Annotated in this window: 56 protein-coding genes, 1 tRNA gene and 2 pseudogenes (1 of these 59 cut by a window edge); 29 read left to right on the top strand and 30 right to left on the bottom strand. The window is 69.0% G+C overall.

What is annotated here, in order from left to right; genetic code table 11:
* Both Vau01_RS06035 and Vau01_RS06030 read right to left on the bottom strand, forming a co-directional pair.
* On the bottom strand, positions 1 to 339 hold the start of the coding sequence (locus tag Vau01_RS06035; protein ID WP_203988153.1) for a magnesium transporter MgtE N-terminal domain-containing protein. Its footprint begins 933 nt before the window's first position; the window shows 339 of its 1,272 coding nt (coding positions 1-339); the start codon lies at positions 337 to 339; its stop codon lies beyond the left edge, outside the window.
* 24 nt (positions 340 to 363) lie between these two features.
* On the bottom strand, positions 364 to 1,320 hold the full coding sequence (locus Vau01_RS06030) for a DMT family transporter (protein ID WP_203988152.1): 957 nt from the start codon (positions 1,318 to 1,320) through the stop codon (positions 364 to 366).
* A gap of 65 nt (positions 1,321 to 1,385) precedes the next feature.
* Here Vau01_RS06030 and Vau01_RS06025 point away from each other — a divergent pair, with 65 nt between their 5' ends.
* From Vau01_RS06025 to Vau01_RS06015, 3 genes are read left to right on the top strand one after another with little or no spacing between them, the layout of a single operon-like run.
* Positions 1,386 to 2,141, top strand: a complete 756-nt coding sequence (locus Vau01_RS06025; protein ID WP_239151348.1) for an HAD family hydrolase — start codon at positions 1,386 to 1,388, stop codon at positions 2,139 to 2,141.
* Positions 2,142 to 2,171: 30 nt separating this feature from the next.
* A complete protein-coding gene (gene amrA / locus Vau01_RS06020; protein WP_203988151.1) occupies positions 2,172 to 2,771 on the top strand; it encodes an AmmeMemoRadiSam system protein A in 600 nt (199 codons plus the stop codon).
* Between the two features lie 9 nt (positions 2,772 to 2,780).
* Positions 2,781 to 3,254, top strand: coding sequence for a hypothetical protein (locus Vau01_RS06015; RefSeq protein ID WP_203988150.1), 474 nt, complete (start codon positions 2,781 to 2,783; stop codon positions 3,252 to 3,254).
* On the opposite strand, the gene Vau01_RS06010 is transcribed toward Vau01_RS06015, so the two are convergent.
* Positions 3,251 to 4,087: an SDR family NAD(P)-dependent oxidoreductase gene (locus Vau01_RS06010; RefSeq protein WP_239151347.1), complete on the bottom strand. Its 837-nt coding sequence runs from the start codon at positions 4,085 to 4,087 to the stop codon at positions 3,251 to 3,253. The genes Vau01_RS06015 and Vau01_RS06010 overlap by 4 nt on opposite strands.
* Positions 4,088 to 4,149: 62 nt before the next feature.
* Between Vau01_RS06010 and Vau01_RS06005 the strand changes: the two genes are divergently transcribed.
* Complete coding sequence (locus Vau01_RS06005; protein ID WP_203988149.1) at positions 4,150 to 5,088, top strand: HpcH/HpaI aldolase/citrate lyase family protein; 939 nt, start codon at positions 4,150 to 4,152, stop codon at positions 5,086 to 5,088.
* Here Vau01_RS06005 and Vau01_RS06000 read toward each other — a convergent pair.
* The gene (locus Vau01_RS06000) at positions 5,082 to 5,534 is read right to left on the bottom strand and encodes a DUF4190 domain-containing protein (protein WP_203988148.1); all 453 of its coding nucleotides are present in this window, start codon (positions 5,532 to 5,534) and stop codon (positions 5,082 to 5,084) included. The genes Vau01_RS06005 and Vau01_RS06000 overlap by 7 nt on opposite strands.
* Before the next feature lie 152 nt (positions 5,535 to 5,686).
* Between Vau01_RS06000 and Vau01_RS05995 the strand changes: the two genes are divergently transcribed.
* A complete protein-coding gene (locus Vau01_RS05995; RefSeq protein WP_203988147.1) occupies positions 5,687 to 6,562 on the top strand; it encodes an SDR family NAD(P)-dependent oxidoreductase in 876 nt (291 codons plus the stop codon).
* On the opposite strand, the gene Vau01_RS05990 is transcribed toward Vau01_RS05995, so the two are convergent.
* Genes Vau01_RS05990 through Vau01_RS05975 form a run of 4 tightly spaced genes read right to left on the bottom strand, consistent with a single transcriptional unit; the run spans position 6,563 to position 9,778 of the window.
* On the bottom strand, positions 6,563 to 6,967 hold the full coding sequence (locus Vau01_RS05990; protein WP_203988146.1) for a CoA-binding protein: 405 nt from the start codon (positions 6,965 to 6,967) through the stop codon (positions 6,563 to 6,565).
* 10 nt (positions 6,968 to 6,977) lie between these two features.
* Positions 6,978 to 8,273 carry a sensor domain-containing phosphodiesterase gene (locus tag Vau01_RS05985; RefSeq protein ID WP_203988145.1) on the bottom strand — a complete coding sequence of 432 codons (1,296 nt, stop codon included), beginning with the start codon at positions 8,271 to 8,273 and terminating at the stop codon, positions 6,978 to 6,980.
* Between the two features lie 27 nt (positions 8,274 to 8,300).
* A complete protein-coding gene (locus Vau01_RS05980; protein WP_203988144.1) occupies positions 8,301 to 9,356 on the bottom strand; it encodes an Rv2578c family radical SAM protein in 1,056 nt (351 codons plus the stop codon).
* A 56-nt stretch (positions 9,357 to 9,412) separates the two neighbouring features.
* Positions 9,413 to 9,778 (bottom strand): thioredoxin family protein, encoded by a 366-nt coding sequence (locus Vau01_RS05975; RefSeq protein ID WP_203988143.1) that lies wholly within the window; start codon positions 9,776 to 9,778, stop codon positions 9,413 to 9,415.
* Positions 9,779 to 9,894: 116 nt separating this feature from the next.
* On the opposite strand from Vau01_RS05975, the gene Vau01_RS05970 reads away from it, so the two are divergent.
* Positions 9,895 to 10,275: a thiol-disulfide oxidoreductase DCC family protein gene (locus Vau01_RS05970; protein ID WP_239151346.1), complete on the top strand. Its 381-nt coding sequence runs from the start codon at positions 9,895 to 9,897 to the stop codon at positions 10,273 to 10,275.
* Here Vau01_RS05970 and Vau01_RS05965 read toward each other — a convergent pair.
* Positions 10,218 to 11,090, bottom strand: coding sequence for an MFS transporter permease (locus Vau01_RS05965; RefSeq protein ID WP_203988141.1), 873 nt, complete (start codon positions 11,088 to 11,090; stop codon positions 10,218 to 10,220). The two genes, Vau01_RS05970 and Vau01_RS05965, sit on opposite strands and share 58 nt — an antisense overlap.
* Entirely contained in the window at positions 11,078 to 11,575 is a 498-nt protein-coding gene (locus Vau01_RS05960; RefSeq protein ID WP_239151345.1) for a hypothetical protein, read from the bottom strand. The genes Vau01_RS05965 and Vau01_RS05960 overlap by 13 nt, the downstream gene beginning before the upstream one ends.
* 305 nt (positions 11,576 to 11,880) lie before the next feature.
* Between Vau01_RS05960 and Vau01_RS05955 the strand changes: the two genes are divergently transcribed.
* The 9 genes from Vau01_RS05955 (at position 11,881) to Vau01_RS05915 (ending at position 18,604) form a co-directional block, all read left to right on the top strand.
* Positions 11,881 to 12,336 (top strand): hypothetical protein, encoded by a 456-nt coding sequence (locus Vau01_RS05955; RefSeq protein ID WP_203988140.1) that lies wholly within the window; start codon positions 11,881 to 11,883, stop codon positions 12,334 to 12,336.
* A 31-nt stretch (positions 12,337 to 12,367) separates the two neighbouring features.
* Complete coding sequence (locus Vau01_RS05950) at positions 12,368 to 12,991, top strand: TrmH family RNA methyltransferase (RefSeq protein WP_203988138.1); 624 nt, start codon at positions 12,368 to 12,370, stop codon at positions 12,989 to 12,991.
* A 37-nt stretch (positions 12,992 to 13,028) separates the two neighbouring features.
* Positions 13,029 to 13,688, top strand: coding sequence for a DUF6758 family protein (locus Vau01_RS05945; RefSeq protein WP_308440438.1), 660 nt, complete (start codon positions 13,029 to 13,031; stop codon positions 13,686 to 13,688).
* Positions 13,689 to 13,797: 109 nt separating this feature from the next.
* Positions 13,798 to 13,956, top strand: coding sequence for a hypothetical protein (locus Vau01_RS05940; protein WP_203988137.1), 159 nt, complete (start codon positions 13,798 to 13,800; stop codon positions 13,954 to 13,956).
* 68 nt (positions 13,957 to 14,024) lie between these two features.
* Positions 14,025 to 15,080: a PH domain-containing protein gene (locus Vau01_RS05935; protein WP_373320196.1), complete on the top strand. Its 1,056-nt coding sequence runs from the start codon at positions 14,025 to 14,027 to the stop codon at positions 15,078 to 15,080.
* A gap of 95 nt (positions 15,081 to 15,175) precedes the next feature.
* Entirely contained in the window at positions 15,176 to 15,727 is a 552-nt protein-coding gene (locus Vau01_RS05930) for a SigE family RNA polymerase sigma factor (protein ID WP_239151344.1), read from the top strand.
* Positions 15,724 to 16,896 (top strand): hypothetical protein, encoded by a 1,173-nt coding sequence (locus Vau01_RS05925; RefSeq protein ID WP_203988135.1) that lies wholly within the window; start codon positions 15,724 to 15,726, stop codon positions 16,894 to 16,896. Before Vau01_RS05930 ends, Vau01_RS05925 begins: the two co-directional genes overlap by 4 nt.
* 10 nt (positions 16,897 to 16,906) lie before the next feature.
* Entirely contained in the window at positions 16,907 to 17,737 is an 831-nt protein-coding gene (locus Vau01_RS05920; protein ID WP_203988133.1) for a PHP domain-containing protein, read from the top strand.
* A gap of 33 nt (positions 17,738 to 17,770) precedes the next feature.
* Complete coding sequence (locus Vau01_RS05915; RefSeq protein ID WP_203988131.1) at positions 17,771 to 18,604, top strand: RecB family exonuclease; 834 nt, start codon at positions 17,771 to 17,773, stop codon at positions 18,602 to 18,604.
* A 114-nt stretch (positions 18,605 to 18,718) separates the two neighbouring features.
* Here Vau01_RS05915 and Vau01_RS05910 read toward each other — a convergent pair whose 3' ends face one another.
* Both Vau01_RS05910 and Vau01_RS05905 read right to left on the bottom strand, forming a co-directional pair.
* Entirely contained in the window at positions 18,719 to 19,543 is an 825-nt protein-coding gene (locus Vau01_RS05910; protein ID WP_203988129.1) for an oxygenase MpaB family protein, read from the bottom strand.
* A 10-nt stretch (positions 19,544 to 19,553) separates the two neighbouring features.
* Positions 19,554 to 19,964 carry a Fur family transcriptional regulator gene (locus Vau01_RS05905; protein WP_203988127.1) on the bottom strand — a complete coding sequence of 137 codons (411 nt, stop codon included), beginning with the start codon at positions 19,962 to 19,964 and terminating at the stop codon, positions 19,554 to 19,556.
* A gap of 109 nt (positions 19,965 to 20,073) precedes the next feature.
* Between Vau01_RS05905 and Vau01_RS05900 the strand changes: the two genes are divergently transcribed.
* Positions 20,074 to 20,586 (top strand): DUF2231 domain-containing protein, encoded by a 513-nt coding sequence (locus Vau01_RS05900; protein ID WP_203988125.1) that lies wholly within the window; start codon positions 20,074 to 20,076, stop codon positions 20,584 to 20,586.
* On the opposite strand, the gene Vau01_RS64550 is transcribed toward Vau01_RS05900, so the two are convergent.
* Positions 20,587 to 21,111: a hypothetical protein gene (locus Vau01_RS64550; protein WP_203988123.1), complete on the bottom strand. Its 525-nt coding sequence runs from the start codon at positions 21,109 to 21,111 to the stop codon at positions 20,587 to 20,589.
* Positions 21,112 to 21,145: 34 nt separating this feature from the next.
* On the opposite strand from Vau01_RS64550, the gene Vau01_RS05890 reads away from it, so the two are divergent.
* On the top strand, positions 21,146 to 21,301 hold the full coding sequence (locus Vau01_RS05890) for a hypothetical protein (RefSeq protein WP_203988689.1): 156 nt from the start codon (positions 21,146 to 21,148) through the stop codon (positions 21,299 to 21,301).
* Here Vau01_RS05890 and Vau01_RS05885 read toward each other — a convergent pair.
* Positions 21,298 to 21,636, bottom strand: a complete 339-nt coding sequence (locus tag Vau01_RS05885; RefSeq protein ID WP_203988121.1) for an FmdB family zinc ribbon protein — start codon at positions 21,634 to 21,636, stop codon at positions 21,298 to 21,300. The two genes, Vau01_RS05890 and Vau01_RS05885, sit on opposite strands and share 4 nt — an antisense overlap.
* Before the next feature lie 114 nt (positions 21,637 to 21,750).
* A complete protein-coding gene (locus tag Vau01_RS05880) occupies positions 21,751 to 22,272 on the bottom strand; it encodes a 5-formyltetrahydrofolate cyclo-ligase (RefSeq protein ID WP_203988119.1) in 522 nt (173 codons plus the stop codon).
* 140 nt (positions 22,273 to 22,412) lie between these two features.
* On the opposite strand from Vau01_RS05880, the gene Vau01_RS05875 reads away from it, so the two are divergent.
* From Vau01_RS05875 to Vau01_RS05850, 6 genes are all read left to right on the top strand, one after another.
* Complete coding sequence (locus tag Vau01_RS05875; RefSeq protein ID WP_239151343.1) at positions 22,413 to 24,416, top strand: GGDEF domain-containing protein; 2,004 nt, start codon at positions 22,413 to 22,415, stop codon at positions 24,414 to 24,416.
* A gap of 10 nt (positions 24,417 to 24,426) precedes the next feature.
* Positions 24,427 to 25,320, top strand: a complete 894-nt coding sequence (locus Vau01_RS05870; RefSeq protein ID WP_203988117.1) for a UTP--glucose-1-phosphate uridylyltransferase — start codon at positions 24,427 to 24,429, stop codon at positions 25,318 to 25,320.
* A gap of 10 nt (positions 25,321 to 25,330) precedes the next feature.
* The gene (locus tag Vau01_RS05865) at positions 25,331 to 26,572 is read left to right on the top strand and encodes a molybdopterin molybdotransferase MoeA (protein WP_239151341.1); all 1,242 of its coding nucleotides are present in this window, start codon (positions 25,331 to 25,333) and stop codon (positions 26,570 to 26,572) included.
* Positions 26,573 to 26,575: 3 nt separating this feature from the next.
* Positions 26,576 to 27,217 carry a GNAT family N-acetyltransferase gene (locus tag Vau01_RS05860; protein ID WP_203988115.1) on the top strand — a complete coding sequence of 214 codons (642 nt, stop codon included), beginning with the start codon at positions 26,576 to 26,578 and terminating at the stop codon, positions 27,215 to 27,217.
* Between the two features lie 181 nt (positions 27,218 to 27,398).
* Complete coding sequence (sepX, locus tag Vau01_RS65165) at positions 27,399 to 28,166, top strand: divisome protein SepX/GlpR (protein ID WP_373320195.1); 768 nt, start codon at positions 27,399 to 27,401, stop codon at positions 28,164 to 28,166.
* 79 nt (positions 28,167 to 28,245) lie between these two features.
* Positions 28,246 to 28,319: transfer RNA gene (locus tag Vau01_RS05850), tRNA-Ala, on the top strand.
* A 155-nt stretch (positions 28,320 to 28,474) separates the two neighbouring features.
* On the opposite strand, the pseudogene Vau01_RS05845 reads toward Vau01_RS05850, so the two are convergent.
* From Vau01_RS05845 to Vau01_RS63200, 3 genes and pseudogenes are all read right to left on the bottom strand, one after another.
* Positions 28,475 to 29,168, bottom strand: a pseudogene (locus Vau01_RS05845) (site-specific integrase); the annotation flags it as partial.
* Positions 29,169 to 29,271: 103 nt separating this feature from the next.
* A complete protein-coding gene (locus Vau01_RS63205; protein WP_275423919.1) occupies positions 29,272 to 30,069 on the bottom strand; it encodes an integrase core domain-containing protein in 798 nt (265 codons plus the stop codon).
* Between the two features lie 46 nt (positions 30,070 to 30,115).
* On the bottom strand, positions 30,116 to 30,277 hold the full coding sequence (locus tag Vau01_RS63200; protein ID WP_239151340.1) for a hypothetical protein: 162 nt from the start codon (positions 30,275 to 30,277) through the stop codon (positions 30,116 to 30,118).
* A gap of 1,705 nt (positions 30,278 to 31,982) precedes the next feature.
* On the opposite strand from Vau01_RS63200, the gene Vau01_RS05835 reads away from it, so the two are divergent.
* The gene (locus Vau01_RS05835) at positions 31,983 to 32,657 is read left to right on the top strand and encodes an MOSC domain-containing protein (protein WP_203988112.1); all 675 of its coding nucleotides are present in this window, start codon (positions 31,983 to 31,985) and stop codon (positions 32,655 to 32,657) included.
* A 225-nt stretch (positions 32,658 to 32,882) separates the two neighbouring features.
* Here the strand turns inward: Vau01_RS05835 and Vau01_RS05830 are convergent, their stop codons facing one another.
* From Vau01_RS05830 to Vau01_RS64545, 6 genes and pseudogenes are all read right to left on the bottom strand, one after another.
* Positions 32,883 to 35,717 carry a COR domain-containing protein gene (locus tag Vau01_RS05830; RefSeq protein WP_203988111.1) on the bottom strand — a complete coding sequence of 945 codons (2,835 nt, stop codon included), beginning with the start codon at positions 35,715 to 35,717 and terminating at the stop codon, positions 32,883 to 32,885.
* Between the two features lie 147 nt (positions 35,718 to 35,864).
* Positions 35,865 to 37,544 (bottom strand): toll/interleukin-1 receptor domain-containing protein, encoded by a 1,680-nt coding sequence (locus Vau01_RS05825; protein WP_203988110.1) that lies wholly within the window; start codon positions 37,542 to 37,544, stop codon positions 35,865 to 35,867.
* 73 nt (positions 37,545 to 37,617) lie between these two features.
* Complete coding sequence (locus Vau01_RS05820) at positions 37,618 to 38,550, bottom strand: diiron oxygenase (RefSeq protein WP_203988109.1); 933 nt, start codon at positions 38,548 to 38,550, stop codon at positions 37,618 to 37,620.
* Positions 38,551 to 39,663: 1,113 nt separating this feature from the next.
* On the bottom strand, positions 39,664 to 41,145 hold the full coding sequence (gene purF / locus Vau01_RS05815; RefSeq protein ID WP_203988108.1) for an amidophosphoribosyltransferase: 1,482 nt from the start codon (positions 41,143 to 41,145) through the stop codon (positions 39,664 to 39,666).
* Positions 41,146 to 41,485: 340 nt separating this feature from the next.
* Positions 41,486 to 42,573: pseudogene (locus Vau01_RS05810) on the bottom strand (IS630 family transposase).
* Between the two features lie 1,386 nt (positions 42,574 to 43,959).
* Positions 43,960 to 44,316 (bottom strand): cyanobactin maturation protease PatG family protein, encoded by a 357-nt coding sequence (locus Vau01_RS64545; protein ID WP_203988107.1) that lies wholly within the window; start codon positions 44,314 to 44,316, stop codon positions 43,960 to 43,962.
* Between Vau01_RS64545 and Vau01_RS64540 the strand changes: the two genes are divergently transcribed.
* On the top strand, positions 44,317 to 44,442 hold the full coding sequence (locus Vau01_RS64540) for a hypothetical protein (RefSeq protein WP_275423918.1): 126 nt from the start codon (positions 44,317 to 44,319) through the stop codon (positions 44,440 to 44,442).
* Between the two features lie 538 nt (positions 44,443 to 44,980).
* A complete protein-coding gene (locus tag Vau01_RS05800) occupies positions 44,981 to 46,531 on the top strand; it encodes an MFS transporter (protein WP_203988105.1) in 1,551 nt (516 codons plus the stop codon).
* A gap of 4 nt (positions 46,532 to 46,535) precedes the next feature.
* Here Vau01_RS05800 and Vau01_RS05795 read toward each other — a convergent pair whose 3' ends face one another.
* A complete protein-coding gene (locus Vau01_RS05795) occupies positions 46,536 to 47,501 on the bottom strand; it encodes a helix-turn-helix domain-containing protein (RefSeq protein ID WP_203988104.1) in 966 nt (321 codons plus the stop codon).
* A gap of 120 nt (positions 47,502 to 47,621) precedes the next feature.
* Here Vau01_RS05795 and Vau01_RS05790 point away from each other — a divergent pair, with 120 nt between their 5' ends.
* Positions 47,622 to 51,317 (top strand): S8 family serine peptidase, encoded by a 3,696-nt coding sequence (locus tag Vau01_RS05790; RefSeq protein WP_203988103.1) that lies wholly within the window; start codon positions 47,622 to 47,624, stop codon positions 51,315 to 51,317.
* A gap of 75 nt (positions 51,318 to 51,392) precedes the next feature.
* Here Vau01_RS05790 and Vau01_RS05785 read toward each other — a convergent pair whose 3' ends face one another.
* Positions 51,393 to 51,800 carry a hypothetical protein gene (locus Vau01_RS05785; protein ID WP_203988102.1) on the bottom strand — a complete coding sequence of 136 codons (408 nt, stop codon included), beginning with the start codon at positions 51,798 to 51,800 and terminating at the stop codon, positions 51,393 to 51,395.
* Positions 51,801 to 51,857: 57 nt separating this feature from the next.
* A complete protein-coding gene (locus Vau01_RS05780) occupies positions 51,858 to 53,339 on the bottom strand; it encodes an MFS transporter (RefSeq protein ID WP_239151338.1) in 1,482 nt (493 codons plus the stop codon).
* Between the two features lie 44 nt (positions 53,340 to 53,383).
* On the opposite strand from Vau01_RS05780, the gene Vau01_RS05775 reads away from it, so the two are divergent.
* Entirely contained in the window at positions 53,384 to 53,749 is a 366-nt protein-coding gene (locus Vau01_RS05775; protein WP_203988101.1) for a hypothetical protein, read from the top strand.
* Here Vau01_RS05775 and Vau01_RS05770 read toward each other — a convergent pair.
* Both Vau01_RS05770 and Vau01_RS05765 read right to left on the bottom strand, forming a co-directional pair.
* Positions 53,746 to 53,961 carry a hypothetical protein gene (locus Vau01_RS05770; RefSeq protein WP_203988100.1) on the bottom strand — a complete coding sequence of 72 codons (216 nt, stop codon included), beginning with the start codon at positions 53,959 to 53,961 and terminating at the stop codon, positions 53,746 to 53,748. The genes Vau01_RS05775 and Vau01_RS05770 overlap by 4 nt on opposite strands.
* Positions 53,962 to 53,993: 32 nt before the next feature.
* Positions 53,994 to 54,521 (bottom strand): hypothetical protein, encoded by a 528-nt coding sequence (locus Vau01_RS05765; protein ID WP_203988099.1) that lies wholly within the window; start codon positions 54,519 to 54,521, stop codon positions 53,994 to 53,996.
* A 62-nt stretch (positions 54,522 to 54,583) separates the two neighbouring features.
* Between Vau01_RS05765 and Vau01_RS05760 the strand changes: the two genes are divergently transcribed.
* Positions 54,584 to 55,786, top strand: a complete 1,203-nt coding sequence (locus tag Vau01_RS05760) for an AfsR/SARP family transcriptional regulator (protein WP_203988098.1) — start codon at positions 54,584 to 54,586, stop codon at positions 55,784 to 55,786.
* Here the strand turns inward: Vau01_RS05760 and Vau01_RS05755 are convergent.
* The coding region (locus Vau01_RS05755; RefSeq protein WP_203988097.1) for an Rv0361 family membrane protein at positions 55,778 to 56,377 on the bottom strand (600 nt) is incomplete at its 5' end. The genes Vau01_RS05760 and Vau01_RS05755 overlap by 9 nt on opposite strands.

Here is a 56,377-nt window from a genome sequence, read left to right as displayed (position 1 = left end):
GGCGACCGCGGCGGCGGCGTCCGTCGCGACCACCGTGACGCGGCGGTCGAGCAGTTGCTCCAGCACGAGGAGTTCGCCCTGGCGCTTCTCGAACCGGCGCAGGTTGAGCGTGCCGGTGCCGAGCACCACCGCTTCCGGCTCGATCGCGTCGACCCGGCCGATCGGCAGGAAGATCCGCCGGCGCATCGGCATCTCGGCCACCAGGCCGACCACCCGGGGCGCGCCGGCGGCCCGGGGACGGGCGACCGCGTCGCGCACCCGCCCCACCTGGTCGCCGTTCGGGTCGAAGACGGGGATGCTCGCGACGCGGGCCAGGAAGATCCGGGTCGCGGTCGTCACCTCAACAGCCTAGGGGACGCCCGGTTACAGGGTCGGCTGCTGTGCCGCGTCCTCGATGGCGGTTGCCCTGGACGCGCGGGCCGCGCCGATCATGACCACCGCGACCCCGACGGTGAGAATCGCGAGACCGGGCACGCTGCGCGCATCGGGAAGCTGGTCGATCAGCAGCCAGCCGAGCAGCGTGGCGCCGGGGACCTCCAGGAGCAGCAGCACGTTGACGGTCGTGGCGGACACGCGCCGCAGCGAGTAGTTGACCATCGTGTGGCCGAGCAGTTGGGGGAACACCGTCGTGCCGACGATGGCGAGCCACGTCATGGCCGGGAAGTCGACCATCTCCGTGCCGGTGGCCAGGCACACGACCAGCAGCGCGAGCGCGCAGACCGAGTAGACGGTGGAGGAGTAGACGGTGGTGCTGACCACCGTGCGGGCCCGCTCGCCCAGCGCGAAGTACACCGCGCCGGCCACGCCGCCGATCAGCGCGAGCACGTCGCCGAGCACCGCTCCGCCAGTCAAGGAACCGGAGACCGCGAAGTCGGCGCCGGTCGCGAGAACCGCGCCGACGACCGCGATGGTGATGCCGATCCAGGTGACGCGCGGCAGCCGGGTGCCCTGCGCGGTGGCGATCATCGCCGACCAGATCGGGGTCGTGCAGACCAGCGCCGTCGCGGTCGCGACGGTCGTCAGCTTGGCGCTCGGCACCCACGTCCCGAAGTGGACGGCGAGCGCGAGCCCGCTGAGCCCGCACACCCCCAGCGTGCGGCGGTCGCGGGCGACCAGGTCGGCGAACTGGGCCCGGCCCCGGGTGGCGGCCGCCGGCCCGAGCACGGCGAGCGACAACGCGTTGCGCCAGAACGCCAGCGCGAGCGCCGGTGCCGCCGCGTACGCGATCAGCGGAGCGGACGTCGACACGCTCACCACCGCGACGCACAACGCGAGGACCACCGGAAAGCCGAGCCGGGACACGGTGCCCCATCGTGCCATGTTGCACAGAGTCGCAATTCAGACACGTTTGGTAGAAATCGAGGGCTGGGTACGTAGCGACAACTGTGAGTGACTTTCTGCTGACAGCGCGGCCCCGAGCCGTTGTCTTCGACTACTTCGGCACGCTGACCAGGGCCGTCCGGCAGGGCCCGGCACACGCCGAGATGGCCCGTCGCCTCGGCTGCGAACCGGAGCAGTGGCTCGACCTGATGTCGCGCACCTTCTACATGCGGGCCAGTGGCCGCCTCGGCCAGCCGGTCGACGTCCTCTACGGGCTGGCCATGGTCCTCGGCGCGCGACCGTCCCGGCACGCCGTGCGCTCGGTGCGCGGCGAGCGCGTCGCGACGGTCGGCGCCGACGGGCCGCTGCGGCCGGACGCCGTGCCGGTGCTCACCGGCCTGCGCCGGCGCGGCCTGCGCACCGCGCTGGTGAGCGACTGCTGGTACGAACTCCCCGAACTGTTGCCCGAGTTGCCGGTGTTCCCGCTGCTCGACGCGCGGATCTACTCGGTGCGGATCGGCCGGTGCAAGCCGCACCCGGCGATGTTCCTGGCGGCGTGCGACCGGCTCGGGCTGTCGCCCGCCGACTGCCTGTACGTGGGTGACGGCGGCAGCGAGGAACTCAGCGGCGCCGTCGCGGTCGGCATGCGCGCGATCCGCCTGGCCGCCCCGGACCTCGCCGGCCACCTGACGTTCCGGCCCGACACGGCGTTCCAGGGACCGTCGGTGGACTCGCTCAGCGACCTGCTGCCGCTGATCGACGGGCTGCTGACCGCTTCTGGTGGCGATCTTGGCCGGCCCGGCGAGAGAATCGACGTCTGATCCCGATCCTCCGGTATGGAGGAGGGCACCATGATCCCCTCTCGTTCCGCTGTCGACGTCGTGGTCGAGCCCGCCGACGGCGCCGCCCTGGTGCACCTCGCCGCGGCGGTGGTGCAGGCCCGGCTGGCTGGCCGGCCGGTGCCCGAGGAGACTCCGGGCCGCGCGGTCCTGGCGCTACCCGGCGCGTCGTTCGTCACGCTGGAGGCGGCCGGCAGGCTCCGCGGGTGCATCGGCACCATCGAGGCCGCCCGGCCGCTCTACCTCGACGTGATCCGCAACGCCGAGCGGGCCATGCGCGACCCGCGCCTGCCACCGGTCGAGGCGGCCGAGTGGCCGGCGCTCGACATCAAGGTCGCGGTGCTGACGCCCGGAGGCCCGATCCCGGCCGGTTCGCGGGCCGCGTTCGTGGCGGCACTGCGCCCCGGCGTCGACGGCGTGCTGATCACCGACGGGCAGCGCCGGGCCACGTTCCTGCCCGCGGTGTGGGCCAAGATGACCGACCCCGAGCGGTTCGTCGACGCCCTGCTGGCCAAGGGCGGCTGGCCCCCCGGTGACTGGCCGACCGGCCTGACCGCCTCGACCTACACCACCGCCGAGTACCGCGACCCCGCTCCGCGCGATCCGCTCTAAGCTGTGGCGATGGCGCATCCGCTGGTGGGCGAGGTCGGCAAGAAGGCGGCCGTGGCGTGGCTCAACGGAAGGCTCGCCTGGTGCGCCTGGTTCGACGACGCGCTCTACGTCGTGAGCGGGCCCGGTGAACAGGATCTGGGCGACCTCCTCGGCGGCGTCGAGGTCACCCTGCGGGGCGACCACGGCGGCCGGGTGGTCACCTGGGCGGCCGTCGTGTCCCGGGTCGAACCGGGCGGCGAGGAGTGGGAGAAGGTCGCCGCGCAGTTGGCCGGCAAGCGGCTCAACGCCGTCGGCACCACCGACGAGGTGGTCGCGCGGTGGGCGTCCGAATGCGGTGTCTACGCGCTGCGGCCCGGCGCCGACGCGACCACCGGAACCGACCTACCGGGCGGATCGCTCGCCGAACCGCCGCGCCCGACCCCGGCGGCCCGGGAGACCAAGCGGCCGTTCCGCCTGCACCGCGTCCGGCAGCCCAGACGTTAGGGGCTGGCCCAGCCGATGCCGACCGCGGCCAGGCTCGCGTCCCAGAGCCGCGCCGCTGTCTGCTGGTCCGTCGCGTGCGCGGCCGGCGTCTTCAACGTGCGCTTGACGTAGAACCCGCCCGGCTGAAGCTCGTTCGGTTGCGCCGACGCCAGCCACACCAGCGTGTCGGCGCCCTTCGCCGGGCTGATCAGGAACGGGTTGATCGAGAACAGCGGCCGCATCAGGGTGCCGGACGAGAACCGGCTACGCACGACGCCGGGGTGGAAGCTGACCGCGGTGACATCGGGCCAGCGGCGGTTCGCCTCCTGGGCGAACAGGATGTTCGCCGACTTGCTCGCGCTGTAGGCGGCCCAGCCCGTGTTCGCCGACAGGTTGGCCGGGTCGATCCCGCGGCTCTTGTGCACGTCGGACGACGTGACGACGAGCCGTCCGCCGCGCAACTGCTCCCTTACCAGGTGCGCCAGCAGGAACCCGCCGAGGTGGTTGACCTGCACGGTCTCCTCGTGACCGTCCACCGTGGTCTTCTTGCCCAGCACGACCAGCCCGGCGTTGCTGGCCAGCACGTCGATGCGCCGCAACCGTTGCCGCAACTGGTCGGCGAGCAGGTGCACGTCGTCGAGGCGGGTGAAGTCGGCCTCGTACGACAGCGGGCGCGGCCCGCCCGCGGCGGCGACCTGGCTCACGGCCTCGCGCAGCCGGTCCTTGTCCCGCCCGACTATGACGATGCCGGCGCCGCGCGCGGCGAGGGCCGTCGCGGCGGCGAGACCGATACCGGAACTGGCCCCGGTGATGAGAATGACCTGACCCGTGAGATCGCGCGCTGCCCCAGCCACGCGCCGAGGCTACCTGCGCCGCGGTCACCGGGCAGCGTCAGGTACTGGCGCAAGATAGACAGATGCGCTCCCGCCGTTCGTGCCTGGCCGTGCCGGGCTCCAGCGTCAAAATGCTCGGCAAGGCCCAGGGACTACCGGCCGACCAGGTCTTCCTCGATCTCGAGGACGCGGTGGCGCCGCTGGCCAAGCCGGCGGCGCGGAAGAACATCGTGGCCGCGCTCAACGAGGGCGACTGGGCGGGCAAGGCGCGCGTGGTGCGGGTCAACGACCTCACCACCGAGTGGACCTACCGCGACGTGGTCGAGGTGGTCGAGGGCGCCGGCCCGAACCTCGACTGCGTGATGCTGCCGAAGGTGCAGGACGCCGCCCAGGTGCAGTGGCTCGATCTGTTCCTCACCCAGATCGAGAAGGCGGTCGGCCTGGAGGTGGGCCGGATCGGCATCGAGGCGCAGATCGAGAACGCGGCCGGGCTGGTGAACGTCGACACGATCGCGGCCGCGTCGCCACGCCTGGAGACGATCGTCTTCGGACCGGCCGACTTCATGGCGTCGATCAACATGAAATCGCTGGTCGTGGGCGCATTGATCCCCGACTACCCCGGTGATCCTTATCACTACATCCTGATGCGGATCCTGATGGCCGCCCGGATGCACGACCTGCAGGCCGTCGACGGCCCGTTCCTGCAGATCCGCGACGTCGACGGGTTCCGCGCGGTGGCCAAGCGCTCGGCCGCGCTCGGTTTCGACGGCAAATGGGTGCTGCACCCGGGCCAGATCGAGGCGGCGAACGAGATCTACGCGCCCGCGCAGGAGGACTACGACCACGCCGAACTGATCCTCGACGCGTACGAGCACTACACGTCGGAGGCGGGCGGGCGGCGGGGCGCGGTGATGCTCGGCGACGAGATGATCGACGAGGCGTCGCGCAAGATGGCGCTCGTGATCGCGGCGAAAGGCCGGGCGGCCGGCCTCACGCGCGGATCACGTTTTGAGCCTCAGTAGGTGGAGTACGGGCTCGGCTCGTAGGTGCTGGCCGTTCCGACCGCGATCACGACCAGGATGACGTAGAGAGCGACGCCGATCATCGAGAGCGCGAACACGATCCAGCCGACGATCACGCCGGTGAGCGCCATGCCGTCGCCGTCTTCACCGCGCTCGCGGATCTGCTTGCGGGCGACGTGACCCATGATCGCGCCGACGATCGCGGGGAAGCCGCAGATGACGATGCTCGCCAGCGACACCACCATCGACGCGATGGCCAGACCGTTCGTCTGGCGGACCGGCATGGGCGTGGGGTAGCCGTACCCGTACCCCGGGCTGGCCGGAACGGCCGAGGCGGGGTAACCCGGGTACCCCTGGTAGTTCGGGCCCGGGTCGGAGTAGGGCTGGTTGTTCGGGTTCGGCCACGACTGGTCTGGCCAACCGCCCTGCTGCTGCCCATACGACATGTCAATGCCTCGCGAATCGAAGGAGTCTGCGGGCCAGCGTAGCCCGCCGGCACCACCTACCGGTGTCCCCCGTTGCGCCAGGCAATTGCACTGCGGGTGTTTCGTACCCGTTGTCGTTGCTCCGGCTCCGAACGCCAGGCAGGATCGGGCCTATGGTTTCCGACCCTCGAACCAGGCGACCCAACCTGCGTTCCGTCCCCACCGGCAGCAACGTGGAAGGTGGTGCCGGCGCCACGAGCCCCGACGAGGCCTTCGGCGACTCGTTCCCGGAGCGTCTGACCGGTCGCACGGCCCTGGTCACCGGCGCGGGCAGCCCCGACGGCATCGGGTACGCCACCGCGCGGCGGCTGCGGGGAATGGGTGCAAACGTGGCGATCGTGTCCACCACGCGGCGCATCCACGAGCGGGCCGGCGAGCTGGGCGTCACCGGGTTCGTGGCCGACCTCACGGTCGAGGCCGAGGTCGGCGCCCTCGCCGACGCGATCACCGAGCAGTTGGGCACCGTCGACATCCTCGTGAACAACGCCGGGCTGGCGAGCAAGGCCAGCCCGGAGGTGGTGCGCCCGGTCGCCCAGTTGAGCTACGAGGAGTGGCGCACCGAGATCGACCGCAACCTGAGCACCGCGTTCCTGGTGAGCCGGGCGTTCGTGGGCGGCATGACCGAGCACGGCTGGGGCCGCATCGTCAATCTCTCCGCCACCGCCGGACCGGTCAACGCGCTGCCGGCCGAGGCCGGCTACGCGGCCGCGAAGGCCGGCGTGGTCGGGCTCACCCGGGCGCTGGCGATGGAACTGGTCGCCGACGGCATCACGGTGAACGCGGTGGCGCCGGGCATCATCCACACCGGTGCGTCGACGCTCGTCGAGCTCAAGCAGGGCTACGGGACGCCGATGGGGCGGCCGGGCACGCCCGACGAGGTGGCGGCCACGATCGCGTTCCTGTGCTCGCCCAGTGCGTCGTACATCACCGGGCAGATGCTGGTGATCGACGGCGGCAACAGCGTCCGCGAGGCCCAGTACCAGTACTGACTAGCGGCGCGAGAGGTTGTACGAGGCCCGCACCACGGCCGTGCAGGTGTCTTCGACGTAGTCGATGCCGGCCGCCTCGGCCATCCGGCGGCCGTCTGGCGAGAAGATGCCCTGCTGGAGCCACACCGCCTTGGTGCCGATTTCGATCGCCTGCCGCACCACGTCGGTGGCGTCGGCCGACGGCCGGAACACGTTCACCAGGTCGACCGGTTCCGGGATCTCGGCCAGCACCGGGTAGCACCGCTCGCCCCAGATCTCCTCGACGTACGGGTTGACGGGTATCACCCGCCACCCGTGCTTGAGCAGCTGGTACGGCACCGCGTGCGCGGTCTTCTCCGGGTACCGCGACGCGCCGACGACCGCGATCGTCAACGCGTCGGAGAGGATGTCGCGGGCGCTTCTCACGTCGCCAACATTACGTCGCCACCGGCTCCAGGCGCCCGAGGAGAGCGCGGGCGGCGGCGAGCACCTGCGGCCGCTCGTAGGTGATCGCGTACTCGAACCGGCGGTGCCGGTCGGCGCCGGAATCGCCGAGGTCGCGGGCCACCAGCGCGGCGCTGAAGTACGGGCCGACCACGATCACGTTCCACTCGTCGCGGAGCGGATCGTCGGCGCCGAGCGCGGTGCCCCGCACCCCCGGCACGGGCTCGGCGCCGAGCCCGACGCCGAACGCCGCCACGAACGGCGACTCCTTGGCCAGCACCGAGTACCGGTGGGCGGTTGCCGGCGTGAACCGGACGGCGTCCTGGAAGCAGGTGAGCAGCACCGGCGGGTCGATGGCGTCGGCCGCCTTCGACTCCAGGTACCGCGTGGTGGTGAGCAGCGCCCGCTTGGACGTGCGCGCCGCCGGCCGGCCGCCGGCCACGATCTCGAACGGCGTTCGCGCGGAGGCGGCGGCGTCGGCCGGCGCGGGCATCTGCAGGGGACGCGTGGGAGCGGGCCGGGTCACGTACGGCAGCGCCGGTGCCAGTTGCGCCGGGCGGCCGAGCAGCCAGCCCTGCCCGAGCGTGGCGCCCATCGACCGGGCCAGCGCGAGGTGCGCCTCCCGCTCGATGCCCTCGGCCAGGATCAGCGCGCCGGTGCGCTCGGCGTGCGCGATCACCGCGTTGACCACCTGGGCGGTCTGCGGCGAGTCGGGGTTGTGCAGCAGCCGCAGGTCGAGCTTGACCACGTCGGGATGCACGAACGGCATCAGCGCCAGCGAGGCCGGTTCGGCGCCGACGTCGTCGAGCGCGACGCCGTGGCCGGCGGCCCGGTGCCCGGCGGTGGCCATCAGCAGCGCGGCCGGATCGGCGGCGACATCGCGCTCGGTGAACTCCATCATCACGCGGTCGTGCGTGCGTACGAACGCGGACAGCAGATCGGGCGGGCACGGCTCGCGCAGCGTGCTCGGCTCGACGTTGACGAACAGCACCAGGTGCGGGCTCAGCCCGGCGGCCGCGGCGCCCTGGTGGGCCTTGGCCCGGCAGATCCAGTCGAGCTCACCGGCGCGGCCGATGGCGCGGGCGGCGGCGAACATCGCCAGCGGATCCTGCCAGCGCGTGCCGGCCGGGCCGCGGCTGAGCGCCTCGTACCCGATGACCTCGCGCGTGTCGAGCCGCACGATCGGCTGGAACACCGTCCAGACGGCGCGGTCGTCGATGACCTGCGCGACGTCGGAGTACGTACGCGGGGGGTCGATGACCCCGACGGTGCCTGACGATGTCGACATGGTCTCCTACTCGGTTGGCGGAGCGGGCTAGAGCAGGGATAACTGGGTGTGACTCGGTTGTGGTTCACCACCTGATGCGGGTGGCATCCGGGCCGCCCGGGGCGTTTTCGGTGCCAGGCCGTGCCGCCGGGCGGCGCGGTGGACGCGTTCGCTGAGCTCGTTCTGATAGGCCGACGCCAGATAGGACCCGCGCACGTACAGCTCCCGGTACCGGGGCAGCAGGTGCGGGTGGTGCCGGCCGAGCCAACCTAGGTACCAGTCGCGGGCACCGGGACGCAGGTGCAGCGCGAGCGGCGTGATGCTCGCCGCGCCGGCCGCGACGATCGCGCGGACGGTGCTGTCGATCTGCTCGTCGGAGTCGCTGAGGCCGGGCAGCACGGGCGCCATGAGCACGCTGACCGCGAAGCCGGCGGCACTCAACCTGGCGACCACGCCGAGGCGGCGCCGCGGGCCGGGCGTGCCCGGCTCGACCGTGCGCCACAGCGCCTCGTCGACCGAGCCGACCGAGACGGCCAGGCCGACCTCGGTGTGCTGCGCGGCCGACACGAGCAGGTCGAGGTCGCGCAGGATCAGCGTGCCCTTGGTGAGGACGGAGAACGGGTTACCGAAGTCGCGCAGCGCCGCGAGGATGCCGGGCATGAGCCGGTAGCGGCCCTCGGCGCGCTGGTAGCAGTCGACGTTCGTGCCCATCGCGATGTGGGCGCCCCGCCACCTCGGCGCGGCCAGTTCCCGCCGCACCAGCGCGGGCGCGTTGACCTTGACGACGATCTTGGAGTCGAAGTCGTGCCCGGCGTCGAGGTCGAGGTAGGTGTGGGTGTTCCGGGCGAAGCAGTAGACGCAGGCGTGGCTGCAGCCCCGGTACGGGTTGATCGTGTACTCGAAGAACATGCGCGACGAGGCCGGCACCCGATTGATGATCGACTTTGCCTGGACCTCGTAGAAGGTCATCCCCCGGAACTCGGGTGTGTCGAACGTTCGGACGGTGGCGCCGGGAACGGTGCCGGGGAGAGCAAGCTGAGGCTTGCTCTCCCCGGCATGATCGCCGCTCGGAGGAGGGTCGAGCAGCAGTTGATCCCAACGCACCGGGGTATTCGAACACGTGTGCGAAGGAGTCGCAAGTCGCCTGGCCGGAGGCCCGCCTACTTGTTGCTGTGCTCCTCGGCGTTGGCCTTGACCTCGGTCATGTCGAGGCCGCGCACCTGCTCGATCAGCGACTCGAGGGCCCGCTCCGGCAGCGCGCCGGCCTGCTGGAACACCACGACGCCGTCGCGCACGGCCATCACGGTCGGGATCGAGCGGATGTTGAACTCACCGGCGAGCAACTGCTCGGCGTCGGTGTCGATCTTGCCGAAGGTGATGTCGGGGTGCTTCTCGGAGACGCGCTCGAAGATCGGACCGAACTGACGGCACGGCGGGCACCAGGTGGCCCAGAAGTCGAGCAGAGTGATCCCTTCACCGCCGGCCGTCTCAGCGAAGTTCTCGGCGGTAATGGTGACGGTTCCCATGGAGTGCTCCGATTCTTGAAGAAGTCATGGGCACAAACGACCCCGACCGCCATCAGCATTCCCACGGTGCGCGGACTCACTCCCGCAGGTGCCTCGTTTCGATGGACAATGGCCCGGTGACCGCTACCTTCCTCTACGACGGCGACTGCTCGTTCTGCTCGTCGTGCGTCCGGTTCATCGAGCGGTTCATCCCGACCCGGGCGACGATCACGCCGTGGCAGTTCGCCGACCTCGACGTGCTGGGCGTCACCGAGGCCGCGGCCACCGACGCGGTGCAGTGGGTCGAACCCGGCCGGCCGGTGCTGGCCGGGCCGGTGGCGATCGCCCGGCTGCTGCGCACCAGCCCGCGCCGCGTCTGGCGGCCGGCGGGCATGCTGCTGGGCCTGCGCCCGGTCACCTGGCTGGCGTGGCCGGTCTACCGCTGGGTGGCGCGCAACCGTCACCGGTTGCCGGGTGGCACCGCCGCCTGCGCCGTCCGGCCGCCGGCCACCAGCTGACGCACGCGAGCGATCGGGCGCACGTTCTCCAGGGGCAGGAAGCTCGTCATCGCGGCCAGGTGCGGCAGGAACGAGATCGTGATCGTCGCCATCACCATCACGTGGAACGCGTAGAAGCCGCCGATCGCGCGCAGCCGCCACTTCCGCGGCAGGAAGAACACCAGCGGGCTCAACAGCTCGAACGCCATGATCCCGAACTGGCTCACCACCATCAGGTTCGGGATCTTCACCAGTTCGTCGGCGAACCACGTGCCGCGGCGCACCACGGCCCGGGTGAGCGTGGCGCCGGTGAGCCAGCCGATGCCGCCGAAGCGCAGCTTCGCCCACGACGCCAGGAAGTACGCCGCGATCACGCCGAACTGGGTCATGCGCAGCGCCCAGCCGCCGCGTTCGGTGAGCGTCCGGTCGCCGTGCCGGGCCGGGCCGGCCGTCGGCAGCACCGCCAGCGCGACGAGCAGCCCGAAGCGGTCGTGGTCGACCTTGCCGTAGCTCATCGCGATGATCATCCACTCGAAATAGAGCAGGAAGATCGGCCAGCCGAGCAGCCGGTGGGCCCGGCCGCTGGCGGCCACCAGGGCCGCGGCCAGCAGGATCCAGAAGATCGAGAGGACGATGACGCGCGTGGGCACCGGCAGGTGCAGCACCCGGGCCACGAACAGCGGCCGGTACAGGTCGCCGGGCACACCGGCGTGCGCGCGCACCCAGCCGGTGAAGAACGTGATGTCGGCGGCCACGAACAGGTACACCACCGTGCGGAACGCGGCGATGCGGCCCTTCGGCACCGGCTCGGTGAGCCACCGGATCACGCGGTCCACTCGGCCACCACCTCGTCGGTGTAGTGCCCGGTCGGCCCGGACCGGCTGATCTCGTGATGCCGCAGCACCACCGCCACCCGGGCCACCTTCGGCGCCGACGGGTTGTGGGCGCGGTAGGCGTCGGCCAGGCCGGCGAGCGCGGCGGGTTCCCGGCGGAACCGGTCGAGCTGACCCTCGACCTCGGCCCGCCGGACGCCGCTGTTCGCCTCGGTGAGCACGATCGTGCGCCCGTCGACGTCGACGACCTGGGCCCGGGCGATCGAGATCGGCTTGCTCCACGCGTCGGTGGTGGCGAACATCCGGAACGGGCCGAACGGGAAGTGGTCGTCGGTGCCGAACAGCGTGCCCGCGAGCAGCACCGCGAGGCCGACGGCGGTGATCACCATCCGTAGGGTGCGACCGCGCGGCGAGAGCAGATCGTGCCCGGTTGTCGACCCGATGGGCGGTTCGCCGGGCGATTCGGGGTCGGTGGTGGCCTGGGTCATCGCGCGCACCCTATACCGCCCGTGTGCGATACGTGCGAATGCACGTGCACGGGATTACGGAAAGTAGCTGCACGTGCATTTTCCGCGGCATCTGGGAGCGTTTCCACACTCAAACGAAGATCTCTGTTTGGTAAATGTGACGCCCGTCTCTTCACGTACCGTCGCGGAGCCGCCAAACTAGTCGCTAACAGAGCGTGGGCGGCGGGTGCCGGGGAGGGCCCCGCCGCTCATTGCGTCCGGGGTAAAACATCCGGGTACCTCCTCTTCAGGGAATAGCGGGCATATGCTCCACCTGGGAGGTCACCATGTGGAGCCAGCCCACGCCTACCAACGCCGGATTCCGGCTGGGATTCGCCACGTCGCTGGCGCCCGGCGACTGGGCGCTGCTGGTCCGCCTGCCGTCCCGCGTGCTCGCGGCGGTGCTGGCCGTACCGATCGATCCCCCGCCCGTCAGCGCGGGCCTGGCCGGCCTGGCCACGATCGCGCACGCCCGGGTGGCGCCCGCGGGGCTCGTCCGCGAGGTGGCGACGGCGATCTTCGCCACCGTCGAACCGCCCGCCGACACCGGCTACTGCGTGCAGGACGAGTGCGTCCGCGCGGGTTTCGTGCTCGCCCAGCGGGTCCCGTCCGCCGAGGCGGAGGCGTACCGGGCCTGGGTGCGGCGCGTCGGTGAGGCGGCGGCCGAGCCGATGGCAGACGATCCGGTCGGCACGTCGCAGGCGTGCCTGCTCGACGACTTCGAGCAGGCCCTGGCCGGCTGAACCGCCGGGGCGGGCGCTGTACCTTGCCTCCATGGAGGCCCCCGTGGAGGAACAGGTCGGCGTCGGCCCGTGGGAGGGGCCCTGGCCCACCGATCCGCGCTTCGACCCGGAACTGCTGGCCGGCGGCGACCGGCGCAACGTCGTCGACCGGTACCGGTACTGGCGGCACGACGCGGTGGTGGCCGACCTCGACGGACGCCGGCACGACTTCCACGTGGCCATCGAGAACTGGCAGCACGACTTCAACATCGGCACCGTCGTACGCACGGCGAACGCCTTCCTCGCGCGTGCGGTCCACATCGTCGGCCGGCGGCGGTGGAACCGGCGCGGGGCCATGGTCACCGACCGCTATCAGCACGTGCGGCACCACGAAACGATCGAGGCGTTCGTCGCCTGGGCGGCCGCGGAGGGTCTGCCGGTGCTCGGAATCGACAACCTGCCGGGCTCCAAACCGCTGGAGCGGCACGCCCTGCCACGCCGGTGCGTGCTGCTGTTCGGCCAGGAAGGACCCGGTCTGTCCGGCCCGGCCCGGGCCGCGTGCACCGAGTTGTATTCGATCGCGCAGTACGGGTCCACAAGATCGATCAACGCCGGTGTCGCGAGCGGGATCGCGATGCACGCGTGGATTCAGGCACACGCGGATCCACCCGAATAGGTTGACGCGCAGTGGTTCGGCAACGCACCGTAGTGGGATGGGCGTCTCGGTGAGCTGTCCACGATGCGGTGGTTCGGTGCGACCGCCCGACATGATGCACACCGAATGGCGGTGTGACGTCGACGGCGCGGTGCTCCCGTTGCACGTTCCTGTGCATATCGGCCCCGAGATCGTGGAGACGGTGCGGGGCCGCATGGCGGCCTCCGACAAGACAGCGCCGCTGTGGTGTCCGTGGCCACTGCCGCCGGGCTGGGTGGTCACCGGCGTCGGCTGGGTCGGCGACGACCGCAACGGGGTGCGCGGCAGCATCGTCGCCTGCAGCGGCCCGGCGCCCCTGCACGGTGGCCCGGCCGATCTGCTCATCATCGCCGAGGAGCCCGGTGTGGGCCTCGGTACGCGGCTGGCCGGCATCCCCGGGGCCGACCCCGGCCCGTTCGTGGCGAGCGAACTCAACGGCACCCCGCACGCGAAGGTGCGGGCGGCCGGCTGGCCGGCGTCGTTGTGGGCGGTGAAGTCGGCCGAGGACCGCTGCGCCCACGTCGGTGAGGCCAAGGGCTGCTGGCTCTACCTGGTGGCCTGGCCGGCCGGTGCGGGGTACCTGCTCGCAGAAGATCTCACGCTCGTCGACCTCGTCGACACGCTGCCTGGCCAACTGGTGTACGGAGCGCCCTCGCCGTATCTTCACGGTGCGGTGTAGATGCGTCGGACCGTTTGTCGCGAGCACAATTCACCCAAAGGCGTCCGACTGATACGCTGAGTGTCCGCGGCGGTACATCCGTCAGCCGTGGGGAGGGATGGGACCGGGGATGGTCAAGAAAATCCTCACCTGGGGCAGTATCGCGTTCCTGGTTTTTTTCGTCGCGTACCGGCCCGAGTCGGCCGCCCAGGTAGCCAAGTCGATCGGCAGCGGGCTCGCCGATCTCGCTGACGGGTTCACCAACTTCTTCACCAGCCTCGTCAGCTAGCTATGGCTGATCAGGGCTCGCGCGGAGACGGCGAGGACCCTCCGTTCTTCGACCGCGACACCGAACCGATCCCCCGGGCGCGATTCCAGGGCGAGCGAGGTCGGCACGCCGCCGCAGACGAGCCGGCCGGTAACCCCGGCGCCGACTTCGATCCCGTCGACCCGCCGTCGGCCTCCGCCGAGGTGCCGCCCGACGCGGAACCCCGGCGAGACCGTCCGCGGCCCAGCCCCCGGCGCACCGGCGGCCACGGGGAACCACCAGCCACGCCGGTCAGCCCGGCGGTCGGCAGCGCGTCGGCACCCGATCCCGCCCGCCGCGGCCGTGGCGCCTTCGACGATGACGACGACCTCATGCCCGCCGGCGGCTACCGCGGCCGCGGCGCGTCGTTCGACGACGAGCCGACGGCGTTCCAGGACTTTCCCGACTTCGACGACGATCCCGCCCGGTACGGCGCCCGCCAGTCGCACGTCGACGGCTCGTTCGTGGTCGGCGAGCCGATCACCGAGGAGGAACTCGGCGGCCTGCGCGGCGGCAGCACGCCGCTGGTCACCAGCCGGCGGGTGGTGCCGCTGGAAGACGAAGCGAGCACGCTCGTGCAGCGGTACCTCTTCCCCACCGAGAAGTTCCGGGGCGAGTGGAAGCGGCACCCGATCCAGCTTGCGAAGGAGGTCGGCATCGCCGCGGGCGTCACGATCGTCGTCGGTCTGCTGGCGGGATACCTGTCCCGCATCGACGCGGCCAACCAGATCGCCGGGTTCCTCGTGCTGGCCTGGCTCGGCGTCATCGTGTGGGCGGCCTGGAAGATCGTCGACTGGTGGTTCGACCGGTTCATTCTCACCAACAAGCGGGTGATGGTCGTCTCCGGCGTCGTCACCCGGAACGTCGCGATGATGCCGCTACAGCGCGTAACCGACATGAAGTACGTCCAGAGCGCGCTCGGGCGGCTGCTGAACTACGGCACGTTCGAGTTGGAGTCGGCCGGTCAGGATCAGGCGCTGCGCAGCATTCCGCATCTGCCCAGCCCGAACGAGCTCTACCTGCGCATTGTCGAGGAGATGTACGAGCCCGAGGCCGTCGAGGCCCGGCTCGCCGGTGCGCAGGACGTCATCGACGACGGCACCTGAGTCACATCCCGAACACAGTCGACAATGCGTCACAACCAAACACCCCCCTTCGAGCGTCTGATATTTGGGCGTGCTCGGATGGGGGAGGGGTCGCGGTGGCGGACCGGATCGATGAGCAGTTCCGCGAATTCGTATCCAGCCGTTCGGCCGCACTGCTGCGAACGGCGTACCTGTTGACCGGAGACTGGGCGAATGCCGAAGACCTGTTGCAGACCGCGCTGACCAAGACCTACCTGGCGTGGCTCCGGCTCGGCACGATCGACGCGGTCGAGCCGTACGCGCGGCGGGTGCTCGTCACCACGGCCACCAGTTGGTGGCGGCGGCGGTGGCACGGCGAGAAACCGACCGGCTCGCTGCCGGAGACCAGCGGCACCGACGGTGCCGACGAGCGCGCCGAGCGTGACCTGCTCTGGCGGTTCGTGCTCGGGCTGCCGCCGCGGCAGCGGGCGGTGCTCGTCCTGCGCTTCTACGAAGATCTCACCGAGGCCGAAACCGCCCGCCTGCTCGACATCTCGGTGGGCACGGTCAAGAGCCAGGGCGCGCGGGCACTCGCCGCGCTGCGCCGCCGGATGGCCGAAGAGGGCCTGGAACCGGCCGCCAGCCGGTTCGGGAGCAAGGAACTCGCTCCGGGTGGTGCCGTGCGGTGACCGCCCTGGAAGACGCCCTCAGCGCCGCGTTCCGCGAACGCGTCGACCGGCCGGGACCCGACGTCGGTGCCCTGGCCGAGCGCGCGATCGCGCGGGGTCGGGCGTACCGGGTGCGGCGGCTGAGCGGTCTCGCCGCCGCCGTGGTGCTGTGCGCGGTCGTCACGGCCGGGTTCGTGGTCGTGGTCGGCGGCGCGCCCAAGCCGCTGGACTACAGCACCGGCACCGATCTGGCCGCGCCGGGCGAGTACGTCGCCGTGTCGTCGCCGATGCCGCCGTCAAGTTCCGACCTGCCCGTCGACTACGTGCAGGAGCAGTGGCTCTACCTGCGCAGCGGGCGATCGGTCCGGTTGCCGAGCGGGAACGTCACCCAGGTGCAGCGCGCCGGCGACGGCTTCGTCGTGGTCGAGCAGGGTCGAGAGGATGGCGACCAGCGCGCCTGGTACGTCAACGAGCGCTCCGGTGCGCCGATCATGGTGCTCGACAACGTGCGCTCGGTGGCCGTCTCGACCGACGGGGAGGGCCGGATGGCCTGGCTCGCCGGATCGAAGATGTACTACCGGGAGACGGCCGTGCCGGTCGCGCCGATCGCGGCCACGGTGCAGCCGGTCGAGACCGATCGGCCGGCGGCCGGCCGCCCGGTCGGGTTCGTCGGTGACGCGGTGCTGCTCGCCGATTCCGGGCCGGCAGAGCCGGGGTCGACCGGCCCGGAGCGGCACGACCTGTGGTTCCCCGACCGGGGCGACTACGTGCCGACGTGGGCGACGTTCTTCGCCGTCTACGGGGGGCGGGCCAGTTCCGAGCTCGTCGTCGCCAAGCGCGTCGAGAAGCGGGTGTGCCTGGGGCTCGCGCGGATCAACACCCTCACGTTGGACACCGAGGCGTGCCACTACATCGACCGGGCGCCGACCCGCGGCTGGGTGTCGCCGTCCGGGCGGTGGCTGGTGGTGGCCGACGAGCACCAGGCGCAGATGGTCGACCTGCTCGCCGGGTGGCGCACGGGTGCGCAGGTGAAGTGGAGCGTCGACCGGGTGGGGTCCGACGCCGCCTGGCTCGACCGCGACACCGTCGCGCTGCACACGTCGACGGGCGTCGTGGTCCTCTCGCCGTTCGCGCCCGACAAGGCCGTCGAGTACAAGGTCCCCGGGCTTTCGCTGATCGTCAGCCAGTAGCTTTGAGCGGGTGCGCATCGACCTGCATACCCATTCGTCGGTCAGCGACGGCACGCTGGCGCCGGCCGACCTGGTGCGGGCCGCCGCCGGGGCCGGCCTCGACGTCGTCGCGTTGACCGACCACGACAACACGGCCGGCTGGGACGCGGCATCCGCGGCGCTGCCGCCCGGCCTGACGCTGGTTCGCGGGGCGGAACTGTCCTGCCGCTGGTACGCGGTCGATCCGCCGATCTCGCTGCACCTGCTCGGGTACCTGTTCGATCCGGCGCATCCGGAACTGGCCGCGGCGCTGGCCGGCGTGCGGGAGTCGCGGGAGATCCGGGCGAAGCGGATGGTCGAACTGCTGCGCGCCGACGGGGTCGACGTGAAGTGGGACGAGGTCGAGGTCGACGCGGCGGGCGGCAGCATCGGCCGGCCGCACATCGCCCGCGCGCTCGTCCGGCTCGGGCTGGTGCCCACGGTGCGGGCGGCGTTCGAGTCGGAGTGGCTCGGCGCGCGGTACCGCGTCCCAAAGAAAGATCTTGATGTGTTCGAGGCGCTCGCGCTCGTGCGGGCGGCCGGTGGGGTCACGGTGTTCGCGCACCCGCGGGCGACCGTGCGCGGTCGCACCGTCCCCGACGAGCTCATCGCGGAACTGGCGGCGGCCGGGCTCGACGGCCTGGAGGCCGACCACGAGGATCATTCGCCGGCCGAGCGGGAACACGTTCGTGGGCTGGCCGGCGACCTCGGGCTGCTGGTCACCGGATCGAGTGATTTCCACGGATCGAACAAGACCGTGCGCCTCGGCGCCTGCACCACCGCACCCGACCAGTACGAACGCCTTTTGGCGGCGGCGTCCTGATTTCTTGTCGTACCTCGGTGGCAGGATGGCCACGTGCAGCAACCCGGTCTGTTCGATGCCCCGCCCCGGCTCTTCACGTGCACGCCGAGCAAGCTCGGCGCGTACGAAGACTGTCCGCGCCGGTACCGGTTCACGTACGTCGATCGGCCGTCGCCGCCGAAGGGTCCGCCGTGGGCGCACAACTCGCTCGGCGCCAGCGTGCACACCGCGCTGAAGAACTGGTACGGGCTGCCGGCCGAGCGGCGCACGCCGGCGGCGTTGCCCACGCTGCTGAAGGCCACCTGGGTCAGCGAGGGGTATCAAGACGGCGAGCAGGAGCGGGCCGCGTTCCGGCGGGCGCTGGGCTGGCTCGAGTCCTACCTGGCCGAGGCCGATCCGGCCGACGATCCGGTCGGCGTCGAGCGCACGGTCGCCACCCGCACGCCGGTGCTCGCCCTCTCGGGCCGGGTCGACCGCATCGACCGGCGCGGCGACGAGTTGGTGATCGTCGACTACAAGACCGGCCGCTTCCAGCCCACCGGCGACGACGCGCGGGGCTCCCGGGCGTTGGCGCTGTACGCGTACTCGGCGCAGCGCACGTTCCGCCGGGCGTGCAGCCGGGTCGAGCTGCACCACCTGCCCAGCGGCACGGTCGCCGCCCACGAGCACACCGAGGAGTCGCTGGCGCGCCACCTCCGGCGCTCCGAAGCCACGGCCCAGGACGTGATGGCCGCCGAGAAGCGCCGCGCCGACGGCGACCCGATCGACGAGGCGTTCCCGCCAGCACCCGGGCCGCTGTGCGGATGGTGCGACTTCCGGCGGAACTGCCCGGAGGGGAGTTCCGCGGCACCGGCGAAGGAGCCCTGGGCCGCGCTGTCGCAGGGTTAGGCGCGGGCTGTTCGCGTGCGGCCATGCTGCGGTCGGCGGGCTGGCCGCGTGCGGTCGGCGGCGGTCGGCGGCGGTCGGCGGCGGTCGGCGGGTGTCGGCGGGCGGGTGTCGGGGTCAGACCGGGTGGCCGGCGGCGCGGGCTCTGGCCATCGCGCCCTTGTAGATCGGGCCCTCGATCAGGCGGCGCGGGATCGTGCTGAGGCTCGCCCGGAGCAGCCGGATCAGGAGGGAGGCGGCCGGATCGGTGGCGGCGATGCCGGGGAGGCCGTACCGCTGCCGGGCCCACGCCGGTAGCAGGCCGAGGGAGAGCGCGGCGACGCCGGTGTAGACGCCGCGCAGCGGCGTCCAGCCGAGGCCGAACGGCATCGGGGGCACGGCCATGAACAGCATCGACTCCACCGTGTCGCGGGTGGTGGCCAGCTGCGGCTGCATCTTCTCGTAGTACGCGGCCACCTCGGCCTGGCTGGCGGGCACCGTCGCCGGGTCGAGGCCGACCAGTTCGGCGGCGCGTAGTTGCTCGCGGTAGTACCCGTCGGCTTCGTCGTCGGTCAGCTTCACGCCGGACCGGCGGGCGACGTCGAGGAACGACTCCTGCTCCACCACGTGCACCCATCTCAGCAGGTCGGGATCGTCGAGGCGGAAGCGCTCGCCGGTGCGCGGGTCGGTGGCGTGGAGCTTGCTGTGGATGTACCGCACGTTCCGGCCGGCCTTCTCGGCGTCGGCGGTGGTGCCGTAGTTGACGGTGACCACGTAGGTGGCCGTGGTCTCCAGCCGGTGCCAGGGGCGGGTGCGGAAGTCGGAGTTCTGCACCACGCCGGCCAGGGCGCGGGGGTGCAGCGACTGCAGGAGCAGGGCGCGCAGGCCGGCCACGATGAGGATCGGCTCACCGTGCACCCGCCAGGTGACCGAGCCGGGGCCGAACAGTCCGAGGTCGCCCATGGCTTCCACGTTATCCCTGGCAGTTGGCGCAGAGACCCCAGTAGGTGACCTCGGCCTCGTCGACCAGGAATCCGGCCGCCTCGATCGGGTCGAGGCAGGGAGCGGCGCCGGTGGCGCAGTCAACGTCGGTAATCTGCCCGCATTTGCGGCATACCAGGTGATGATGGTTGTCACCGACCCGTGCCTCGTACCGGGCCGGGCCGCCGGCCGGCGCGATCCGCCGGGCCAGCCCGGCCGCGGTCAAGGCGCCCAGAACGTCATAAACCGCCTGGACGGACACCGACTCGAGCCGCTCGCGGACCTGGGCGGTGATTTCTTCGACGTCGAGGTGGGCGCGGCACTCGGTGAGCACCGCGAGCACAGCCAGTCGCGGCCGGGTGACCCGTAACCCGCGGTCGCGAAGAAGGCGCTCGCCGTGCATCTCGCAATCGCATCACGAAGGTCACCGGACCGACAAGATTTGAACCGCTCTCACCGATGATCCGTAGGCTGAATTGATTGCGCGATCAACGACGACCGAGGAGGCCCCCGTGTTCGAGGAGTTCAACGGAATTCCCATGCACCCCCTGTTGGTGCACGCCGCCGTCGTCTTCGTCCCGCTGCTGGCCCTCGCCGCGATCGGGTACGCGTTCGTCCCGCTGATCCGGCCGCACCTCCGGTGGATCCTGGCCGCGTTGGCGGTCGTCGCGCCCGGGTCGGCCCTGTTCGCGAAGCTGTCCGGCGACGCGTTCTTCGACCGGGGCCTGGCGCGGGGCAATATCACCGAGGGCTTCATCCCGGTGATCGAGGAGCACCAGTCGTTCGGGACCATGACCCTGTACTGGACCATCGCGCTGGGCGTCGCCACGCTCGCGCTGGTGTACGTGGTGGCGCCGCGGATCGCCGCCGTCGGTACCGCCGTCACCAGCGGACCGGCCTGGCGCACCAACCCGATCCTGAAGTGGATCCTCGCCGGGGTGGTGACGGTGCTGGCAGCGGTGTCGATCTACTACGTGTTCCGCACCGGCGACAGCGGTGCCAAGGCCGTCTGGGACGGCAAGTAGCTAGAACAGCGCTCTCGCGCAGAGGACCAGCAGGAGCACCAGGCAGAGGGCGCCGACCACCAGGCCGATGCCGGTGGTCAGCGTGCGGGCGGCCTGTTCCTCCACGTCGATCCGGTCGTGGTCCTGCTCGGGGAGCGTGCCCGGCGGCGGTGGTTCGGCCACGATCGGCGGGCGCCACGCGGCCGGTGGCGGGTTCGAGCGGGGCGGGCCGGCGTACTCCGGGATTGCCGGGGTCGCCGGCCCCGCGCCGTTCGCGGATCCCCCACCGGCTGATCCGCCGGCCGATCCGCCGGCCGCGCCGGCAGGGCCGGCTGATCCGGCTGCGCTGGGCGAGCCGGCGCCGCCGGCCGAGCTCGCTGAGCCGGCAGGGATCGCCTGGCCAGCGGGTGGGCGGGCCCACACCTTGTCTTCCGGCCGGGGTGCCGGCAGCGGACGCGGTGGTGGTTCGGAGGCGGCCGGCCCGCTCGGGGTCTGGTTGCCCGGCTGGCCCGACGGGCGGCGCCAGGCTTCGTCGTTCGCGCTCATCAGCGCCAACCTATCGCGGCGCTACTCTGCACACGTGGGCATGTACGACGAGGACCGTGAGGTCCAGCTGACCGAGGAGTTCGTCATCCTGCCGGATCAGACCTCCGACGACACCGACGCGGGTTGGGGCGAGCACGCCCAGCGCAACGACGACCGGCTGCTGGCCGAGCGCCCGCCCCACTGGGACTAGGCGGCGGGAGCAGGGCTCTTCGACGACGAGTCGGACTTCGCCGACGACTTCGTCTCGGTCTTGGTTTCGGTCTTCGTCTCGGTCTTGGACTCCGACTTCGACTCGGAGCCGGACTCGGACTTCTCGGCCGGCTTGCTCGACCCGCCGGACTTCCCGCCGTTGCGGGAGTCGGTGCGGTAGAAGCCGGAGCCCTTGAAGACAACGCCGACCGCGGAGTACACCTTGCGGAGCCGCCCCTCACACTCCGGGCACTCGGTGAGCGCGTCGTCCGAAAACGACTGGACCGCTTCGAGCTGGTGGCCGCACGCGGTGCACGCGTACTGGTAGGTCGGCACGAAAACCCTCCACAGGCTTGCACACGGTACTGGCACTCCGGGACTTCGAGTGCCAATGGTGCGTCATGAACCGCCCAATCGTCCAGTCGGGTCCGGGTGCGGGCCGGGAGCGGCTCACGAGATCCAGTGGACGCCAGCGGGCGTGACGTACCCCTGCACCGGCCGGTCGTGCGGCTCCATCGGCACCTCGGCCACCACCTCGGCCTCGTCGACCACCGCCAGCGCGGGTACGACGCCGGCCACCCGGGCCAGCACCCGGTCGTAGGAGCCGCCGCCACGGCCCAGCCGTCCACCGCGGGCGTCGACCGCCAGCGCGGGCACCACGAGCAGGTCGGCGCCCAGCACGGCCTCGACGCCCAGCCGGGTACCGGTGGGCTCCGACAACCCGAACCGCCCCGGCGCCAGCGTGCCGTCGAAGACGGCCCAGTCGAGGTCGTTGTCCGTACGGACCACCGGTAGGAGTAGGCGCGGTACGCCGGTGAACGTCTCTACGTCTCCTGGCTCTTGCCGAAGCGGGACGAAAGCCGCGACCACTCCACGCGCGAGCGGTGCGAGCGCGGCGGCGATCGCGGTGTCGCGACGCCGCCGCTCCGGGCCGGGCACGGCCAGGCGAGCCGCGAGCAGCGCCGCACGCATGGGTGGTTTGGCCGGCGCAACCCCCGATGGGCTGAAATTTGACACAACGCTCCTTACTGTCCGACTTCAAGGCCTCACACTTTGTGACAGCATCGGATACAGAGGACGAACAGCCCCACGCCCCCGGGGAGGAGAGGACCGTGACGCTGCGCGCCCGGTTGACCGTCACCTTTCTCGGGGTGGTGCTCGGGCCGGTGCTGCTCGCTGCCGTGTTCGTCGGTATCACGGCGACCGAACTGGCGCGCGACCGGGCCGACGACCGCCTGGCCGCCGCCGCGAGCGCCGTCCGCGCCGAACTGGGTGCCCGCTGCGACCGGCTGGAGTCGGCCGCCACCGCCGCGGCACTGCTCGCGGCCGAGGGGCGCGCGCCGGTGGTCGCGGCGGGCGCGACGAGCATCGTGGTGGTCGACGCGAGCGGTGCGGTGACGGCGGTCGCCGGTCCACCCGCGCCGGCGGCCTGGGCCGACTGTGCCGCCGGTGGCGGCGGTGTCGGTGGCGGTGCGCCGGGCGTCGGCGGTGTCACCGCCTTCGGCGTCCGCGTCGAGCGGCGCGACCAGGCCGGCACGCTGCTCGGATACGCGCAGGCCACGGCGCCCGTCGACGACGCGCTGCTGCAGGCCCTCGCCGCGGCCGGCGGGGTCTCGGTCCGTGTCGGCGGTGCCGGTTCGACCGGCCTGAACCGTCATCTCGAACCCGGCGACGGCCAGCCGCTCGACCTCCTGATCAGCACCGCACCGACCTCGCTGAACCGCCTGTACGCGCTGCTCGGACTGGTGGTCGCCGCGGCCGCCGTGGTGGCGCTGGCCGCTGCCTGGTGGCTCGCCCGGTCGACCACCCGGCCGCTGGCCGACCTGGCCCACGCCGCCGAACGCGTCGCCGCCGGCGACCTCAACACCCGCGTGCTGCACGTCGGCCCGGACGAGATCGGCCGGCTCGGCGACACGTTCAACCGGATGACCCAGGAGATGCGCGGCTACGTCCGGGCCCTGACCGCCAGTCGCGACCAGTTGCGCAACCACCTCGCCCTGCTCGGCGACACCCTGAGCGGCACCCACGACGTCGCCCGGATCCTGCACGTCACGCTGCACTCGGCGCGGTCGGCGACCGGCGCGCAGGCCGGCGTGGTGCTGCTCCTGGACCCGGCGACCGGGATGCTGGTGGCGCAATGTGCGGTGGGTGCGGTGCCGGGGTCGCCGGCGCTGGCCGGGCTGCGGCTCGCGCCGGGCGAAGGACTGCTCGGCATGGTCGCCGACAACGGCGTGCCGGCCTGCGGCCGGTTCCCCGATCCGCGGTCCTCGCCGGCCGAACCCCGGGGCACCACGTTCGTCGCGGTGCCGGTGGCCGTCCCGGAGCCGGTGACGCCGATGGAGGAGGCCATGACCGAACCGCATCGTGGCGTCCTCGCGCTCTACGACCGCGTCGGCCCGGACGGTTTCGACGAGACGGACGTCTCCACTTTGACGACGTTCGCGGCGCAGGCGGCGATCGCGCTGGACAACGTGCGACTGCACGAGGAAGCCCAGCGGCTGTCGCTCACGGATCCGCTCACCGGCCTGTTCAACTACCGGTACCTGCGCGAATCGCTGCGCCGCGAGCTGGAACGGGCGGCCCGGTTCGGCCGCACGCTCGCGGTGGTGGCCCTCGATCTCGACCATTTCAAGGACGTCAACGACACCTACGGCCACGCCGTGGGCGACCTGGTGCTGGTCGAGATCGGCCGCCGGATCCGGGCGGTGACCCGGGAGGTCGACGTGGCGTTCCGGCGCGGTGGGGAGGAGTTCGTGGTGCTGCTGCCGGAGACCGACACGGCCGGCGGGTCGGCGCTGGCCCGCCGCCTGGCCACCGAGGTACGCGGCACGCCGGTGCGGGCCCGCGACCACATGATCAACGTCACGGTGTCGATCGGGGTGGCCGTGTACCCCGAGCACGGGGCAACCGGGCCCGCCGTGCTCGAGGCCGCGGACATCGCGCTCTACGCGGCGAAAGCGGCGGGACGGGACGCGTGCCGCACCGCCGACGCCCGCCGTCCACCCGGTCTGGCGATCCCCGCTCGGCGTCCGGAGGTGCCTGTCGGCGATCCAGCAGTACCGGTTACCGGTGTGTCCCGCGGTGTGCAACCGGCACAGCGGGTTCTCGGCGGTTAGCCTTTCGGGCATGCCACAGACCACGACCTCCGGCCGAGCAGTCAAGGCTGTCATCCCCGCCGCCGGTCTGGCCACCCGTTTCCTGCCGGCGACGAAGGCCGTCCCCAAGGAACTGCTGCCGGTCGTCGACCGTCCGGTGCTCCAGTACATCGTGGAGGAGGCCGCTGCTGCCGGGATCACCGACGTCCTGCTGGTCACCGGGCGGGGTAAGACCGCCATGGTCGACCACTTCGACCGCCGGCCAGACCTGGAACAACGTCTCGCCGAGAAGGGCGACGACGAGCGCCTGGCGGCGGTGAAACGTCCCAGTGAACTCGCGGCCATCCACTCCATCAGGCAGGGGGAGGCACTCGGCCTCGGGCACGCGGTGTCGTTCGCCGAGTCGCACGTGGGTGGCGGGGCGTTCGCCGTGCTGCTCGGCGACGAGTTCATGGACGACGCCACGCTGCTGAACGAGATGCTCGACCTGCAGGCCCGCACCGGCGGCATCGTGATCGCGCTGCTGGAGGTCGGTAAGGACGAGGTGAGCCGGTACGGGATCTGTTCGGTTTCCCGGGCCGAGGGCAATGCGGTGGAGATCACCGGCATGGTCGAGAAGCCGTCGCCGGAGGACGCGCCGAGCAACCTGGCGATCATCGGCCGGTACATCCTGCCGTTCGAGATTTTTGACGCGCTTCGCCGAATCGGCCCGGGCAGTGGCGGGGAGATCCAGCTGACCGACGCCATGGCGTTGATGCTCAAGGAGGGCGCACCCGTGCACGGCATCGTGTACGGCGGGGTGCGCTACGACACCGGCATGCCGCTCGGCTACCTCCAGACGGTGGTGGAACTGGCATGCCAACGGGCCGACATCGGGCCGGCCTTCAGACAGTGGCTGGTTGAGTTCGTCGGCAAGGAACTGTGACGGAGAACTGTTGACCTTGCTCGCCGAGACGCGCACGCCGCTCGTCAGTTACCTGGCGTCGGTTCTGCGCGCCGTACGGCCGCTGCCGCCGCTGGACCTCGAGCTCAACCAGGCGTACGGAAACGTCCTGGCCGAAGACGTGCGCTCACCCGGGCCGTTGCCCGCGTTCGACCACGCCGCGGCCGACGGCTACGCCGCCCGGCTCGACGACCTGCTCGACGCGTCCGGCCACCGGCCGGTGCGTCTCAACGTGATCGGCGACCTGGTCGCGTCGAGTTGGCGGCCGGTGCGGCTGACGCCCGGAACCTGCTTCTCGATCGCGGCCGGTGCCGCCCTGCCCGGCAACGCCGACATCGTGGTGCCCACGAACGACACCGACGGCGGCATGGCCGTGGTCGAGGTGTACCGGGCCGGTAAACGCGGCAGCGGCCTGCGTCGGGCCGGTGACGAGTTGCAGAGCGGGGAACTGCTGGCCCGCTCCGGCACCTACATCACGCCCGCGCTGGTGGCGATGCTGGCCGCCGCCGGAATCGGGCACCTGGTGGTGCGTCCGAGTCCGCGCGTGGTGCTGCTCGCCACCGGCGACGAACTCGTCGAGGTCGGCCGCACCAGCCAGCCCGGCCAGGTCGTCGACGCGAACTCGCACGCCCTGACGGCCGCCGCGGCCGAGGCCGGTGCGCTGGCATACCGCATCGGCATCTGCGACGACGACCCGGAGGGCCTGCGCGGCCTGCTGGAGGACCAGACGCTGCGGGCCGACCTGATCATCACGACCGGCGGGACCGGAACCGGCCCCGGCGACATGGTGCGCCGGATCCTGTCGCGCCGCGACGTCGAGTTCACCGACGTGTCGCTGTACCCGTCGGGCTCGCTGGGCTTCGGGACGGTCGGCGGCGCCGCCGGGGTGCCGGTGGTGTGCCTGCCGGGTGACCCGGGTGCGGCGCTGGTCGGGTTCGAGGTGCTCGCGCGTCCGATCATTCAGGTGCTGGCCGGCGCCGACCCGGTGTTCCGGCCCAGCGTGAAGGCGCACCTGCTGGAGACCGTCTCGTCGCCGGCCGGCCTGCGCGAGTTCCGGCCGGCGCACGTCGCCGAACGGCGGGGCGGCGGGTACACCGTGGCGCCGTTGGCCGGCGGCCCGTATACGCTGTCAGGATTGGCCAAGGCGAATGCCCTGATGGTGCTCGGCGAACGGGTGGTCACCGCCGCGGCCGGGTCCACGGTCGACGTTCTTCTGCTTGATCGACGGCGGTAAACGATGCTGTTTGGCGCGGGTGCGCCGGGGTGGCCGGTGGTGCTCACCGACGGTCCGGTGGTGCTCCGGCCGTACCGGCGCTCCGACGCGCAGCCCTGGGCCGACGTGCGCCGGCGCAACGAGAAGTGGCTGGCGCAGTGGGAGCCCACTCCGTACGGCTCGTGGCACGACCTGAACTCGCCCGGCTCCTTCCGCGCGGTCTACGCCGACCTGCGCCGGTCGGCGCGGCAGGGCGCGGCCATGCCGTTCGCGGTCTGCTACGTCGAGAACGGCGAGGAGCGGCTGGTCGGGCAGCTGACCCTGGGCAACATCGTGCGGCGGGCGTTCTGCTCGGCGTACGCGGGTTACTGGGTCGACGCGGCGGTCGCCGGTCGCGGCGTGATCCCGACGGCGCTGGCGCTGTCGGTCGACCACGCGTTCCGCGCCGGCGGGCTGCACCGCATCGAGGTGAACATCCGGCCGGAGAACAAGGCGTCGCGACGGGTGGTGGAGAAGCTCGGCTTCCGGGAGGAGGCCTACCACCCGCGCTACCTGCACATCGACGGCGCCTGGCGCGACCACATCGGCTACGCGATGACCACCGAGGACGTGTCGGCCGAAGGTGGCCTGCTGGCCCGCTGGCACCGGGTCCGCACACCCGCTTAGGGCCTTCGGTTATGCCCTGTTTGGGCGACTTTGAGCGGTTTCACATGCGCTTTGTTCCTTGACGATGCAACGGGTGCGCGTGGCGCGCCCGATTTGCGTCACCGGACCCTTAACCTCGGTGATCGTTGGGTTCATGCGCTGGCGGTGCGGGATCGCCGGCGCTCGGTTGAGAGGGGTGAGGGTGCCGACCTCGGTGCTCCTCGCCGTCCTTGCCGCGGCCGGCCTTCTCGCGCTCGCCCCGGCGCTCGTTCGCCGGTACGACGCCACGGAACGCCTGGTGGCGGAGCGGGCGATGTCGACGGCGCGGGTTCTGACCCGCGCCGGTTGGCAACATCCCCGACGCCGCCGCACAGTACCGGGCCGCCGCCCGATGAACCCACCCCGGGTCCTCGCCCGCCAGGTAGCCAGCGCAGCCGCGTTCGCCGCCGGTGCCGCGGTCTTCGCCGCCCTTCCGTCCCCGGTGCGGACTGGCGCCCGCCGTCCCGTTGCGGTTGCTTCTTCTGCTCGTTCTGCGTCTTCTATGCGTTCTGCGTCTTCTATGCGTTCTGCCTCTTCTGCGGGTGCCCGCCGTGCGGCCCGGTTGCGCACGATCCGCCGCCGCCGGCGGACCCTGCTTCTCCTCGTTCTGTTGACGGCCGTGTTCTCCGTGCTGGCTTGTCTTGCCGCCCCGGGCTTCTGGATCGGGGTCTCGGTGACGGGGTTCCTGCTGGTGGCGTTCGTGGTCAACCTGCGGAACCGTTCGCTGTTGGAGCAGCGGCACCGGCGGGCCGAGCAGCAGTACGAGGCGTGGGTCGAACGTCGGCAGGCCGCGGTGCGGCGCGAACAGGCCCGGCGGGCGGCCCAGCGGCGGGAACTGTTGGAGCGGCAGCTGGAGGCCCGCGAGGAGGCCCGCCGGCTGGGCCGCGACCTCGGCGGTGACACCGGCTGGCGCCGGGCCGTGAACGAGTGAGGGGGAACCCGTTCGCGGGGTGGCCGCAGGGCCTGTTAGCCTTGTTGCCGGTCCGCTGATCGTTGTGATGTGGGCTTTAGGGGCTGTGGCGCAGACCGGTAGCGCACCTCGTTCGCATCGAGGGGGTCAGGGGTTCAAATCCCCTCAGCTCCACATAATCGTGGCCCTGACCAGCAGAAACGCCGGTCAGGGCCTTAAGTTTGACTATGCGATTTTGAACCACCCCCCGAAAACCCCCCACAACGCCTGGGCGCGGCCACGTTCGTTCGGCCGGAATGGGTCTGTCCGCGCTGCGGGCCGTCAGGCGTTCATCCGTGCGTGTCTACGCGGCCCGGGACGGCCCACGGTCGCGGCGCTCGACCGCCGGTCGTCGGGCTCGCGCCGAGCTGTTCGAGGATGTGGGAGCTGTCGGGGGCGAGGGCGGGTTTGACGATGTAGTGCTTCTTGGTGATCTCCTTGCTGCCGTGCCCGAGCTGGGCGGCGGCGTCTTCGGTGTTGGCCTCGTTGTCGATGAGGGTGGCGACGGTCTTGCGGAAGGTGTGTGGGGTGACCCATTCGAGGTCGGTGTAAGCGCGGGCTTGGCGCCACTGGCGGCGCACGTTGTGTGGGGACAGCCAGGTGTCGCGTCGGGAGGCGAAGATCGCATCGTGGGGGTTGTCGGCGGCGGTGAGCTTGCGGGCCAGTAGCATCCCGACCGCGAACCGGGGCAGGATGACGGTTCGGTAGCCGGCGTCGCTCTTGGTCCAGTTCTGCCGGAAGAAGCCTTTGCCTTTGAGGTAGACGATGGTGCCGCAGATGGTCAGGGTCGGGTGTTCGGCGGCGAGGTCGGTGTCTTCCCACCGCACGGCCAGGATTTCACCGATTCGGGCGCCGGTGGGCGAGCATGAGGTCGACGACGTCGGCCAGGTCGCCGGTGTGCCGAGGTCCCGGCTTGCCCGGGGTGGGCTGTTGCCACTGGCGGATCGCCGCACGGACGCCTTCGAGGTTCTCGGGTTCGAGGGCGGGGTTCCAAAACCCGTCTCGTGCCCGATGAGCTGGTTGTTATGCGGCTCGTTCGTACTCGGTGATGAGACCTCCGAGGATTGGGCGGCGCTTGATCCGCTGGTTAGGTCAAGTCAACGGGCGGGCGGTCGGGTCGTGGCGGCTGGAGATCGAGGGATCGGTGCGGGCGTCGGCGGTTGTAGTGACGGACGTACTCGTCGAGTGTTCGGCGGAGGTGCTGCTCGCCGACGATGAGCAGGCGGTCGGTGACCTCGCTGCGTACGGTGCCGACGAATCGCTCCGCGTAGGCGTTCGCCTGTGGGCTGCGCGGTGGGATCTTGCAGACGGTGATGCCGGCGTCGGCGAGCACGGCGTCGAAGGTGTCGGTGAACTTGCCCGCTCGGTCCCGGATGAGGACCTTGAACTGGTCGGCGCGTCCGCCGAGCTCCATCAGCAAGTTCCTGGCTTGCTGGGCGGTCCATGCCCCGTCCGGGTTGGGAGAGACACCGAGGATGTGTACGTAGCGGCTGCCGACCTCGAGGACGAAGAACACGTACAGGCGCTGCAGCGTCAGGGCGCAGTCGACGTGGAAGAAGTCGCAGGCCAGCATGGTCGAGGCTTGGCTGGTCAGGAAGCGCCGCCACGTGGTGTGGTCGCGGCGCGCTGGTGCCGGCGGGATGCCCAGTCGTTTGAGGATCCGGCGGATGGTCGAGGCACTGATCCGGTGGCCGAGGCCGCGCAACAAGCCCTGGACGCGCTGGTAGCCCCAGCCGGGATTGTCCCGGGCCATCTGCTCGACCAGGTCGGCAACGGCCGGGTCGAGCGGCGGCCGGCCGGTCCGGTTCAGGAATGTCCAGTGCCGGGCGACCAGCCGGCGGTGCCAGGCCAGGATAGTGGCCGGGCTGACGAGCCGGTGCGCCATCAGGTGGCGGGGGAGCAGTCTGAGCAGGGCAGCGAGGCTCGCGCGGTCAGTCCCAGTCCAGCTGTGGCCTGGGACTGGTCCGACGCAGGATCGCGTTCTCGTGACGGAGGACCAGAATCTCGACATCCTTGGCCGAATTGCCGCGGGTGAGCAGCGCCAGCCATTCGGTGGTGCGGCGGAACGCGAGGTAGAGCAGGCGTAGCGACATGAGCAACGATCCTGCCGCAGGTCAGGCGCCGTGGACGCCGCTCGCCAGCTCAACGACGGTCCGACGGGTTATGACACCCCACAGGTCACCGGCGTGCTGCGGTTTGATGCCACACCCGGGAAGTGCTGTATCTGGTCAACCGGCCCGGCAACGCACCCAGCCACTGCATCGACCGAAGCACCGCACAAGGCCAGACCAGCCGGGAAATCCGCCGCTCTCCCAAGCGCTACCTCGCCCGCGACTCCTACCGACACATCATCCGCGCTATGAGTCGGTCTATGCATTCCAAATAGTGAACCAACATGGCGCTGTGCTGATCGGCGTCAAGGCTCCAAACAGATCATGACCTCTGATGGGTTGCGACCCCTTCACCTTCGTCATCGTCGCGATTCAGAGGCGCATAGGCGCTGTTCGGGTCCGAAACTTCGCTCGGCATGAGATCGTCTTCCTCGAGATCTATCCGCTGGATCTCGCCGCGACAATCCCTAAACTCGATCCATTTCAACATCGCCCACCCATCTGGTGCATCATTGCCCCGAATTGTCCTAGCTTGGGACGGCTGTCGCAAACGGGGCATCGTTCGCCTGGCTAATCTAAGTAGACCCCATTCAGCGAAGCCAGGCCCCGTCGGAGAGGCCATCGGTTGATCGGACCACGTCAACTCGTTTCGCGGGCTGTTTGAGTTAGTCGACGAACTGTCGGCAGGCAGTGAGATAAATGGAATAGGCCCATCTGAGGTCCCCTCGCGTTCGCGCCGCCGCTGTTGGCCACGGCTGCGCGTCGGGCGTTGCGCAACGTCAGCAACGAGCTGAGACCTTCGCTGCCGCGCTGTCGTAGCAGCGTGGTGAAGCCGGGACAGCCTGATCCCGGGAGGCGCCGGTGAGGGTGGGCAAGCGCCCTGACAACGACGGAATGTGCTGGTACTGCCAGACGGCACGGGTCCGGCAAGCGAGACGGGACGGTGTAAGTGAGGAACCGGCGTGTAGTGCCGCTCAAGAGTGCCACCAGTTCGAACCTGGCGGATATGGGCTGGAGTGCGGTGCGGACCTGCACCGCTTCGGTGCGGGGGACTCGTTGGTCGGCGGGTGGGGTCGGCTGGGAGGCCACGAGGAAGGTCTGCGGCGTACTCGTGGCGATGTCGCATACGTGCTCGGCGGCCTCACCGTACAAACCACAGCACTCTGCAACGCGGTCAGGCACTTGCCGGCGCGGTCCGCGCCTTCCGACATCGTTTCGAACGACACGCCGACCCCTGGCCCCTTGATCAACCTTCTGGTCGGCCGGAGACTCCTTACCCGGTCCCGGCCGACTGATCAACGCCGACAAGCCAGGCACCGCCGCGCCCAAATCCCGGCGATCCGATGAGCGCCGTCCCGACGTCATGAGCGCCGCGCCGACACGGTAAATGGGAACGGCGTCTCGCGTTCCCATTTACCGGCAGCGTCGCCGTCCCGCTCACGCCGAACGTCGGGCAACACCCGGCTGTACGTCGCTACGGCGAAGGTCTCGGCGGCGTCGACTCAATTGATCGAGGCACTCCACTGCACAGCGAGGTGGAAGCGGTTGACTTATCGGCGACGAGAATGGCCGGCTACGCGGCTGTAGGTCGATCAATGTTGTAAGGCCCCCAATCGCTGACGCTCACACTTCACGAAATCGAGCAGCACGCGATGCGACCGAATACGCAACAGGGTACGCTAAGTGCATGTCGCGCATCCAGACAGTTAACATAGGCGTACCTCGCCCAAACCCCGCCAAAAGCGTCGGCACCACCGCGATAGATCGTAGACCAATTGACGGACCGATCTACGTACGGGCCCCTGGCCCAAAGGGCACGGGTCTCGGCAGCGGAATCGTGGATGACACGGTCTTCGATTACGCGCATCACGGCGGTGACGATCAGGCTGTTTATGCCTACGCCAGAGAGGATCTTGATGCGTGGGAGTTGACTCTACAACGCGAACTCACATGTGGCATGTTTGGAGAAAACATTACCACTGTCGGCGTTGACCTGACCTACGCGGTGATCGGCCAGCGGTGGCGAGTAGGTGAACAGGTGATCCTTGAGGTCTCTGGCCCCCGAAAGCCTTGCGGCACCTTTGCCCATTGGATGAACGAGGACCGATGGGTTAAGCGGTTCATCGCCCACGGTGCACCCGGCGCCTTTCTTCGCGTCATCGAAGAGGGCGAAATCAAACCAGGCGACCGCGTCGAAGTAATTCATACACCGACGCACGATGTCACCATTGACCTAACGTTCCGCGCTCTTCTCGTCGATCCGGACCTCCTGTCGTCACTTCTTGAAGCCGATGCGCTACCCGAATCGATCAAGGAGCTCGCCCGAAGAAGAGCCAGAATCTCTTCGCGCTCGACTTGCTGAGGAGGTTTCGAAGTCCGCCGATCGGTTCGCTCCGCGGGTAAGCATGTTGGAATCAACGCCGCCTCCCGGTCAATGAGTGACTCCTTAGCCGCAGAGCCGTAACCACGGTAGCAACGTGGTCACATCCGGCCCATCGCGTCCTACCGCATCAGGCTAGGCCTGCGCCGACATATTTGGATTTCCTCCATCGCGCGAAAGTCACCGACTGCGCGGCATCAAGCTTGCTCACTCGACACCACGTACTGCGGGTACCTCGGGCGGAGGAAGCCGATAGCGATTCACGAAACGCGGATGCACCCACAAGTACCGATCACGAAGCCGAACACGCTCGAGGCCACCGAACGATGGGTCATTCTGCCGCAAGAACGCGTGAAGGGTGCGGAGGAGCGAACCATCCGCACGAACATCTCTTCCGTATTGAGAGGAAGAGGCAGCGTCGACCCGGCTCTGCAATCCCGGGACCTCGTTAAGTGAAGTCAGTGTCGACTCCATCGCTCGATCGACGGCATCCTTCGCAAGGCCGGACAAATCGATCTCCGGAATGAGAAAGCCCGCCGGTAGAAGCGACTTAATGACCATGGACGTCGCCTTGATCCATGGGGCGGCCTTAACAAGCCAATCCCTAGTCACTTCGATCTCGTAGAGTCCTCTACCACCGCCGCCATCGAGCACGTGAATAGGTAGGCGCGAATGCTCACACCATAGCGTTACCCGAACCTTGCATTTAGCGAATCCACCGCGCAAAAGCTTCGGCTCCAACACGGCGACGGTTATGAGTCTCGGGCCGTCCCGGGCCTCCTCATCAAGCGCGAGAATCAAGTTGGTATAGCGCTCCTCAGCTTGACTGAGCGCGCGCTGTGTCGAGAACTCTAAGTCACCCACGGCCTCCAGCGTTTGACGCCCCTGCGTTACTACGGCGCTCTGAAGTTCAGCCAGCCTCGGACCGATAACTGCATCTATAGCGTCGGCAAGGTCACTGCCACGGGACGTGGCTGGCTCGCTACCTTCTAACAGGGAGTCGATCTGGAGCCACGTACCGCAACGGGAGCATGGGAAAGCGGAGTGTCCGTGAGAGCGGCTAGCTACGAGGTGCTCGACATCAAACAGCCCAGCGCCGGGCGTCCGGTCTCCACATTCGTCCTGACACGGGACCATGATCCGTACGGCCAGGCCCTTCCAGAACTTCTCCACATGCCTGCGCACGTCCTCTGTGAGGCGATGCAACAAGAATTGCGGATAGGCCGCGCGGACCTCAACTGTGATCTTGTTGCCAGAAATCGTAAGCAGAGCCCGGCCGTTGTACTCGTCGTCGAGCACCATTCCGCCCTGCCAATGAATAGACCGTTCGAAGTCGTTCCGGCCAAGAGACAAGCTGTGCAAACGGACTATCAACTGGTACATTAGCCCTTCTGGTGCCGTTGGCTCGCCGCCTGCCGAGTCAACGACCTCACACACAAGTTTGCTTGCCTCAAGTTCGCGGCCATACTCTGTCCATTGCGTCATGCTGGGCATTTGCGGCGGAACCAACTGGGCCACCAGGCTTGACGGTCCTACCCCATCCGATCGATCCGGTATTCGATACGAAATATCGAATTTTTCCATCAATTGTAAGAATGCCGGATAGAGATGCGGCGGATACCGCTGCGAGCGGGACGCGTCGTTCCATAGACGAGGCAGCCTGCGATGCTGGAGGAGCCCATGGACGCGCGCCGTCTCCGGATCGTCCAAGACCAGGCTGATCGCGGTACTCAGCCAGTCTGGTTTCAGGATGACGACGTCTGAGAGACCAACATCCTCCGAGTAGTAGATCCAATACCCGAGTGCGCTTGCGATCCGCGCCATCGACCGTGCCTCGACTCGGGGAAGTCCGTGTTCGCCGGCGATCCGTTCGTAGGCCGGGTAGGTAAGATAGGGCGAACCACCCTCGTGAAGCGCATCGCGCAGCTGTTTCCAACTGCGTGGATACCAGCGCCCCACATGCGGCAACTGCTCGGCCGTCAACCCTACTGAGTGTCGGAGCTCATCGATACCGAGTCCTGTACGGCTATCGATGTAATGGAACCCGCTAATCATATCCCCAAACTGGTCCCGAAGGCTCCTTTCGTCGACATGGAGGTTGCGTTGGTCGTGTTCGGCATGCGTCGCGACTACGAGCACACGAACATCAGTCCCAGCGCGATGCCGAATTAGCCGGATCCAGTACTCAACGAAATTCCGTTCGGGACCCATGCGGGGATTCCACACAACCAGATAGACGGCAGGCGCCGTGAAGAAAAGCTGGTGCGTCGGCCGCAGAACGGCCTGACCGCCAAAATCCCATCCATTCAGGCTAATCGACACGCCCCGCACGGATACGACGAGTGGCTTGACCTCAATGCCGTGAGTCATAGTGCGATCAGGAATCCATTCCTCATCACGCAGAGTCGCCAGTAGGCTGCTCTTGCCAACGCCGCCTTCACCGACGAGAATCAGCTTCGCTTCGCGCATGAACTCGCCGTCTCGTTCCAGGTTTCGAAGAAACGCACGTAAGTCATCGGTGCTTTCCTCGTACGCGGCTCGCAATTCTGGTGCCAGCGGATTCCGTTCCAAATCTATATGGGCGCTCTCAAGTGCGGCCAACGAAAACGGAACTGTGGCCAGGCTATTTCGAGCCGCGTACAGATGGGTTAGCTCTGTTAAATTCCCGATACAGGCGGGCAGAATTGTAAGTAGATTTCCTTCGAGGTCGAGCTTGCGAAGTGACCCTAGATCACAGATCCAGGTTGGCAAGTAGGAAATTCGATTGTCACTCAAGTAGAGGGTCCGAATCGACCGCAGGGTTCGCAACGACTCCGGTACCGATTGCAAGTTGTTGCCACTGGCGTCCAGGCGTTCGAGAGCCGTGAAGTCGGCGAGCCAAGGGGGCAGTGTCGCGAGTTCGTTGTTGCTGAGATCCAGACTCGTAAGGCCGGAAAGACTTCGGACCTCCTCGGGCAGCTCGGTCAGCCCAAGTCCGGAGAGGATCAGTTCGGAGCTACGGTCCGCCGCCGCGCTGGCTATCCGATCGTTAACGGACACCATGTCAATCCCCTGCTGTAGATTGCTGCTATGCGACGACAATTCATGAGCATCAGACTCCGCGAACGTTTCCGATGACTACCGCGACCGACAGGCTCAAGCCGTATCGGGCGCCGCTGATTGCCGGCAGCGCCGACCAATTCGCAGGACTTAGTCTTCACGGGATCTCGACATTTCATGCACAACAACCTTCAGCGTACTGGCGGCGGCCGCAGGATCTTCGCCACTTAGATCAACAATCCGGCGTGTTGGTAGAAGATCACTCCCTATCTGCGGGGCGCTCGCTCCCGGCATGACTACGGTTAGCGAAATTGCGTCATGTCTCACGAGTTGTGAAAGAGCTGCCTCAACGTCAGCAACACTTCCGGCAGAAGCTTGGCCAGCATTCCCGATACAAATTGCAACGCAGCCGATCTCAGGCGCGGACCCTTCGAGGCTCAGCTGCCAGTAGCGTCCTGGCGCAACACTCCATTCGTCGAGCCACACTCGAAGGCCTTGCCGTTGCAGTTCAAGGGCAAAACCACGTGCCTGGTCCCGGTCATCTTCGGGAAATAGCAAGGCGACGTCATATCTTTGCTCAAACCGCGCATTCCTGTTCGCGGCGAAGATTCGCACTCGGTTTTCAATCCAGGCGATCACGGCGCCTTTGTCTTTAAACTCCCGCTCGGTCTGCCGGAATAGGCTCCAGAACTCACGTTCGAATATGCTCGCGGTATCGGGCTCCCGTATTGTGACGGTTGAGATTCGGCCCGCACGTGGTACACCCCGATTCCGTCGATCGGACCGGATTCGGACCTCATCCCCCCGCACCTCGAAGCATATGTTTATGGCCTCGGGTGATAGGCACAGCGTGTAATTGTCCTCCAATAGAAGTCGACGAAGACGCTCCAGTTGCTGCGCCAATTCAGCCTCGGTAAGCGGCATCTGGTAATAGTCCGGCGACGCCAGGTATTCCTCAAGAACGAAGCGGTCCACGATGTCGATTCGCTTGTGCGTCTGCAAATGGTCGAGCCACGTCTTCTCGCGATCCAGTGATCGTTCGGCGATGGCGTCGATGGCCTCGTCCGCGGCACCTTGAAGCTTATAGAACCGCTGGATTGCGTCTAGCGAGTGCGCTACCGGAGGAAGGTACGTAACGCACGATAGGATATTGGTCCTCGGATACGCAATTCGTCGCGAATCGCGGAGCCGCCTCGTTGCGTCTTCATTCTTTCCCCAAACCGCGGCCATCGTTGAAGCGACATCGTCGATCGACCGCTCAACCACTATCGGGCTGGCGAACGCGCTATCCCGACGGCGGGATTCGAAATAGGGAGATATCGTCGCGTTCAAGAACACGGCGACCTCGTCGTCTTGCGCCGTTACACCCCAGATCAAAGGGCGCATCTGCTCGACAAGTAGTGCAGCCGACCATCTCGGCTCAAGGTATAGCAGCGTCTCCGGATGTTGCAGATTGTTCGCGAGCGTCTCTTGAACGAGCGGCAAGCGGTCGTCTTCTACGTCAAGACAACTTAGGGCCACAAGTTGGTCGCATTGAATTGCGGAACGGTGGGTTTGTTCCCCCAGCCGCGCGGTGTCGTCCGCGAGTGCATCGTCTATTACTAAGAAAGCTACGGTCAACTCCGAGCCGGATGGTGGGTGGCTGATCAAGAACGTGGTACTGCTCATTGATCCTGGACGTGGCAGCTGATCGACTCTCAGGTGTGGATCGAGCATTTCGACCTCGCGCAGCCAGTCGGACAGGGATCTCTGAAGTTGATCCACCGAGAACGAGCGAAGATGACTAGTCACGTGCGGATCGGCTAGTGGCACCGACAGCAGTGCCAGCATGACTTCGCTTCTCATAGACGTCCACCCGTCATTCCCATGTTCCGCCTTGTCAATTTACGAGCCGGCTGCCTGCCTACACCAATCGGTATCGGGCGAGAGCCTCTCGTGTCTCCTCATCCTCTAGCAAGCCAACCTGGCGAAGAATCCGGATAGTCGGTTGTGCGCCGGACAGAATCGCGCTGTAAGTCGAGTCCATGTGCATTATTTCGCTCACGATCCGATATGGATCTGGAAAGTGGCTCGGAAATCGCTCCAGAATCGTGCGGAGTCCCAGCTCGTCCGGCGCCAGAAATGCATGTATGACTGCCGGCAACATCGGGCCGAACTTCTTGCGAAGCGGAACGGGGAGTTTCGGCCAAACATACTCAAAGAGCTGTTTGAAGTATGCATGATGGCGTCCCTCATCGGACGCGTGATCCCTCGCGAGGTCTCGCACTGCAGTTTGGACTTTGCGATCTTGAGGCAATCGCGTCAGCGTTCCGGTAATCAAGGTCTCGGACACGACAACGAAGAACAGCTTGATGAAGGGTTGAAAAGCGGGCAGGTTGTCGTGATACAACTGCCTCAGTTGTCCGAGGAATTGTGGATCCTGCGGCACGGGTGCGACGCGCGTCTCTTTCACGACTGCCGCTATTAGTGAGTGAGACATCTCAGCATGCCCGGCCTCATCCGTATATATCCGGAGCGCATCATCCTTCATCTTGGATGGCAGCCACGGAAGGAACTGAGGCGACCGCAGCATTACACAGACCTCGTTGACCGGCCCGGTTTCAAGGCGAACCGTGAACTCGAGATATGTATATAAGTTATATACTAGAATCTCTTTAATGATACCTGGGGGCGCGGCTGCGACTTCAGGATGGGTGAGCAGCGTGGACAATTCCGGGCTAAAGTACTGGAGATTCGGATCGAACGGCTCGACTCGATGTGGCTTGGATCGGACCCAAGCCTGGTCATCCCACATTTCGAAACGGGACTTATACCGATCATCGTAGGGACCTGCCATTCTTTCCTCACTGAGGTAGATTCGTGGCCAACGTCGGAGTGTCGGATGCTAAGTCACAACGCGTAGCATCCTGTTCTTACCTCAGAGTGGGCACATCTGCAAGCTCCCAACGCACTGACGGTGATCGTATGATTAGACACTTGAGAGTCCGCCTTGCGAAGCCGTGACGAACCGGTGAGCTGGTACAAGATCGGGTCGACGTTAGTTGAAGATCCAGAACGTGAATTGATCAAACGAACTGGAAGGCGTTGGTACGATCTTCGCGATGCTTGGCGGGGAGTATTCGCGGACTCTTTTCGTGTCCGCGATCAGAAGCGACCCGCTTCGATTTTGGCGGCCTTCTTTCTCACGCTACGCACGTTCGACGCGCTTCAGCCGCCAGGTACTTCTTCACCGTCCGCCCAGTTCAGGCGGGTCACACGAGCGATCTCGGAAACGCTGGCGCCAGCCTCGTGCAACCCCGGAACTGACGTACATCCAGCCACCGCTGCTCGTCCAACGCCCATCGCCAGCCGGCCCCAAGCCAACTCGATCATGGCCGGGGCAGCGTCACGCCCAGCACCTTACGTGGGACGGATAACCAATGCACGCTCTGCACGGTTCACCCGTGCTCAGCTCTGCACTCCAAGCCATACCCGGACAGGAATCCCGCGCGGACCTGGCGTTCGTTTGGCGCGTGGCGTTCTGGCTGATTACCAGGCTGGTCTTCACGCACCGCCGGGCACTCGCCATCGGCACAAGGGTTGGCCAGCGCGGCGGGGGTAAGCAACGGCGGTAGCTAGCCAGTTCACCCATCGGACAGACGGCGACGGATCAGCAGCCGCCAGTTGCGGCCGGTAGATCGGCAGGTGCGGTGATCGCCACCTATGCCCGTCGTATTCCACTCTCGCCGACGCAGCGGCGACCGGATCGGTGACTGTGCGGCCCGAGCCTCGGTTCCGGGAACTCGGCATCGGGCCCGGCCAGCTACAGGCAACTCCGCCGATGTCAGCACCGCCGCGCCCGCGCGCCGCAATGAGCCATCGTTGGTCCTACATGCCATTCCGAGCTGGACTACTGATCTGGGAGGCCAGTTGCAACGCGACGAGGGTGAGGTCGCCGCGGATCTGAAACCTAGCTTGGAGTTGGAGCTACTCGTTCAAGCTCGGATAGCCGTTGTTCAGGAGTCGCCGTGGGGTAATCACCGTCAAAGCATGCGCGACACAGTCGAGATTCCGGCTGCTCGGTTGCGCGGACCAATCCGTCCATCGAAACATGGCCAAGCGAGTCGGCTCCGACCGCTCGACGGACCCCATCTACATCCAGACCCGTCGAGATAAACTCGGCCTTCGAAGCCATGTCGATCCCGTAGAAACATGGCCACTTGATGGGAGGAGAGGAGATCCTCGCGTGAACCTCGATCGCTCCGGCGGCCCTAATCATCCTAACGATCGAGCGTAGAGTGTTCCCACGTATTAAGGAATCGTCAACGACCACCACACGCTTTCCTTGAATGATCTCGCGAATTGCATTTAGCTTGAGCCGTACACCTAATTGACGAATTGATTGTGTTGGCTGAATGAACGTGCGTCCAATGTAGGAGTTCTTTATGAGGCCGACGCTATATGGGATACCTGATTCTTGAGCGTAGCCGATTGCTGCAGGAATACCGGATTCTGGAACGCCAATCACGATATCGGCGTCGGCCGGGTGTTCCCGCGCTAAGGCCTGTCCAAGTGCGACGCGGCTTGCGTATACATTTCGGCCGGAGATGACCGAATCCGGTCGCGAGAAATAGACATACTCGACCAGGCAACCCCTCGGCTTCGGATTCGCAAACCGCAAAGAACGCAAACCATGGTCGTCTATTGCCAGGAGCTCACCAGGCTCAATCTCACGAACTGCACTCGCCCCTATCGTTTCCAACGCTGCTGTCTCGCTTGCAATCGCCCAGCCTCGTTCAAGACGGCCAAGAATGAGGGGTCGCACACCGTGGGCATCCCGCGCGGCGTAGAGGGTATCTTGGTCCATGAATACAAAGCTAAAGGCACCCTCCAACCTGGGAAGAAGCCGCATTGCTGCTTCGGTAACAGAGAGATCAGGATAGGCACTGAGCAACGCGGAAACGACCGCCGTATCAGTGGTCGAAATGGGGCCGCGATGTTGTGTCAGCCCGAGTGCCTCAACCTCACGCCGAAGCTGTGCCGTGTTGACTAGGTTACCGTTATGGGCGAGTGCTACGGATGCGCCGGCCGCTCCATCCAAGCCAGGAGGAGTTTCGCTTAACGTAGGTTGCGCGTTCTCCCACGATGAAGCGCCCGTGGTCGAGTACCGAGTGTGGCCGATTGCAATGTGACCGCGAAGGCCCGCTAGAATTTTCTCGTCGAAGACCTGAGCAACTAGCCCAACATCCTTGAAAACGAGGATTCCTTGTCCGTCGGAGACCGCGATGCCGGCGGCTTCCTGCCCACGATGCTGCAAGGCGTATAGCCCGAAGTAGGTTAACTTGGCGACATCCTCGTCGGGCGCCCAGACCCCGAAGACGCCGCAGTGATCCTGCGGTCGTCGATTGTCTGGATCCAGGTCCTGATTCAGATGTCCGTCGCCTCGGCGCACTACAGCTCCCAGCTGTCCTTGTCGCTCGCAATGTGTGGCCTGACCCCGTGGGTCAACAGTATACGTCTCACGGAACCCGGCTCCGTGTCCAGCCACGCCGAAGGCACTCACCGCTTCGAGTGAGACACATAGCGCGGGCGTCCGGCGGCGTCTGCGAAGTGGCCCAGTCTGGGACTGGGGGTTCCATACTCCACCGCCCGATCTGGTTGGTGCGGGCACCGAGCGAGGGCTACGACCCACTTCCGGAGACACATGCCCACCAGTGACCGTGATCCTGGCACGGCACGGCCCCATCGACACCCCCAGCTAGTGCTCTGACCGGAACGTTGAGGGTGTTGGGTCAGGCGACTGCTCGTGTGGCGGTTTGGCCCCAGCGGCGTTGGCGTTCGGAGCGGATGCGGGCGCGTTCGCGGCGTTGGGCTGCCAGGACGTCGGGGTGGCGGGCGCGGGTCAGGACGGTGTGGTTGGGGTGGTTCGACCCGGCGATGACGAACGCTCGGAGCGGCCCGAAGTTGGCCTCGATCGGGTTCGCCCACGAGCAGTAGGTCGGGGTGAAGCACAGTCGACCCGGTTGCGGGCCGCCCATGCCCTGATCGCCGCGCCTTTGTGCGCGGACAGGTTGTCCAGGATGACGTAGATCGGCGCGCCGTCCGGGCGAGCGGCGCGGATCGACTTGAGTGCCGCGAGGGTGTTCGCCGCTGATTTCTTACGGCGGACGATGCCCCACATGGTGTCGTCGCCGACGGAGTAGCAGCCGTGGAACTGCCGCACGCCGTGGAGCTTGTGGTAGTTCGCCGGCGGCCGGTCGGGCCGGTTCTTCGGTGTCCAGGCGGCGCCGGCGTACGGGCGGATGGTCAGCGGTCCGAACTCGTCGAAGGCGAACACCCGGTCCGGGAACCGCGAGGTCACCTCTTCGATGCGGGCGAGTTTCGCTTCCCGGTGCGGGTCGTTGGATTCCTTCCACGTCTTGGTTCGTTGGAAGCTGATCTCGTGCTTGTGCAGCAGTTCCCGCAGCCGTTCCCGGCTGACCTTGACCCGGCGCAGGCCGCGGTTGTGGGCCAGCCAGTCGACGAGTTTGCGCAGGCTCCAGCGGGTGAACGGCGCCCCCAACTTCTCGGGGCGGGTGGTGGCCGCCACGATGATGAACCGCTCATCGCTGTCACTGATCAGGCGGGGACGGCCACCCGCCCATCGAGGGTCCAGGCTGGCCAGGCCCGTCTCGTTAAACCGATGGATGACCTGACGGATCGTGTCCTCGTCGGCCTGGACCAGCCGAGCGATCGCCGCGACGGTGTTCCCACCGGCCGAGGCCAGCACCACCATCGCCCGCCGCAGGCGAATCGGCGACCCGGTTCCACGGCGGACGATCTGCTGTAGTCGCTGACCTTCATGATCACTCAGGCGACGCACCCGAACTGGTTCTGCCACCCCCACACCATCAACCGCCGCGACACCACGACCACGGACGCCGACCGGCGTGTCAACGAACCCGGCCAACGTTTCCGGTCAGAGCACTAGCCCGTCGCCAGTGTCGCGGTCGAAGCCAGGAGCAGCGTAGCTTGGCCTACGACGCTGCGGCACCGCCACGACCGTACACTGGCTGCCTGGCGGCGAGATGATACAGAACGTCGACCAGGGCCCGCGAGCCGGTGGTCATCGCCGACCAGAGCGGCCAGACTCGGCTCCTCCGACGGCGGACGGTGCCGGATCCGAGTCAGCGCACGCTCAGCGTCGGTGACCAGCGCACGCTCGATTAGGTCGCTGTCGTAGATCAGCACAACTGCGGTACGCCGATCTCGAGCCTCGATACGACTACGGGCCGCCGGAGGTCCAGAACCCCGCCGTGCCGGTGGCCCCCGATCCCCCCAAGCGTGTACTGGTAGCGACAAATGCCGACCAGTTTCTTCAAGGCCGCACATCTCCCGGAGCTGCTTCGCCAGCTCCGGGCAGCGTCCTCATCACCGGCGTCGGCGGCACGGCGAAGGACGGCGATGGCCTCTGTAGGGTTGCCTGCGCTCGTAGCAGGCCGGCCAGTTCTCGCGTGGCGTCTTGGCCGCCGGCCTCATCACGACGACGGCGTTCATTCAGACTGCCTTGCTCACGTAGCAGTACGGCCAGCTCCCGGGCTGCTGCCAGATCGCGGCCATCAGCACGGCGCCGGAGCTTACAGATGTGGTGCCGAAGGTCGCGCACCGGCCGGCCGGATTGCCACGCAGTCTGTCACCGGCTCAGGTTGATGCTCTGCTGGTCTCCTGCGACCGCACCAGCGCGTCCGGTCGCCGCGACTTCGCGATGCTGACGCTGCTGTCCCGGCTCGGGCTGCGTTGTGTGGAAGTCGCCGGACTCGACCCGGGACGACGTCGACCGGCGGGCCGGGGAGTTGGTGGTACGGGGCAAACGCCAGCGCCGGGACCGGCTGCGGCTGCCGGTCGACGTGGGTCAGTGCCCTGGTCGACTACCTGCAAGCCGGCCGGCCCGCCGATGTGCTGGACCGTCAGGTGTCCGTCCGGATCCTCGCCCCGGCGCCAGAGGTTGACCGCTGGCGGGTCACCCAGCGGTGGCCGCCGCTTCCCTCCGGACTGGGCTGGGCACGATCTACGGCGGTCGGCTGCGGCCGGGGTCGGGCAGTCCGCCACGAACGGCCCGCGTGTCCCGCCCGTTGAGCGACCGATGGATCGCCTGCCGGACGGTGGGCGGCATCGCACGGACCCTGCCCTCCAGGTAGCGGTGCACGGGCTCGGTGATCCGCGCGGACGATCCCGGCCGGTGGATCCGAGCAAGCCCGCGCCCGATGCACATCGGATTCCCCACCGCCTACATGCGCTCGTAGTACGGGGCGAGCTTCGTGACGATGAACGGCAACTTGTCGGTGACGTCGACGGCGACGAACAGCCGCTCCGGGACACCGGTCTGCCGATGCATGAAGGTGAAGACCACGTTGCGGACCCGGCGGACCCCGCTCAGCCGGGACGATCGCACCTCGACGCTGGTGAGAGTGCTGTTGTTGGCGTGCGCCTGGGCCGCACGCCCGAGCCCTGGCGCCCCGATCCCGGGGAGCCCGTCCTGCAGTCCGAGGATGAGACACCGCTGGAGGACTACGCTGGCAGTTCGGCCGGGCCGGCGCGTACCCCTGGCTGATGAGTCAGCGCGTCGTGCCGTGGTACCTGGCACGTGCCGACCGCCGCCCGGGTCATCGTAATCGTCATCGTTGGATTCAGCTCCGCCCGCGACGTGCCGGCGGAGCCCTCGATGCTGATCGCCGCGCAGCATGACGGCCGCCACCAGGGTTCGGCGTGAGTCGTGCGGACCGCCGCCGCGACTCCGCCACGGCGCAAGTGGCGGTGTCCAGCAAGACCGCCGGGCACCGAAACGGGCCCCCGTTTACCTCCCGAAAACCCGCGCCAAGCATTGACAATCAGTGACAAGAAGCGATCACTCTGACCTTGCGTTCCAGCAGGTCAACAACTGAATTCGACAACGAACGACAAGGTTGAGACCGTGACTGTCGGTAAGAGGGGGTCAGGGGTTCAAATCCCCTCAGCTCCACCATTGTTCGCTTACTTGAACCCGGGTCGATCAGGCTCGGGTTTCTTGCTGTGTACCGGAGTCCAACATCGGTCAACGATGGACGAGCCGGCGGCCCGCGCTCATATTTCTTGTCTCCGCCCGGTTTGCGGATCTGTTCGAGTTCTTTCCCGCACGCGAAAGGTGAGTCCAGGATCTGGAATTGGTCAAGGTTAACGGCCCGTCTGGGGGTGGTGGGGCACAGCGACCTGGGCGCACGCTGAACGGCGTGGAGGCCATCAGGAGGGCGTCACGGCCGAGGGTGGCCGTGATGGTGGTGGTTGCCACGGTGGGGTTGGGCTTGAACCTGCGGGCCTGGATTCTGTTCGGACCGCAGTTGCACGACCGGTTTGAGGTGCCGCCGCGGGATCAGGTGCTCCTGGTGGGATTGCCGCTGCTCGTCGGGGCTTTCGTGCGTTTGCCGGTCGGAGTGCTCACCGATCGGTATGGCGCCCGGGTGATGTTTCCGGTGGTCAGCCTCGGTACGGCGGCTTCGGTGGTGGGGCTGGCCGTGGCGGAGACGTTTCCGGCGGTGGTCCTTGCCGGCGCCGCGACCGGCATTGCGGGCGGCGCGTTCGTGGTCGGCGGGGCGTTGCTGTCGCGGAGCGTGCCGTATGGCGGTCGGGGTCTGGCTCTGGGCGTGTTCGGGCTCGGGCCGGTGGTGGCGGTGGGGATCTCGGCGGTTTCGCGGGCCTTCGATCCGGACGGGCGGTCGGCGGCGCTGGTGCTGGGCGGGTTGCTGGTGGCCTTTGCCGGGGTGGCGGCAGGCCTTGTGCGCGATCCGGGCGGAGGGCGACGTCGGGGTTCGGTGATGACGATGGTCCGGCTGGCGTCGACGACGTCGTTGTCGATTTTGTACGCGCTCGCGCTGGGCGGCATCGTGGCGGTCGCCGTCTATCTGCCGGTCTACCTGACCATGGTGCTGGACCTCACCTGGTTCGCCGCCCTGGCGGTCACCGGAGCGGTGGTGGGGCTGGCGGCATTCGCGCGGCTGGTGGGTGGATGGTGGACCGATCGGCGGCCCACGGCGCGGCTGTTGACGGTCTGCTATGCCTTTGCCGCAGGCCTGTGCCTGCTGCTGGCGGTGCGGCCGACGGGCTGGTGGCTGACGATTCCGGTGATCACGGCCATCGCCATCTGTGATGGCATTGCCAGCGGTGCCCTGCTGGCCCTGATCGGCAAGGCGGCCCGGGCGGACAGCGTCGGTGCGGTGATGGGGGTGACCGGTGCGGTGGCGGCGCTCGGGTCGCTGCTGCCGGCCGCATTGTTGATCGCTGCGGATCACGCCGCCGTGTCGTGGTTGCTGCTGGCGGCGGCGCTGCTCGGGGTGGCGCTGTACGTGCGGGCGCGTGACCTGCGGATCAGCATGGGGCTCGCCGTGCACTTCGAGCCCGCAGCCGGCCCGACGGTGATGACGGTGGCGGTCGTCGACGAGTCTGACACCCGGTGGGGTGTCGCGGCGGTGGTGAGTCGGCTGGCCGAGCTGGCGACCAGCGACGAGCTGGTGGTGGTCTACGGATCGGACGCGCCGCAGCGGTCGCGGCTCAGCGGCAACGCACTGGTGGCGGGGCTTCGTGACCGGCTGCCCCGGCACGGCGTGGTGGGCCTGCAGGCCGCGCTCTACCGCGGGGCGCAGGACCGGCTGGCCGGCATTCTCGGCGACTTCGTCGCTGTCGGTGACGTGGCCGTCGCCGTCACGCCGGCGGCCGACCAGCGCCACGTGGCCGCACGGCTCTGCAGCCGGCTGCGGGCCGATCGGCTGCTGCGGGTCTCGTACAGCCTGGCCGACGGCGCGGGGCTGCACGAGGTCTGGAAGCGGTAGCGCCTCACAACCAGCCCCGCTCGCGGACCCGCCAGCCCAACTGGATGCGCGACTGGGAGCCGGTCGCGGCCATCATGTGCTGCACCCGGCGGACCACCGTGCGCCGGCTCATGCCCAGCCGGGCGCCGGCGGCCTCGTCGGTCATCCCGGCGACCAGCAACGACAGGAGCTGGCGGTCGTGCTTGTCGACGGCCTCCAGCGGACGCACCTCGGCCGGTCCGGTGATCACCAGGGGACTGGCGGTCGTCCACACGCCCTCGAACAGCGCGACCAGCGCGTCGAGCAGGCCGCACGGGTGCACCAGGAGCGCGGTGTCCTGGGCGGCGGCGGTCCACGACAGCGGCAGCAGGGCGAGGGCGCGGTCGGCGATGGCGAGCTTGGTGGGGACGACGGGGGCGAGGCGGGCCTGTTCACCGGCGAGCACGTGCTCGCTGACCGCCGCCATGAACCCGGGCTCGGCGAGGGCCTCGGTGGTGTACACGGCGCGGTAGGTCACCTCCCCGCCCCGGGCCAGCTGGGTCTGGTTGACCTGCGCGGTTGCGGCGTAGGGCGGGGCCACGAGGACGCGCATCTCGCTACGGGCCGCGTGCTGCACGCGCTCGAACGCGCCGCGCACGCCGCCCCGGCCCTGCACGATCTCGATCAGTTCCCCGGTGCGCCGGCTCGTCGACCGGGCCCGCGACTCGGCCGACAACTGCTGGGCGGCCTCCCGGACCCGCTCCAGGTCTTCCCGCCGGCGCTGGATGAGCTGATCGAAGGCAAGATCCGGGGGGACCGGGACGATGAGATCGGACGGCGGCGGCGTCCGGTGCACGAGGCCCTTGCGGTGCAGGCCGGCCACGGCCCGGGCGACCCGCGTCGGCGCCTGCTGCGTGCGGTTGGCCAACTGCTCGGCGGTCGCCGCGCCCTTGCGGAGCAACGCCAGATAGACCGATTCCTCGGCGGCGCTCAGCCCCGCGGCCTCCAGCATGCCGACCTCCTTGGCTCAGTTGCGCCACGGCGCAGGTGCGCCGCATAGATGATCTTCCGAGCGGCGGCTACCAAGTGTGACACTGCGCGGGTTATCGCCGGCAAGACCAGGGGAGACGTTGTGAGGTCGCTACGCAATGTAGTTGCGGTCCTGGTGATGGTGCTCTCCGTCGGGGTGGGGCCGATCGGCGCGCACGCAGCGCCGGCGACGCCGCGGGACCCGGCCGGGCCGTCGATTACGCGCGTCGTCACTCTCCTGACCGGCGACGTCGTCCGGCTGACCACGCTCGCCGACGGGCGGCAGGCGGCCGCCGTGGATCCGGGCGGGCCGGGTGGCCGGTACGGCTACCAGCTGACGACCCGCGACGGCGACACGTACGTCATCCCGAACGAGGCGGTGCCGTACGTGCTCGACGGACGGGTCGACGAGGCGCTGTTCAACGTCACCGATCTGGTTGCCGCGGGATTCGACGACGCGTCCCGGTCCACCCTGCCTTTGCTCCTGGGACACGGGCCCGGCGCCGGCGCGACCGCCTTGCGCGCGACGGCCGGGCTGACCCTCCGGACCGAGCTGGCCAGCATCGACGCCTCGGCGGTGACCGCCGAGAAGGCCGGCGTCCGCAGGGTGTGGGAGCTGGTCACCCGGACCGGGCTCGCCTCGGGCGTGACCAAGGTCTGGCTCGACCGGAAGATGCGCGCCGCGCTCAGCGACAACATCTCGGCGATCGGTGCGCCCGCGGTGTGGGCCAGCGGCTACGACGGTTCCGGCGTCACGGTGGCCGTCCTCGACACCGGCTACGACCCGAAGCACCCCGACCTCGCCGGCCGGGTCGCCGGCGCCGCCGACTTCACCGGCGAAGGGTCCACTGTGGACAGTCACGGGCACGGCACGCACGTGGCCGCGACGCTGGCCGGTACCGGCGCCGCGAGCGCCGGCGCGCGTCGTGGCGTCGCGCCCGGTGCCCGGCTGCTGGTCGGGCGGGTGCTCGACGGCGCGGGCACCGGTGAACTGTCGTGGGCGATCGCCGGGATGGAATGGGCGGTGGCACAGGGCGCCCGGGTGGTGAACATCAGCATCGGCGGCGGCCCGAGCGACGGGACCGACCCGGTCAGCGCCGCGGTCGACAGCCTCACGAAGAGCTCCGGCACGCTGTTCGTCATCGCCGCCGGCAACTCCGGCCCGGACGAGGGGACCGTGGAGACCCCGGGCGCGGCGACCACCGCGCTCACCGTCGGCGCCGTCTCCAACACCGGTGACCTGGCGTCGTTCTCCAGCCGCGGTCCACGGCTCGGCGACGGCGCGGTGAAGCCGGAGATCACCGCGCCCGGCGTGAACATCGTGTCGGCCCGGGCCACCGGCACCGGCGTCGGCGAACTGGTGGACGCGTCGTACACGTCGATGTCCGGGACGTCGATGGCCACGCCGCACGTCGCCGGGGCGGCGGCCCTGCTGGCCCAGCAGCACCCCGACTGGCGGTCCGGCGAGCTCAAGGCCGCGCTGGTGGGCAGCGCCCGTCCGGTGGACGCCACGCATCCGACCGCGACCGGCACCGGCATGGTCGACGTTGCCGCCGCCGTCCGGTCCACCGTCCAGGCCGGCCCGGCGTCGATCGGGTTCGGGCACGTGGAGTGGACCGGCAAGCGCCGCCAGCCGCTGTCGACGCAGGTCAGCTACCGCAACACGGGACGTACACCGGTGACCCTCGACCTGACGGTGGCGGCCCGCGCGCCGGGCACCCCGCCGGCGGCGCTGGGCGTCAGCCCGTCCCGCCTGACCATCCCGGCCGGCGGCCGGGCCGACGCGACGGTGCGGCTGGACCCCGACGCGACCAAGGGCGGGACGTACACCGGCCAGGTCGTCGCCACGGGTGGCGGCGGCACCACGCGGGTCCCGGTCGGGTTCATCGTCGACGGTCCGACATTTTCGGTGACCGTCTCGGCGCTGGCCCGGGACGGGCGGGCGCCGGGCTCGTTCAGCCAGGCGCAGCTGTGGAACCTCGACACAGGTGAGCTGCAGCGCGGGATCATCGGCACCGAGCCGGCGACGCTGCGGGTGCCGGCCGGCCGGTACGCCGTGATGGTCTTCGTGTTCACCGTCGACGCCGCCGACTGGGCCCGCGAGGCGACGCTGCTCGGCCTACCGCAGGTGGAGATCAACGGCGACCGCACGCTGCGCTTCGACGCGCGACAGGCGCGGCCGCTGAAGGTCGTCACCCCGCAGGACGCGCAGCCGCGTAACGTCACCATGGCGTGGCAGCGGACGCTCGGCCAGCAGTCGATCATCACCGGGTTCGGGTTCAATCCGCAGGTCACGACCCGCTACTCGGCGGCGCCGACCGCGCCGGTGACGCTCGGAACGTTCGAGTTCTCCGCCCACGTCGACCTGGCCGAGCCGCAACTGACCGTCGACGGAATCAATCCGCGGCCGGTCGAGGGGGCCGCGCTGCTCGACGGTCGCCTCCGGACCGACCTGGTCGACGCCGGCGACGGCACCCCGGCCGAGCTGGCGCGGGCCGGCGCCCGCGGCAAGGTGGTGCTGGTCCGCGGCGTCGACGGCGAGGACGCCGGTGACAAGATCCAGGCCGCCGCCGAGGCCGGCGCGAAGCTGGTTCTGCTGCGGTCCGACGCCGACACGTTCTTCACCATCGGGACGTCGTCGCGGGCGCTGCCCGCGTACACGCTGGAGCACGCCGACGCCCGGCAACTGCTCGACCGACTACGCGGCGGCCGGCGGGTCACGCTCGACCTCACCGGCGTGCCCGACAGCCCGTACACCTACCAGCTGCTGCTGGCCGCGCAACGCTCGATCCCGGCCGACCTCACCTACGACACGCGGCGGATGTCGTTGGCCACCGTCGAGGCGGAGTTCCACGACGCGGGCGCCGGTGGACGGGCCGCCGACACCCGGTACGCGATCACGCCGACGGCGCTCGCCGCGTACTCGGCGTACCACGAGGTGCCGACGCCGTTCCGCCGCACCGACTACCTGAACACCGACACCGCGGGTGGCCAGGTGACCTGGCGGCACGAGGCGGCCGTCGACCTGTCCGGCTGGTCGGCACGCGGCACGATGACGAACGTGGGCCGCACGTACCGCGGCGGCGAGCGGGTCCGCGAGGTGTGGTTCCCGGCGATCGTGCGGCCGGCGGTGCCGGCCACCGGGGCCGACCTTGCCTACGGCGCGCCGGTCAACCGGGCCAACGACGCCATCCGGGTCGCGATCCCGCATTACGCCGACGGCTCGGCGAGCACGTACGGCTGGCCGGCCTACAGCTCCGACGAGGTGCAACTGAGCCTGCGGCGCAACGGCGTACCCGTCGGCGCGACCACGCTGCCGAACCTGCAGGTCACCGTGCCGCCCGACGCGGCCACGTACGCGTTGCACATGTCGGTGCGGCGCACGGCGGACTGGTGGGCGACCTCGACCGCGACGGAGTCGACGTGGACGTTCCGCTCGGCCCGCCCCGCGCCGGGCGTGACGGACGTGCTGCCGCTGCTCCAGCTCGACTACATGCTCGGCACCGACCTGCGCAACACCGTCGCGGCACAGCGCCGGTACCCGCTCGTGGTGCGATCGGGGTACCAGCCGGGCGTCCGCGGCCGCGGGCCGATCACGGTGCGGATGGAGATCTCCTACGACGACGGCAAGCACTGGACGCGCGTCGACGGCCACGGCTTCAGCGGGGTCCAGGTGTTCATGATGCCGGCCGCACCGCAGGGCGCCGCTTTCGCTTCGATCCGGGCCACTGCCACCGATGCCCACGGAAACCGTCTCGACCAGACGATCCAGCGGGCGTGGAAGGTGGGCCGCGGCTGACCGACAGGCCGGTCCGGTCGCGGTGAAGGGCGGCTCCCCAAGGTGGCGGGGAGCCGCCCTTCGGCGCGGTATGACTCAGCAGTCGACGTTGTGCGACTTCAGGTACTCGCGGACGGCGTCGGGGTTCGGGCTCGTCGGGCTGTCGCTGACGTCGTTGCCGTTGACCTCGTCGATGTACCAGCCGTTGCCGGTCAGCGACCCGGACTTGGACGCGGCGTGCTCGAGCTCGACCACACACGTGGTGCCGTCGGCGTCGGTGTTGACGGTCCAGTCGAAGTCGTAGGCGACGATCTCCGACTTCGACTCGTTCTTCTTCTTTTTCTTGTTGTAGACCTTCTTGGTCTCCTTGTCCTGCGTCACCTTGACGTGGTCGAAGCCCGCCTTCTTCAGCGAGTCGGCGTACTCGTCGGCCGACGAGGAACAGCCGGACAGCAGCAGCGCGGCGGTGGCGGACAACGCGAACAGGACGTATCGAGGGCGCACGGAAATCCTTCAATCAAGCGGGCCGGAACGCGAGAAGAATGCACGACCGGCGGACGGTCACAGTCTGTGCCGCCCGGGGTGTGGCCTCAATTGGGTAGTCGGCCCGCGTTCGACCTGTTCGAACAGCCCGGCCGCCCGATCGGCCGAGGCGCGGGCCCACCGGTTGGTGCTCAGCAGGCTCAGCGCCACGATTCCGACGCCGAGCCCGGTCACCATCCACCACACCCCGCGTGCCACGGAGCCGCCACCCATGATCGTTCCGGCGATCGCGACGCCCAGGGTGATGCCGGTCTGCCGGCCGGAGGAGGCCACCGACGTCGCCACGCCGGCCATCGAACCCGGCATCCCGGACACCGCCGTGTTCGTGATCGGCGCGTTGATCGTCCCCTGAAAAATGCCGAACAGCAGATAGGTCCCGAGCACCGCGACCAGCGGAGACGCCGGCCCCAACCAGAGCGACGCCACCCCGCCCAGGGTCAGCGCCGCGCCCGACACCACCAGCGGCAGGCGGGTGCCGCGGGCGCTGATGATGCGGCCGGTGACCGGCGCGATCAGCACGATCATCAGGCCGAGCGGGATCAGGCACAGCCCGGCCGCGAGCGCGGAGAAGCCGCGCACCTCCTGCAGGTACAGCGTGGTGACGAAGAGGAACGCCCCGAACGCGCAGAACGCCCACACCGCCATGAGGATCGCCGCGCTGAACGGAATACTGCGGAACAGCCGCAGTTCGAGCAGCGGATCGGCCCGGCGCGGCTCGTACAGCAGGATTCCGACCGTGCCGAGGACGGTGGCGCCGAGCAGCCCGATGATCACCGGCGACGTCCAGCCCAGGTGGGGCGATTCGATGATCGCGTAGACCAGGCTGCCCAGTACCAGGATCACCAGCAGCTGGCCGACCGGGTCGACCCGCCGGGCCCGGAGCGCCCGCGACTCCGGGACGACCACCAGCGTGCCCACCGCCGCGCCGACCACGATCGGCACGTTGATCCAGAAGATCGCGCGCCACCCGAGGCTGTCGACCAGCGCGCCACCGATGATCGGGCCGAGCGCCAGCGCCAGGCCGGACATCGCGGCCCACACGCCGATCGCCCGGGCCCGCTCGGCCCGGTCCGGGAACGTGTTGACGACGATCGCCATCGCCACCGGGTTGAGCATCGTGCCGCCGACCGCCTGCAGCACGCGGGCCGCGATCAGCCAGCCGATGCTCGGCGCCAGCCCGCACAGCAGCGAGCCGACCCCGAAGACCGCGAGGCCGGTGAGGAAGATGCGCCGGCGACCCACCCGGTCGGCCGTCGAGCCGGCGAGCACCAGGAAGCTCGCCAGTACGAGCGTGTACGCGTCGACCGTCCACTGCAGTTCGGACACGGAGGCGTCGAGGTCACGGCGGATGTCGGGCAGCGCGAGGTTGACGATGGAGATGTCCATCGCGACGATCACGAGGCTCAGGCAGCAGATCGTCAGCACCAGCAGCCGACGGCGCCGGCTGAGCGCCGGCGCCTGCTCCGCCCGGTTGGCGTCCGGGGCCGGCCTAGGCTTCACACAATGAGTGTTGACGACGGAGCGGTCGCGGGGGTTGGGGCACGATGAAGATCACAGTGGACCGCATGAGCGTCGCCGCCGGTGACGACGCCGATCCGCACGCCGTGACCATCGACGTGCCGCCCGATCGTCCGCTGGCCGAGGTGGTCCGGGACCTGCTGGAACGGCGTTACCTGGCCACCATCGCCGGCGGGCGGGCCACCTGGATCCTGGTGACCGGCGCCCGTCCGCTGGCGGTGGTGGCGCAACAGTGGGACGAGCCGCGTTACCTGGTCGACGCGGCCCAGCCGATCGGCTCGTTCGGTGCCGCCGACGGTGGCGTGTCGCTGCTGTTCCGCTACTGGTTGCAGCGCGACCCCGACCACGTCTTCAGCGAACTCGCCGCGGGCCGCGAACCGCCTCGGCGCTAGATTCTGCGCCACTGGCCGTTCGCGAGGAGATTCGTGAGGATGCGGCGGGCATGTGCCTCGGAGCCGTACTCCGTGAGCGAGACCCGGCCGGCGTGCCGGGCCTCGATCTCCCACAGCGGACCGGCGGGGTTGACCCGCAGGTAGAGGTCGCGGCGGCCGGTCTGGGCCGGCACGTTGGTGAACCAGTGCTCCAGCGTCTTCGGTGCTTCCACCCGACCGACTATCGAACATCAGTTCGAGCAGGTCAAGCCGCCACTCGGGCCAACGTAGCGCAGATGTCCTCGGCCGTCGGCGGGTTCACGATGACCGTACGCACACGGGTACCGGAGCCGGAAACGGTGACCCGCACGGACATGAATCCGCCGCCGGAGAACAGCAGCCGGTTGGCCGGCCGGTCGTTCGGGCCGAGCAGGGCGACGATCCGGGTGCCACTCAGGATCGTGGTCCGCTCGTCCGGGTAGGCGTAGTAGCCGGTGCCGGACAGGTCGCGGCGCACGGTCCGGCCGGTCGCGACCGCGGTGAAGTCGGCGATCATGGTGCCGGTCTCGACCGCGAACACCGGCCGGCCGCCGTCGGCGTACCAGGTGTGGCGGGTCAGGTCGGTCACCGGGAACTCCACCCGCACGTCGAACGCGCAGACGGCGCCGGCCGGCAGCGTCAGCGCGGTCGGCACCGGGTGGGTCACCACCGGCGCGCCGTCGTGGGCCCGGGCCGGACCGGGCGCGGCGAGCACCAGCAGGGCGGCGAGAAGAACTGCGACAAGGCGTCTCATGGTGGTCACCCTGGTGGCGGTCGCTTACAGGCCACTTACATCGCCGGGGGACGATGGGACGCATGCTGAGCGTGCGGGTTCTCGGCCCGCTGGAGGTCACCTGCGACGGCGAGCCGGTGCCGCTCGGCTCCACCCGGCAACGGACGCTGCTCGCCGCGCTGCTCTGCCGGCCGAACGCGGTCGTGCCGGCCGACCTGCTGCGGGACGCGGTGTGGCCGTCGACCGGGACGGTGAACAACCTGCAGGTGTACGTCCACCGGTTGCGTCGCACGCTGCGCGACCCCGCGCGCATCGAGTACCGGACGCCCGGCTACCTGCTGCGGATCGGGCGCGGTGAACTCGATGCCACCCGCTTCGAGGACCTGGCCGACCAGGGTCGCCGCCGGGAGGCGCTCGGCCTGTGGCGGGGCGACGCTTTCGCGGGTCTCGACGATTCGGCCTTCATCGGTGACGAGGTGAGCAGGCTGACGGCGTGCCGGCGGCGGGTGGAGGCCGAACTCGCCGGTCGAAGCGTCGCCGCGGTCGACCGGGCTGGCACTGTGCCCGTAGCAAATATTGCCGCGACCGCCCGGCGCCTGGCCGTGGCGGGTGACCACCGACGCGCGATCGCGGCCGCGCGGGCCGCGTTGCGGACCGACGGCCGCGCGCAGCCGTTGCATGAACTGTTGGGGGTGTGCCTGCGCGAGCAGGGCCGGTATCCGCAGGCGCGTCGACACCTGTCGATCGCATTGACCCGGTCGATCGCCGCGGGCGACCCGGCGGCGGAGGCGCGGGCGTTGCAGTTGCTCGGAATCGTGGCGCGCGAGGAGGGCCGGTTCGCCGAGGCGGCGCGGCTGCTCGACCGGGCCGGTGCGCTGCACCGCGACCTCGGTGATTCCCTGCACGAGGCGTGCCTGTTGCTCAGTAGCGGCGAACTGTTGCTGCGTTCTTCGTCTTCTTTGCTCTCGTCGCTTTCGCTGCAGCGGGCGCGGCGGGAGGTGGGCCTTGGGCTGGAGCGGTGCCGGGAGTTGGGGAGCGGCTTCGGCGTGGCGTACGGGATGCGGCTGCTCGGCGAGGTGGAGGTGGCGTCCGGGCGGCCGGGCCGGGCCGTTCCGTTGTTGCGGCAGGCGGTCACCCTGAGCGCCGCGACGCGGAACAGCTTCCTGCTCGCGGTGGCCCTGCGCGCGTTGGTGCGGGCGCACGACGGCGCCGGCCACCCGGCCGATGCGGCACGTGCCCGGGCACGCGCCGACACCATCTTCGCGGCGCTGGGAGGGTCACCTTGACGGGCTTGCGCTCGGGCTCGCTGATGCGCTCGGGCTGCCGCTGCTGCTCCCGCTTGGCGACGGCTGGGCTTCGGCGGCGGCGCAGACCTTCCAGACGCCGTCCTCCTTGCGCAGGTACATCGTCGTCGCGGGCACGGGCGGACGGGCGACGCGCACGCTGGCGACGTCGCCGGTGACGCGTATGTCGGAGATCTCGACCGGCGGCGGCGACGAGGAGGTGTCCGGTTCCGGGTCCTCCGCCTCGCCGACGCCCTCGGTGAACGTCTCGGCCTCTTCGGCACAGAGCGCGGCGACGATCCCACCCCGGTCGTTCCGGTCGACGGCCACCGCGAACCGCGTGAGCACCCGGCGGATCTGAGCCTCGTCGCTGTTCCCGAGCGCCACACCGGTGTCGCCACCCCGCCCCACCAGAACCGCGACGATGACGACGGCCGCGATCAGCAGGAGTGCGACGCCGGCGGCGCCCAGGATGAGCCCGGTCCGGCGGGGTGGCCGCGCCGGCTGGGGCGCTCCCGGGTAGGGCGGTCCGGACGCGGGTGGTGGGCCGAGGAACGGCGGTCCGGATGCGGGTGGCTGGCCGGGGTAGGGCGG

This window comes from Virgisporangium aurantiacum (assembly GCF_016863635.1).
Classification (GTDB): domain Bacteria; phylum Actinomycetota; class Actinomycetes; order Mycobacteriales; family Micromonosporaceae; genus Virgisporangium; species Virgisporangium aurantiacum.
The sequence above is the reverse complement of the archived record's forward strand: the minus strand, read 5'-3'. Positions and strand labels throughout refer to the sequence as shown.

Bases quoted from the DNA above. Each gene is read 5' to 3' on its own strand.
- Vau01_RS06030 (WP_203988152.1), bottom strand. From the start codon at position 1,320: ATGGCACGATGGGGCACCGTGTCCCGGCTCGGCTTTCCGGTGGTCCTC.
- amrA (WP_203988151.1), top strand. From the start codon at position 2,172: ATGATCCCCTCTCGTTCCGCTGTCGACGTCGTGGTCGAGCCCGCCGAC.
- Vau01_RS06015 (WP_203988150.1), top strand. From the start codon at position 2,781: ATGGCGCATCCGCTGGTGGGCGAGGTCGGCAAGAAGGCGGCCGTGGCG.
- Vau01_RS06005 (WP_203988149.1), top strand. From the start codon at position 4,150: ATGCGCTCCCGCCGTTCGTGCCTGGCCGTGCCGGGCTCCAGCGTCAAA.
- Vau01_RS06000 (WP_203988148.1), bottom strand. From the start codon at position 5,534: ATGTCGTATGGGCAGCAGCAGGGCGGTTGGCCAGACCAGTCGTGGCCG.
- Vau01_RS05995 (WP_203988147.1), top strand. From the start codon at position 5,687: ATGGTTTCCGACCCTCGAACCAGGCGACCCAACCTGCGTTCCGTCCCC.
- Vau01_RS05985 (WP_203988145.1), bottom strand. From the start codon at position 8,273: ATGTCGACATCGTCAGGCACCGTCGGGGTCATCGACCCCCCGCGTACG.
- Vau01_RS05975 (WP_203988143.1), bottom strand. From the start codon at position 9,778: ATGGGAACCGTCACCATTACCGCCGAGAACTTCGCTGAGACGGCCGGC.
- Vau01_RS05960 (WP_239151345.1), bottom strand. From the start codon at position 11,575: ATGACCCAGGCCACCACCGACCCCGAATCGCCCGGCGAACCGCCCATC.
- Vau01_RS05955 (WP_203988140.1), top strand. From the start codon at position 11,881: ATGTGGAGCCAGCCCACGCCTACCAACGCCGGATTCCGGCTGGGATTC.
- Vau01_RS05950 (WP_203988138.1), top strand. From the start codon at position 12,368: ATGGAGGCCCCCGTGGAGGAACAGGTCGGCGTCGGCCCGTGGGAGGGG.
- Vau01_RS05945 (WP_308440438.1), top strand. From the start codon at position 13,029: ATGGGCGTCTCGGTGAGCTGTCCACGATGCGGTGGTTCGGTGCGACCG.
- Vau01_RS05940 (WP_203988137.1), top strand. From the start codon at position 13,798: ATGGTCAAGAAAATCCTCACCTGGGGCAGTATCGCGTTCCTGGTTTTT.
- Vau01_RS05910 (WP_203988129.1), bottom strand. From the start codon at position 19,543: ATGGGCGACCTCGGACTGTTCGGCCCCGGCTCGGTCACCTGGCGGGTG.
- Vau01_RS05905 (WP_203988127.1), bottom strand. From the start codon at position 19,964: ATGCACGGCGAGCGCCTTCTTCGCGACCGCGGGTTACGGGTCACCCGG.
- Vau01_RS64550 (WP_203988123.1), bottom strand. From the start codon at position 21,111: ATGAGCGCGAACGACGAAGCCTGGCGCCGCCCGTCGGGCCAGCCGGGC.
- Vau01_RS05880 (WP_203988119.1), bottom strand. From the start codon at position 22,272: ATGCGTGCGGCGCTGCTCGCGGCTCGCCTGGCCGTGCCCGGCCCGGAG.
- Vau01_RS05870 (WP_203988117.1), top strand. From the start codon at position 24,427: ATGCCACAGACCACGACCTCCGGCCGAGCAGTCAAGGCTGTCATCCCC.
- Vau01_RS05860 (WP_203988115.1), top strand. From the start codon at position 26,576: ATGCTGTTTGGCGCGGGTGCGCCGGGGTGGCCGGTGGTGCTCACCGAC.
- Vau01_RS63205 (WP_275423919.1), bottom strand. From the start codon at position 30,069: ATGGCGCACCGGCTCGTCAGCCCGGCCACTATCCTGGCCTGGCACCGC.
- Vau01_RS63200 (WP_239151340.1), bottom strand. From the start codon at position 30,277: ATGTCGCTACGCCTGCTCTACCTCGCGTTCCGCCGCACCACCGAATGG.
- Vau01_RS05835 (WP_203988112.1), top strand. From the start codon at position 31,983: ATGTCGCGCATCCAGACAGTTAACATAGGCGTACCTCGCCCAAACCCC.
- Vau01_RS05830 (WP_203988111.1), bottom strand. From the start codon at position 35,717: ATGGTGTCCGTTAACGATCGGATAGCCAGCGCGGCGGCGGACCGTAGC.
- Vau01_RS05825 (WP_203988110.1), bottom strand. From the start codon at position 37,544: ATGCTGGCACTGCTGTCGGTGCCACTAGCCGATCCGCACGTGACTAGT.
- Vau01_RS05820 (WP_203988109.1), bottom strand. From the start codon at position 38,550: ATGGCAGGTCCCTACGATGATCGGTATAAGTCCCGTTTCGAAATGTGG.
- Vau01_RS05800 (WP_203988105.1), top strand. From the start codon at position 44,981: ATGGTGGTGGTTGCCACGGTGGGGTTGGGCTTGAACCTGCGGGCCTGG.
- Vau01_RS05795 (WP_203988104.1), bottom strand. From the start codon at position 47,501: ATGCTGGAGGCCGCGGGGCTGAGCGCCGCCGAGGAATCGGTCTATCTG.
- Vau01_RS05775 (WP_203988101.1), top strand. From the start codon at position 53,384: ATGAAGATCACAGTGGACCGCATGAGCGTCGCCGCCGGTGACGACGCC.
- Vau01_RS05765 (WP_203988099.1), bottom strand. From the start codon at position 54,521: ATGAGACGCCTTGTCGCAGTTCTTCTCGCCGCCCTGCTGGTGCTCGCC.
- Vau01_RS05760 (WP_203988098.1), top strand. From the start codon at position 54,584: ATGCTGAGCGTGCGGGTTCTCGGCCCGCTGGAGGTCACCTGCGACGGC.